Here is a 57,230-nt window from a genome sequence, read left to right on the forward strand (position 1 = left end):
TCAGGACCTCGTTGGCGCGCCGCAGTTCCTCCACCTCGTGGCGCAGCCGGTGCAGTTCCTCGCGTTCGCGGGCGGACAGCGGGCCCTCGGCGGCCGGGGCACGGGGTACGCGCGGGGCCCGGGAGACCGGGACCGCGAGCTCGGCGGGCCGGGTGGGGCGCAGCTGCCCGGGGGCGGGCTGCGCCGGCACCCGGCCGGGGCGTCTTGGGTGGTCGGACACGGTGCCGAGGGCTTCCAGTTCCTTGCTCAGCCGGTACCAGTGGCGCGACCAGGTGGTGGTGTCGCCGTCGCAGGCGGCGACGTACGCCAGGGTGACTTTCAGTGAGGGCTTGTGCAGCCCGCGCGCGGCCTCGGAGAGGGTGGCGACCGAGTAGTGGGCGCGTTTCGACATGGTGCGGTAGGAGGGGTTGCCGGCTTGACGTCGGAGGGTGCGCAAGCCGTGCGCGAATTCCTCCAGCGGTCCTGCCGTGGGGTCGAGTAACCGCTCTGGCCTGGGCATGTTCCCCCCTGGGAAGTCGATCTTCTCGGTAGGAGTGCGCGCTCGGCGGGCCCGTACAACGACGGCGGGCCGTATCCGGTCGCAGCGGGACAACCCTTCGGAGACTGACGTGGTCGGCGTACAACCTCCGACAGGGGCCACTTAGGGCATTGGTACATGTCGGTGACATATCGATCAAGTGAGCATCCGGGCATTCGAGCCACACAACGGAACTGTCGTCCGATTTCCACCGGCCGCACGGGAGCCCGGGCGTCCGCTCGCCCGTGCGCCACCCCGCCGTTCCGATTCCGTTCCGGTTCTGTTCCGGACGGCGCCGGGTTGTACGGGGCGCATCAGGTCTACGCCCTTGTACAACTTCCCCTCTCGTGTACAACTCCGCGGCTCTGCAAGATCGGTCCACGTCAGGTGAAACGGCCGAAACGGACGGGAATGGGTGGCGACGCGGTGGACACAGCACGCGGGCAGGCCGAGTCAGTACCGCCGGAGGGTGCGTACCAGTACCGGCGCGTCGAGCCGGTGGAGCCCGACTGGCGGCGTTTTCCCGGCTGGCGCGAGGTGAGCGAGGCCCAGTGGGCGGATCCGCAGTGGCAGCGCGCGCACTGCGTCAAGGACGCCAAGGGACTGCGCGCGGTCGTCGGGGACCTGCTGGACGAGGAGTTCTACGCCGACTGGGAGCGGGACCGGCTGCACCGGGCGACCATGTCCGTGCTGCTGCCGCCGCACATGATCAACACGATCGCCCCGGACGCGGCCGGCGCCCGGCCGGGGGAGCTCACCAAGGCCTTCCACGACGATCCGGTACGGCGGTACATGCTGCCGGTGTTCTCCGACCGGCACCCCGAGTGGCCCTCGCACCCGATGGCCAGCCGGGACTCCCTGCACGAGCAGGACATGTGGGTGGTGGAGGGGCTGACCCACCGCTACCCGACGAAGGTGCTGGCAGAGCTGCTGTCGACCTGCCCGCAGTACTGCGGGCACTGCACGCGGATGGACCTGGTGGGCAATTCCACGCCCCAGGTCACCAAGAGCAAGCTGACGCTCAGGCCGGTGGACCGGGCCGAGCGGATCCTGGCCCACTTGCGGGGCTCCCCCGGCATCCGCGACGTCGTGGTGTCCGGCGGGGACCTCGCCAACCTGCCCTGGCCGCGGCTGGAGAGCTTCCTGTCCGGCCTGCTGGAGATCGACTCGATCCGGGACGTCCGGCTGGCCAGCAAGGCACTCGTCGGGCTGCCGCAGTACTGGAGCTCCGCGCCGGTGCTGGACGGGATCGCCCGGATCAGCGAGCTGGCCCGGGCGCGCGGGGTGCAGATCGCGCTGCACACGCACGCCAACGCGGCCCAGCAGGTGACCCCGCTGGTCGCCGGGGCGGCCCGCGCCCTGCTCGCGGCCGGCCTGCGCGACGTGCGCAACCAGGGGGTCCTGATGCGCGGGGTCAACGACAGCGCGCACGAGCTGCTGGACCTGTGCTTCGCGCTCACCGACCACGGGGGCATCACGCCCTACTACTTCTACATGTGCGACATGATCCCCAACGCCGAGCACTGGCGGGTCCCGCTGCACCGGGCGCAGTTGATCCAGCGCCAGATCATGGGCTATCTCCCCGGGTTCGCCACCCCGCGCATCGTGTGCGACGTGCCGCTGGCCGGCAAGCGGTGGGTGGACCAGACCGACGCCTACGACCGGGACCTGGGCATCTCCCACTGGAGCAAGAGCTATCTGACCCCGCTGGAGGCGGCGGACCCGGACGCCCACAGCGGCTCGTACCACTACTACGACCCCATCGACACCCTGCCGCTCTCCGGGCAGCGGTGGTGGCGGGACACCCGTCAAGGGTAGAGAAGGGAGAAGGTCCACAGCCATGAGCAGTCTCCGTCCGCAGCGGGAAGAGCCTCCGGTCCTGGAGGAGTGGTACCGCCGGCACCTCGGCCCCGGCCTGCACGACATCAGCTCCAGCGGTGTCCATCCGTACACCTTCGCCGAGATACGCGACCTGTGCGGGATCCGCACCGAGGACCTGGACGCCGTCGTCATGGACGACAGCGTCTCCCAGGGCGGGGCGGGGATCCGCCAGGCGATCGCCGACCGCTACGCCGCCGGGGACGCCGGCCGGGTCCTGGTCACCCACGGCTCCAGCGAGGCGATCGCGCTCACGCTGGCCACCCTGCTGCGGCCGGGCGACCGGGTCGTGGTCCAGGAGGGCATCTACCACTCGCTGGGCCACTACCCCCGCGAGGCGGGGTGCGAGGTGGCGGTGCTGCCGGCGGCCGCCGTGCGGGACGGGGAGATCGACCCCGGCGTGCTGGACGCCCTGGTGACCGCGGGCACGGCGGCGGTCGTCGTGAACTTCCCGCACAACCCGAGCGGCGTCAGCCTCTCGCACCCCGGGCTGAAGGCGCTGGTGTCCAGGGCCGCCGAGGCCGGGGCGGTGCTGGTCTGGGACGCGGCGACCGCCGAGATCGCGCACCGCTGGGAGGTGCTGCCGGATCCCGGGACGCTCTACCCGCACACCGTCTCCTACGGGACGTACTCCAAGACGTTCGGACTGCCCGGCCTGCGGGTGGGCTGGGCCGTGGCGCCGCCGGAGCTGCTGCGCGCCACGTTCCCGCTGCGCGACCGCACCACGCTGTTCCTCTCGCCGCTGGTGGAGCTGATCGCCGAGCGGGCGATGCGCGCCGCCGACCGGCTGATCGGGCTGCGGGCGGCGGAGGCCGGGCGCAACCTGGACCTGCTGACGGCGTGGATGGCCGAGCACGAGGAACTGGTGCGCTGGACGCCGCCTGAGGGCGGGGTGTGCGCGCTGCCGGTGATCCGGGAACTGGAGCGGCCGGGCACGGCGCCGACGGCGGTGGAGGACCTCTGCCGCGAACTCCTCGCACGGCACCGGACGCTGCTGGTGCCGGGCACCGCCTTCGGCGTGCCGCACGGGGTGCGGCTGGGCTTCGGCGGCCGCGAGGACGACTTCCGCGCGGGGCTCACGGAGCTGTCCGCGTTCCTGCGGGCGCGCGGGGGCCGGGGATGAGCCCCGCGGACGCCGCTCCCCCCGACGTCCCGGACACCGACTTCCTCGCGCAGTGGGAGCGCTCGGTACGGCGGCACGCCGACGCCCCCGCCCTGGTGACCCCCGAGCGCGTGCTGAGCTACCGGGAGGTGGACCGGCTCACCGGCGCGTGGGCGGCCTCGTTCGCCGGGCGCGGCGCCGGGCCGGGGCAGATCGTGGGCCTGGCCTTCGGCGACCCGGCGCGGACGGTGCTGGGCATGCTCGCGGCGCTCAGGAGCGGGGCCGGGTTCACCGTGCTCGACGACCGGCTGCCCGCCGCGGCCCGTACGGCCCTCGTACGCCGTACCGCGGCGGCCGTGTGGGCCGGCGACGGGGCGCACGCGCCGGACGGCGCGTACGTACCGGACGGCACGGCGGAGCCCGGCACCGGCCCGGCGCCGCGCCGCGCCGGTGCCGGCGACCTCGCCTACGTGCTGTTCACCTCGGGGTCCACCGGGCAGCCCAAGGGCACGGTGGTGGAACGCGGTTCGCTCGGGCGGTTCGCGGCGGCGGTAGCCGAGCGGCTGGAGCTGACCGCCGGGGACCGCTGGCTGCAAGTGGCCTCGCTCGGCTTCGACGTGGTCGTCGAGGAGGTCTTCCCGGCCCTGGCGAGCGGCGCGGCCGTGGTCTGCCGCGCCGACACCCGCGCCCTGGACGCCGGGGAACTGCACACCCTCATGGCGGACACCGGGACCACCGTGGTCGAACTGTCCACCCAGTACTGGCTGGAGTACGCCCGCTGGCTGACCGCGGCCGGTCTGCTCACCCCGCCCCGGCTGCGCACGGTCGTGGTCGGTGGCGAGCGGATGGACCCGGAGCCGTACCGGCGGTGGCAGCGCAGCCAGCCGGCCGCCCTCGCCCATGTCTACGGACTGACCGAATGCACCGTCAGCTCCACCTTCTACACGGGCCGGCTGCCCGACGGGGCCACCGAGGTGCCGCTGGGCCGTGCGCTGCGGGGCGTGGAGATCAGCGTCCGGCGGGACGGCGCACCGGTGCCGGACGGCGAGACCGGGGAGATCCACATCGGCGGCCCGCTGGTCGCCCGGGGCTTCCTGGACGACGACGCCGCGACCGCGCGCCGCTTCGTGCGCGACCCGCTCGCCGCCGATCCCACGGCCCGCGTGTACGTGACCGGCGACCTCGGCCGCATCGACGGGGACGGCCAGGTGGTCTTCCTCGGCCGGGTGGACGACCAGATCAAGATCCGCGGCCACCGGCTGGAGCCGGCCCGGGTGGAACGGGCCCTGTGCGAGGGCGCGGACGTGGGGCAGGCGGTGGTCTTCCCCGACCCGGACACCGGCACGGCACTGTGGGCGTTCACCGTGCCCGCCGACCCCCGTCAGGCCCCGCCGCCCGGGGAGGCCGTACGGCTGACCGGCCCGGACCGGGACGCGCTGGTGGCACGGCTGGCCGCGGCCCTGCCCGACTGGGCGGTGCCCCGGGTGATCCACCAGGTGTCCGTCCTGCCCAAGAACCCGCACGGCAAGGTCGACAAGCGTCTGCTGGCCCGCTGGGCGGCGACGGCGGGCACGGCGATCGCGGGAACGGCGCCCGGCGTACCCGCCGCACCCGGCGGGGAGCCCGGCCAGGAGTCCGGCGACGCCCCTGCCGAGGAGCCGCTGCGCACGGTGCTCGGCCACTTCCGCGAGGTCCTGCGGGCCCCCGCCCTCGGCCCCGACGACAACTTCTTCGACCACGGCGGGCAGTCCCTGCTGGCCCTGCGCCTGCTCGCGCAGCTGCGGGCGGCTCTGCCGGCCGCCGCGTCCCTGCGCGCGAGCGCCCTCTTCTCCTCCCCCACCCCGCGGCTGCTGAGCCGGGCGCTCACCGCCGCCGCGGCCCCGCCGGGGCGCTGAGCTGAACCAGCGCCCGCACCAGTGGCGGCTGCTCCACCCATCAGGTCACTCTTCCCACGTAACGAGAGCTGGCATGTCGAACCTCACCACGACCGCGTACACCCTTTCCGCCGACGAAGCGGCCGCCACCGAGGACCTGACCCTCGAACTGGCCCGCGCCTACCCCTCCTTCGGGGACCCCGTCCTGCTGCGCGACCTGCCGCGCCTCGCGGCCCGGCTGCCGCTGGGGGTCCAGCACTTCCTGCGCGAGTTCCAGCTCGCCGACCGCGACGGCCACGCGGTGATCCGCGGCCACCGGTTCGACCAGGAGCGGATCGGCGCCACCCCCGACCACTGGCGCGGCCGCGGCCGGCCCGGACCGGAGTTCCCCGAGGAGCTGGTCCTGATGCTCTACGCGGCGCTGCTGGGCGAGCCGTTCGGCTGGGCCACCCAGCAGGACGGCCACCTGGTCCACGACATCTTCCCGATCCGCCAGCACGAGAACGACCAGCTCGGGATGGGCAGCAAGGAGCTGCTGACCTGGCACACCGAGGACGCCTTCCACCCGTACCGCAGCGACTACCTGATCCTGGGCGCGCTGCGCAATCCCGACCACGTGCCCACCACGGTCGGCGAGCTGGACCTGTCCTCGCTGTCGGCGGAGGACATCGGCATCCTCTTCGAGCCGCGCTTCCACATCGCCCCCGACGAGTCGCACCTGCCGAAGAACAACACCATCGCGAGCGAGGAGGAGGCGGCCAGGTTCGCGACCATCCAGAAGATGATCGACGAGCGTCCGCTGGGGCCGCTGCTCTACGGCTCCCGCCTCGACCCGTACATGCGCCTGGACCCGTACTTCACCTCGGTGCCCGAGGACGACCCGGACGCCCAGCGCGCCTACGACGCCCTGTTCAAGGTGGTCGACGCCGGGATGCGGGAGGTCGTCGCCGACGAGGGCGACGTGCTGTTCATCGACAACCACCGCGCCGTGCACGGCCGGCTGCCGTTCACCGCGCGCTACGACGGCACCGACCGCTGGCTCAAGCGGGTCTGCGTCACCGCCGACCTGCGGCGCTCGCGGGAGATGCGGGCGAGCGCCGCCTCCCGGCTGCTCGGCTGAGCCGGCGGTGTCCCTCACGCTCACCGACCTGTCCCGGGATCCGTGGCTGCTGCCCGAGGTGGACCGGCTGATCGGGTCGAACATGCCGGAGTTCATGGGCTGGGAGTCCCCCGGCAACTGGCGCTGGCACGGCATGTACGAGCAGTACCCCGGCCACCAGCTGTGCCTGGTGACCGGGGACGGGCAGCTGGTGGCGGCCGCCAACGGGGTGCCGGTCGCCTGGGACGGCACGCCCGGGGGGCTGCCGTCCGGCACCGACGAGGTCCTGGTCGAGGCCGTCGACCAGGGCCCGCCGCAGCGCCCGGACGCGGTGTGCATGCTGTCGGTCTCGGTGGCCCCCGGGCACCGGGCGGCCGGCCACGCCGAACGCCTGCTGACCGCCGTGCGCGAGGCCGCCGCCGGGAGCTGCCCGCGCGGGGTGGTCATCCCGGTCCGGCCGACGCGCAAGCACCGCTACCCGCTGATCCCGATCGAGCAGTACGCGGCCTGGCGGCGCCCGGACGGCAGCTGCTTCGACCCGTGGCTGCGCACCCATCTGGGGCTGGGCGCCCGGCAGCTCGGCATCGCCGCCGAGTCCCTGGTGATCCGTCAGCCGGCCGCCCGCTGGGAGGCCGTACTGGGCCATCCGCTGCCGGGGCCCGGCGACTACCCGCTGGCCGGCGCGCTGGTCCCGCTGCGGGTGTCCGAGGACGGCCACGGGACGTACGCCGAGCCGAACGTCTGGGTCCACCACGCGCCCTGAGGCCGCCGCGCCGCTCCCCCGCTCCCCCGCGCTCCCCCGCTCCTGATCCACCACCCCCTCGACTTCACGAACCCTGGAGAACCCATGCCTCCCGTACGCCTTGCGATCGTCGGATGCGGCGCCGCCGCGCGCGGCTGCCACCTGCCCGCCCTGCCCCCGCTCAAGGGGGACGTGCAGCTGACCGCGCTCGTCGACCGCGACCCGCGCCAGGCCGAGGCCGCGCTCGCCCTCTACCGCGAACTGGGCGGCGAGGGCGCCGACCAGGTGGTGATCGCCACCGACCCGGCGGACGCCGCCGACGCCTTCGACGCGGCCGTGGTCGTCGTCCCGCACACCCTGCACGCCGAGACGGTCGAGTCGCTGCTGGCCGCCGGCAAGCACGTGCTGCTGGAGAAGCCGATGACCACCTCGGTCGAGGACGCCCGGAGACTGGCCGAGTCCGCCGCCCGCGACCCGCGCACCGTGCTGGCCATGGCCCACCCGCGCCGTCTCTTCCCCGCCTACGCCTGGGTGCGCCGCCTGATCCGCGACGGCGAGCTGGGCACGGTGCTCAAGGTCGAGTGGTCCGAGGGCCACCCGTACGCGTGGGAGCCGGTGTCCTGGTCGATGTTCGACCGCCGGCTCGCGGGCGGCGGCGTGCTCACCGACACCGGCTCGCACGTCCTCGACACCCTGCTGTGGTGGCTCGGCCCCGAGGTCGAGGTGGTGTCGTACGAGGACAACGCGCTCGGCGGGGTCGAGACGGACTCCTCCGCGCACCTGCGCTTCGGCACGGTCGACGTGTACACCGACTTCAGCCGGCTGCGCGACCTCGGCATCTCCTGCACGGTCACCGGCACCGAGGCGACCGTCACCATCGGCACCGACTTCCCCGCCGGCGAGTGCACCCTGATCACCGCCGAGGGCAAGGAACTGCACCGCGGCGACGTCGAGGCCGTGGCCCCGGCGCAGGACGAGTGGGAGCTGCTCTTCACCGAGCAGCTCGCCAACTTCGCGGCCGCCTGCCGCGGGACGGCCCCCGTGCACTCCGGGCCCGAGGACGGGGTCCGCGTGGTGGAGCTGATCCAGGAGTGCTACGGCGAGGCCACCCGCCGGCCCGAGCCGCAGCCGTGGACCACCCGGCCGGCGGGCGCGCCGCGCGCGCTGGGCGGCCGTACCGTCGCCGTGACCGGGGCGAGCGGATTCATCGGCGGGCGTCTGGTGGAGCAGCTGGCGCTGACCACGGACGCGCGGATCCGGCCCGTGGTGCGCGGCTTCGGCCGGGCGGCGCGGCTGTCGGTGCTGCCGCAGGAGCGCATCGGGTTCCGGCGCGGCGACGTGCTGGACACCGCGAGCCTGCGGGAGGCCTTCGAGGGCTGCGACGTGGTCGTGCACTGCGCGTTCGGCAGCGACGGCGACGAGGACGCGCGCTGGGCGGCCACCGTCGAGGGCACCGCGAACGTGCTGGCCGCCGCCCGGGACGCGGGCGTGCGACGGGTGGTGCACATCAGCACCGTCGACGTGTACGACGCCGCGCTCGCCGGCGCGTTCACCGAGGAGGCGGCCGGCCGGGCTGCCGACCCGGCGGACCGCGAGTACGAGCAGCAGAAGCTGGCCGCCGAGCAGCTGGTCCTGGCCGCCCACGGCGCGGACCTGGAGACGGTGGTCCTGCAGCCCGGCGTGGTCTACGGGCCGTGGGCCGGGCAGTGGACCACGGCCCAGCTCCAGCGCCCGGCCGGCGACTTCGCGGAGCTCCCGGCGGGCGAGGGCGGCGGCGCGTGCAACGCGGTGTACGTCGACGACCTGGTGGACGCGGCGCTGCTGGCGGTCACGGCCGAGGGTGTGGGCGGGGAGCGTTTCCTGATCGGCCACGGCGAACCGCTGGGCTGGGGTGCGTACTTCGACGCGATCCGGGCGCTGCGGCACCTGGACGCGCCCGAGCCGGGCGCGAGCGGCGGCGCGGTCCCGGACTGGGAGCTGGAGCTGTACCGCTCCACGGCCCGGGCCCGGTTCGGCAAGGCGGCCGAGCGGCTGGGCTTCCGGGCGTCGGTGGACTTCGCCGAGGGCGTCGCGCTCACCACCCGATGGGCGGCCTGGGCCGGGCTGGCGCCCGCGGCCGGGGCCGGCGGGGAGAACCGCGGATGAGCGGGGTCACCGATGTGCTGGTGGTCGCCCCGCACCCCGACGACGACGTGATCGGGTGCGGCGGGTCCATCGCCAAGCACGTGCGCGACGGCGCCCGGGTGACCGTGGTGATCGTCATCGGCCGGGAGCGCTCCGCGCTCGACGACGCGGTCACGGACGCCGAGTTCGCCGCCGAGACCGAGGCCGCGGCCAAGACGCTCGGCGTGCACCGGTGCGTCCGTCTCGACGAGCCCTCCCGGGACTTCGCGCTCACCCGCCGGGTGCACCTGGACCTCGTCCGGGTGATGCGGGAGGTGCGTCCGCAGGTGGTGTACCTGCCGCACGACAACGACGACGACGTCGAGCACCGGATGGTGCACCAGCTGACCACCGAGGCGCTGTGGATGGCGCAGTCGGAGTTCTTCCAGGAGGCAGGGGCGCGGCCCATGCCGGCGCCGCGGCTGGTGCTCGGCTACGAGGTGTGGGCGCCGATGGCCCGCTTCCAGTACGCCGAGGACATCGGCGCGCAGATCGAGACCAAGGTCGAGGCGATGCGCGCGTACGTCTCGCAGCTGCGGCACGCCGCCTGGGACGAGGGCATCCGGGGGCTGGCCCGCTACCGGGGCGCGATCGCCTCGGGTTCGGGGCACGCCGAGGTGTTCCAGGTGATCAGCCTCACCGGCGGCGCGCACGCGGTGGCGGGGCCGGGAGGTGGTGGGTCGTGATCGACCGGGTCCTGGTCTGCGGTCTGGGCACGGGCATGGACCACTCGCTGGCCGGACTGCGGGCCATGCGGCTGGAGGTGGTGGTGGCCACGGACCGCCCCACCGCCCGGGTCCGGGCCGCCGCCGACACCCTGCTGGTGTGCGATCCGAACGACACGGTGGCGGTGCTGTCCGAGCTCGCGGCGGCCGGGATCGACCGGCTGGACGGGGTGTTCTCGCTCGGCGCGGACAACCCTCCGGTGGTCAGCGCGGTGGCGCGCCGGTTCGGGTGCCCCGGGCTGCCCCTGGAGACGGCCCTGGACTGCACCCTGAAGGACCGCCGGCTGGCGATCCTGCGCCGGGCGGGGCTGGAGCTGCCCCGGCACGCGGTGGCGGAGGACGTGGAGGAGGCGGTGCGGGCCGTCGCGGCGACCGGCCTGCCGGCCGTGATCAAACCCTGCGACCAGACCGGTTCGCTGGGCGTGATGAAGGTGGAATCGGCCGAGCGGGTACGGGAGATCGCGGCGGAGGCGCTGCGGCTCAGCCCGGCCGGCCGGATCGTCGTCGAGGAGTTCCTGGAGGGGACCGAGCACACGCTCGCCGCCTTCCTGGCCGGCGGTGAGTTCCATCTGATCGGCTTCGCCGACCGCGAGTACGGGCGCAAGGAGGAGTTCGCCCCGTACTTCTTCGAGGGCGGCGACACCCTGCCCAGCCGGCTCGCCCCGGACCAGATCGAGGAGATCGCCGACACGGTACGGCGTGGCGCCGAGGCGCTGCGGCTGGACCCGGCGGTGATCAATACGGACATCCTGCGGACCCGGGACGGCCGGGTGGTGCTCCTGGAGATCACCTGCCGGCTGACCGGCGCCCGGATCGCCACCGAGGTGATGCGGCTGGCCACCGGTGTGGACCCGCTGCCCAACGTGGTCCGGCTGGCGCTCGGCCGCCCGCTGGAGCCGGCCGAGCTGGTGCCGACCCGCGCCGGCGCGGCCGTCCAGCGGTTCCTGCCGGCCGACGGCGGGGTCGTGGAGTGGGTCGGCAACCCGCAGGACGTGGCCCGGCGGGCCGGCGTGCACGACGTGTTCTGGGGCACGGAGCTCGCGCCCGGGACGGTCCTGCCGCCGTACACCGGCGGGTCCGACGTACTCGCCGGTGTGATCGCGCACGCCCCGGACCTGGCGGAGGCCGAGGCGGTGGCGCGGCGCGTGCTGGCCGCGCTGCCGATCCGCTTCAAGGACCCGACCCCGTGACCACCGACAGCGCCGACACGGCGGAGACGAAGGAGGACCCGATGGCCACCGAGCTGGTGGACGAGGCGGAGGTCGAGAAGGGCATCGCGCGGACCGGTGTGGTCATCGCGCTCCGCGACGACCTGCGGATCGCCGACTGCATCGACTCGATCGACGAGGACGTGGAGATCGTGCTCGCCCTCAACGGGCCGAGCGACGCCATCAGGAAACTGATCGCGGAGCACCCCCGGCCGCTGACGGTCACCGAGATCGAGGACGTGGGCAACCTGGGGGCGGCCTACAACGCCGGGGCCGCCGCCACCGACAAGCAGTACCTGCTGCTGATGGACTCCGACTGCACCTTCGCCCCGGGCGTGGTGCGCATGATGGTGCGGGCGGTGCTCACCGAGCCGGTGGTCAAGGGCCAGGTGGTGTACGGGGAGTCGGAGGGGCTGCTGAGCCGGCTCACCGCGCGGGTGCGGGAGTTCGACGAGGGCGACTACGTCAGCGCGCTGTCGCCGCCGCTCATCTACAACCGGGCGATCGTCGACCACATCGGCGGCTACCACTTCGACGAGCTGATCCACTGGTGCGAGGACCGGGAGTTCGACTTCCGGCTCCAGCTGGCCGGGATCCCGGTGGTGTACCTGCCGCAGGCGCGGATCTTCCACGACGCGCAGCACGGCTTCGCGAACATGCGCAGCTACTTCCGCTACGGCGTGGGCGAGGGCATCGCCCAGGAGACCGGGGTGTTCACCACCCCCGCCGTGCCGGTGGCGTGGCGGCTGTTCGAGGCCTCCCGCACCCTGGTGCACTGCGCGCGGGACAAGGGGGTGGGCGCGGCGGCGTACTACGCGCTGCTGAAGGCCGCGTTCCACACGGGTACGGCGCACCACCTGCTCAACGACCCGTACGGGGTGCGGGAGCGCTATCCGGCGGCGGCCAAGCGCGCGTGGATGGTGCGCTCGATCCCGCAGCACAGCACCCGGCTGACGCCGGCCCAGCTGCGCCGGCTGCGGCGGGCGCACTGGGAGGCCGGGCGGAAGATCGAGAAGATCCGCGACCTGTCGGTCTTCCACCCGGACAGCGTCCGCTCAGTCGGTGACGGGCCGGGCGCCGGGCCCGGTACCGAGCCGCGGCAGCAGCAGGCGTGAGGGGTGGTCGCCACCATGGTGCACGGTGTGGTGCGCGACCACCCGCGGGTGCACGTCGAAGCGGGGCGCGTTGCTGCCGGCGATCTCCAGCCGGACGGCGTGACCGGGGCGGAAGACGTGCCCGACCGCGCCGAGCACGACCTCGACCGCCACGGGCCGGCCGGGGCCGGCCGCCCCGGTCGCCCCGGCCGCCCCCGGACCGGGGGCCGGGAGGCGGCGGATGCCGTCGCAGAGGATCTCCGCCCGGCCGCCGGGGTGGACGTCGACCAGCTTCGCGGTCACGTCGGCACCGGCCGCGTCCGGTGTGACGTACGCCGTGAGCCGGACCTCGCCGATCACCGTGAGCGGGGCGGTCAGGGCCGGGGTCGTGAAGCACAGGACGTCGGGCCGCCGTTCGACCTCGCGCTGGTCGAGGGGGCCGCAGTCGCCGCCGACGAACTGGCCGGGCAGGGCGGTGGCACCCCCCGCGGTGGGGACCGGGTCGGCCGGGTCGTGGCGGACCGCGTGGGCGCCGGCACCGGACGGGGCGCCCGCGTCGGTGAGCGCGCCGCCGGCGGCGAGGTGCAGGACGTACGGCCCGGTGCCGGCGACGGGCCAGTCGGGGAAGGTGCGCCACCGGTCGGCCCCGGTGAGGAACAGCCGGACGCGGCCCGGGCCCGGGTCCGCGGGCCGGTGGCGTACGTGGCGGTCGAAGTGGGCGAGGTGGAGGCCGGTGACGTCCACCTCCTGTTCGTCGGCGGCGACCCCGTAGCGCCGCTGCGGAAAGATTCCGTCGCGCACGCAGTGGGACCAGGGTCCGACGACGAGTTCCGTCTCCACGCCTTCGGCGCGCATTCCCCGGTAATTCTCCAGGGCACCGGCGAGGAATATGTCGTACCAGCCGGTGATGTGGAGTGCGGGCATTTTCGTCTCGGCATAGGATTCCCGCGGCGCGGAACGCCTCCAATAGGGGTCCCCGGTGGGACGGTCCCGCCATCGGCGGTAATACGGGGCCAGCCGGTCCAGGAGGGCGGCGGCCCGCTCCGGTTCGCGGTAGAGGTCGTCGATCCGGTCGACCGCGCCGGCCACCTCGCGGGCGTCGGCGGCGTCGAGGCCGGCGCCGGAGAGCAGCAGGTCGTAGAGCACCCAGTACAGGACGAAGCCGAGCTGGAACGCGCCGCCCTGGTACGTCCAGCCCTCGTCGAATCCGGAACCGGCCACGTGGGGCGCCACCGCGCGCAGCCCGGCGGGCCGCCGGGAGGCCGCGAGCAGGGCGGCCATGCCCTCGTAGGACCGGCCGAACAGGCCCGCGGTGCCGTCGCACCAGGCCTGGCCGGTGGCCCAGGCCACGGTGTCGGCGCCGTCCTCGGCCTCGTGGCAGTACGGGTCGAAGGCGCCGCCGGAGCCGAACCGGCCGCGGACGTCCTGCACCAGCAGGGCGTATCCGGCGCGCACCATCCGCAGGCCGTCCACCGAGGCTCCGCCGGGATTTCCGGATTTTCCGTAGGGAGTGCGCCGGATGAGAACGGGAACCGGTGCGGAGGTGTCCGGCCTATAGAGGTCCGCAGTCAATAAGACGCCGTCCCGCACGGGTATTTTCAGGTCGTGTTCCACAATGATACGCACCCGCCCATATTCCATCAGAACAAGGAAATTGACAATGCGCTCGGCCGAAATCGCCTTTCTGGAACCCTTCTTCGCGACCGCCCGTGACGATCCCGGGCGGCCGGCCGTCGTCGACAACGGACTGGTGGTCGGCTACGGCACGCTGGCGCAGTGGGCGCTCGAGGTGGCCGGCGCGATCGAACCGGCGGAGCCCGCCGGACCGGCCGGCCCCGGCGGCGCGCGGGGGTGGCAGCCGCCGGTCGGCGTCGTCGTGCACCACTCGGCCCGCGATGTCGCGGCCATGCTCGGGGTACTGGCGGCCGGCCGGGCGTACGTGCCGCTGGAGGCCGGGTACCCGGCGGCGCGGCTGGCCGCGACCCTGGAACGGGTCGGCTGCCGCGAGGCGGTGGCCACCGCCGAGGACGGCTACCAGCCGCCGGTGGCGAAGGTGGTCCGGCCGCGCTGGACCCCGGCCCACGGCCCGGTGCGCGGCGGCGCCGTGCCGGCCGGGCCCGCGGATCCGGCGTACGTCCTGTTCACCTCGGGCTCCACCGGGGAGCCCAAGGGGGTGGTGGTGCCGCACCGGGCGCTGGGGGCGGTCGTACCCCGGCTGCGCACGCTGTACGGGATCGACGCGGACGCGACGGTGCTGCACTTCCACGGGGCGGGCGGCGACACCAGCCTGGAGGAGATCCTGCCGACGCTGACGGCCGGGGCCACGCTGGTCGTCGACGACGCGGCGCGCGAGCGGTTCGCCGCCGTGGTGGAGGACCAGGAGGTGTCGGTCGCGGTGCTGCCGACGGGATTCTGGAACACCCTGGTCTCGGATCTGCTGCACGGGGGCGGGCGGTTGCCGCGGTGCCTGCGGACGCTGGTGATCGGCGGTGAGGCGGTCCGCGCCGACATGCTGGAACGCTGGCACCGGCTGCCGGGCGCGGCCGGGGTCCGGCTGCTGAACACGTACGGGTCGACGGAGACGGCGCTGGTCACGCACGCGATCGAGCTGGCCGGGCCGGACGTGGCGGCGCCGCCCACGATCGGCGGGGACCTGCCGATCGGCTTCCCGCTGCCGCACGTGGGTCAACGGGTGGACGAGAGCGGCGAGTTGCTCGTGTCGGGGGAGAGCCTGGCGCTGGGGTACCACGGCATGCCCGAGGCGACCGCCGCCCGGTTCGGTACGTCGGACGGTGTCCGCTGGTACCGCACCGGGGACCTGGTGGGCACCGCGCCCGGCGGGGCCCTGGTCTTCCGGGGGCGCGGCGACCACCAGGTGAAGATCCGCGGCCACCGGGTCGACCTGCTCGACGTGGAGGCGCAGATCGGGGCGTGCGAGGGGGTCGCCGCCGTCGCGGCGGCCCGTGTGGAGGGTCCCACCCACACCTCACTGGCCGCGTTCTTCGTCCCCGTGCCGGGGCAGCCGCCGCAGGAGGTGGCGGACCGGATCCGGGCCGAACTGGCGCTGGTGGCACCGCCGCACATGGTGCCCAGCCGGATCGTCGCGGTCGCCGCGCTGGAACAGACGCACACCGGCAAGGTCGACCGGAACGCGACCCGCGACCGCCACCTCGGCGGGACGGCGGCGGCCCGGTGACCCAGGACACCTCTCCGCGGCAGGACCCGGACCGGCGCGCGGCGCGGCAGGAACTCGCCGCGTACGCCTCGGAGTTGCTCGGGGTCGAGCTCGACCCCGGGTCCGCGCGGCCGGACGAGAGCGGCTGGGACTTCCTGGTGACGCACATCCGCGCCCGGGACGGTGCGTGGTGGATCCTGCGGGAGCCGCGGCGCCCGGAGGCGGTACGTCAGCTGGAGCGGGAGGAGGCGGTGCTGGCCGCCGTACGGGACCGGATATCCGTACCCGTACCGGACTGGCGGCTGCGTACGCCCCGGCTGGTCGCCTATCCCCGGCTGCCCGGGGAGCCGGCCGGTACCGAGGACCAGGACCGTCTCGTCTACCGCTGGGCGATCGATCCGCTCGCCCATCCGGACGGCTATCTGGGGCCGCTGGCACGGGCGTTGGCAGCGGTGCACGGCACCGCGGCCGCCCTCCCCGCGACGAGTCCCGGGGAACTGCGCACGGCGGTCGCGGACAAGCTGGCGCGCGCCCGCACCGAGCTGCGGCTGCCGGGGGCGCGCACCCGGCGCTGGCAGGCCTGGCTGGACGACGACGAGCTGTGGCCCGACCGGCTGGTACTGGTCCACGGTGACGTCCACCCCGGACACACCCTCGTGGAACGGCCGTTGTCCGGTCCGCCGCGCCTGTCGGGACTGCTGGACTGGGCGAACGCGAGTGTCGGGGACCCGGCCGCCGACTTCGTCGACCTGCTCTACGCGGGCGGGCCGCCGGTGCTGGACCGGCTGCTCGACGCCTACCGGGACGCGGGCGGCGAGGTCCGGCCGGGGATGCGGGCGCACGTCCTGGCCCGGGCCTCGTTCCTGTGGGTGCACGTGGCCCTGCGCGGTCTGGACACCGGCCGCCCGGCGTGGGTGGAGACCGCGATGAGCAGGATCGCCGGATGAGCACGGGGCGAGGGGGCCAGGTAGCGCCGGTGCCGGGCCCCGTGACCGGGCGGACCCCGGGCGGGATCCGGTACGCGGTCCACGGCGCCGGTGAGCCCTTGGTCCTGGTGGCGGGCGGCGGCGGGTCCGGTGCGATCTGGCAGGACCGCCAGGTGCCCGCGTTCACCGCGGCCGGCCACCAGGTGATCACCTTCGACCACCGGGCGCCCGGCAGCGCGTCCGCGTCCGCGGCTGCGTCCGCGGAGGACCTCGCGGACGACGTACGGGAGGTGGCGGCCGCGCTGGACCTGCCGCCCTGCCGGCTGGTGGGCCACTCCTTCGGCGCGCTCGCCGTGCAGGAGCTGCTGCTGGCCGTCCCGTCCGCGGCCACGGCCGCGGTGCTCGCCGCCACCCGCGGCCGGCCCGACACGGTGGGCGACGCGCTGGCCCGGGCCGAACGGGCGGCGGCGGAGCGGGACCTGCGGCTCCCGGCGGCGTACGAGGCCGTCGTCCGCATGACCCAGAACCTCTCCCCCAGGACCCTGGCGGACGAGTCGGCGGCCGAGGAATGGCTGGACCTTTTCGAGCTGTCGGCGCTCTCGGGCGGCCCCGCCGTGCGCCCGGTGCGGCCGCTGACCCGCAACCGGCTGCCCGCGTACGCGGCGATCACCGCCCCGGTGCTGGTGGTCGGCTTCGCGGACGATCTGCTGGCGCCCGCGCGGCTGGGCCGGGAGGTGGCCGCGGCGGTGCCCGGCGGCCGCTACCTGGAGCTGGCGGACTGCGGCCATCTCGGCTTCCTGGAACGGCCCGAGGCCTTCAACGAGGCCGTGCTCACCTTCTTCGAGACGACCCCCACGGGAGACCCCCATGCCCTCTGACCCCACCCTCCGGCCCGCCGGGGTACGTGTCGTGCACGTCGACGAGGACCCGCCCGCGGCCTGGTCGGCCGCGGTGTACCTGTGCGGCCCGACGCCCACCGACCCGCGCGAGGCGTCCTGGCGGCCGGCGGCCGTGGCCGCGCTGCGCGAGCGGTGGACGGGCGGGGGCACCCTCGCGGTGTTCGTCCCCGAGCCGTCGCCCGGCGGCCACTACCCGGCGTACGCCGACCAGATCGCCTGGGAGGAGGAGGCGATGCGGCTGTCCGACGTGGTCGTCTTCTGGATCCCGCGCGACATGGCCCGGCTGCCCGGACTCGTCTCCAACATCAAGTGGGGCACGTGGTGCGGCTCGGGCCGGGCGGTGCTGGGCGCGCCGCCCTCCGCCGAGCGGATGGAGTACCTGCTGCACTTCGCCGACGCGCTCGCCGTGCCGGTGGCGCGGACGGTCGAGGAGACCGTACGGGTGGCCCTGGACCGGATCGGGACGGGCGTGCCCCGGGCCGGCGGGGAGCGGGCCGTACCGCTGCCGGTGTGGCGGACCGGGCCGTTCCGGCGGTGGTACGGGGAACGGACGGCGGCCGGGGACCGGCTGCTGGACGCCCGCGTCGAGTGGTTCGGCGGGGCGGGGGCGCAGGCCGGGGCGGAGGCGGCCGAGTGGCTGCTCACCGTGACGGTGGCGCCCGCGGACGGATCCGCCCCGGCCGTCACGCGGCTGCTGGCGGCTCAGGGGCAGGGCATGCTCATGTAGAGGGCGTGCTCACCGGCCGAGGGCGTGCCCTCGTAGAGCGAGGTGTCCAGTCCGCAGAAGGCGAAGCCCATCCGGCGGTAGGCGTGGATGGCGGGGGCGTTGATGCTGGTGACCTCCAGCCAGATGTGGCCGGCGCCGCACTCGCGCGCGAACTCCACGGCGTGCCCCATCAGGGCGCGTCCGACGCCCCGGCCGCGGTGGGCGGGCGCGACCTCGATGTCCTCGATGGTCAGCCGCCGGTTCCACGGCGCGTAGGAGACGGCGCAGAACCCGGCGAGCGCGTCCCCGTCGAGGGCGACGAAGGTCCGCGCGCCGGGGTCCTCGTCCTCGTCGTCGTCGCCGTCGTCTTCGGGCTCGTCCTCGGGGAACACCTTGTGGACCGGCGGGTCCACCGCCTCCTCACGGATCCCGAACCCGTCCTCGCCCACGGTCACCCGGAACACGGAGTGCGTGGTGAAGGACCCGTCGAGCGCCTCGATGGCCTTCCCGTCCTCGGGCCGGGCCAACCGGTACACGAGGGGCATGTCGTCAGCATTGGTCATGACACGACCGTACGACCGGCCGGAGACCCGTTGATCGACTTTCGGCCGCGGCGCCGGCTCAGCGGCGGACCGGGAGAAGGGGTGCCGGAGGGGGCGTCAGAGGGGGTGGCTGAGGGTAGTGCCACCTCTGGCCACTCTCAACTTATAGCGCACAGGGGGGCTTGCGGCAAGGCCCCGGTGATCACGCAGAATCTCGGCTCGACGACATCGCCAGCCGAAAGTTGATGATTTTGAACCCTGTCACCACCAGCGCGTTCGACCTTCCCGGGCACCTCTCCCCCAAGGCCGACCCGGCGCTGATCGCCCGTGACGAGCAGCACTTCGCGGCTCTCGGGCACAGCCTCCGGCAGGCGATCGCCGAACTGTCCGGCCGGCTCGACGAGCTGCGCCGGGCGCCCGGCGGCGCGGGCCGGGAGGCGATGGACCGGGACGCGGAGATCCACCGGGTGACCGCCCGGCTGCGGACCCTGCGGCGTTTCGGGCTGGACCTGTGCCTCGGACGCGTCGTCGGCGCGGACGACCCCGAGCCGGTCTACATCGGACGCCTCGGCCTCACCGACGGCGACGGCCGCCGGCTGCTGATCGACTGGCGCTCTCCCGCGGCCGAGCCGTTCTTCGCCGCCACCCACGCCCGCCCGATGGGCCTCGCGAGCCGCCGCCGCTACCGCTGGACCCGCGGCCGGATCGGCGACTACTGGGACGAGGTGTTCACGGCCGACGGCTTCGAGGGACACGCGGCACTCGACGACCAGTCCGCCTTCATCGCCAGCCTGGGCGGCAACCGCTCGCCCCGGATGCGCGACGTGCTCGGCACCATCCAGGCCGACCAGGACGCCATCGTCCGCGCGGGCTCCCGCGGCGCGCTCGTCGTCGACGGCGGCCCGGGTACGGGCAAGACCGTCGTCGCCCTGCACCGCACCGCCCATCTGCTGTACTCCGACCCGCGCCTGGGCCACCGCCGCGGCGGCGTGCTGTTCGTCGGCCCGCACCAGCCGTACCTGAACTACGTCGCGGACGTCCTGCCCAGCCTGGGCGAGGAGGGCGTGCGGACCTGCACCGTGCGGGACCTCGTCGCCGAAGGGGCCGGCGCGCCCGTGGAGAGCGATCCGCGGGTGGCGCGCCTGAAGGCGTCCGCGGACATGGTGAAGGCGGTCGAGAAGGCCGTCCGGATCTACGAGGAGCCGCCCACCGGGGCGATGACCGTCTCGACGCCCTGGGCCGACGCAACGCTGAGCGCCGACGACTGGGCCGAGGCGTTCGAGGCGGCGGCCGGGACCCCGCACAACGAGGCGCGCGAACTGATCCGGGAGGAACTGGCCACGATCCTGCTGGACAAGTGCGACGAGGAGGACGTGCCGCCCGACATGTTCCGCAGGTCGCTGCGGCACGACGAGGAGCTGGTCGGGGCCCTCGACCGGGCGTGGCCGCTGCTGGAGGCGGCCGACCTGGTCGGCGACCTGTGGACGGTGCCCGCCTACCTGCGCCTGTGCGCTCCCTGGCTGGCCCCGGACGAGGTGCGCGCGCTCCAGCGCCCGGACGCCCCGCACGCGTGGACGGTCTCCGACCTGCCCCTGCTGGACGCGGCGCGGCAGCGGCTCGGCGACCCCGGGGCCGCCCGGCGCCGGCGGCGGCGCGAGGCCGCCGTGGCCGCGGAACGCGAGCGCATGGCCCTGGTCATCGACGAGATCCTGTCCGCCGCCGACTTCGCCTCGGCCGGTGACGACAGCGAGGGCGCGGTGCGGATGCTGCGCGGCAGGGACCTCCAGGACAGCCTGGTCGACGAGGACGCCCTGCCCGGAGCGGACGTGGACCGGCTCGCCGGTCCGTTCGCGCACATCGTCGTGGACGAGGCCCAGGAACTGACCGACGCGGAGTGGCAGATGCTGCTGCTGCGCTGTCCCTCACGGAGCTTCACCATCGTCGGGGACCGGGCCCAGGCCCGGCACGGGTTCACGGAGTCGTGGCGGGAACGGCTGGAGCGGATCGGGCTCGACCGGATCGAGATGGCCTCCCTGAGCATCAACTACCGGACACCGGCGGAGGTGATGGCGCAGGCCGAGCCGGTCATCCGGGCCGCGCTCCCGGACGCCAACGTGCCCACGTCCGTCCGCGCCGGCGGTGTGCCGGTCGGCCGCGGGTCCGCCGCGGACCTGGACGCGGTCCTCGCCGACTGGCTGGCCGCCCACGCCGAGGGGACCGCCTGCGTCATCGGCGCTCCCTCCTTCCGGGCCACCTCCCGCGTCCGGTCGCTGACCCCGTCGCTGGCGAAGGGCCTCGAATTCGACCTGGTCGTCCTCGTCGACCCGGACAGGTTCGGCGAGGGCGTCGAAGGAGCGGTCGACACCTACGTCGCCATGACGCGGGCGACCCAGCGGCTCGTCGTCCTCACGAGCCCGTGACGCACGGTGCGGGGCGCGCCGGGCCGGCCACGGCGGGCCCGGCGTGCGCCCCCGCCTACGGGGGCGGTGATGTGGGGGCGGGGTCGCCCGCGATGCGGACCGTGCTCATGATCCGCATCATGAGCTCGTCGCTGACGGCGCCGGGCACACCCGTCCTGCCGTGGAAGTCCCAGGCGACGAACTCGCCCTTGGAGTTCCGGAAGCCGAAGGCGATCGACCGGCCCTCCCCGTCGCACTTGGTGATGGTCCTGGCGCCCTCGGAACGCGCCGTGACGTAGCTGCCCTTGATGCCGGACCTGGTGGTGTACCGCTTCGGCTTGTCCCACTTGACGGCGCTCTTGTCCGGCTGGGTGTACGCGCCGTAGACCCAGGCCGTCGCGGTCTTCTGCGCGACCTCGTCGGTGTCCTCGGCGCCCTCGGCCCCCTTGGTGCCGGTGGCGGCGAGCCGGACGTCCTCGATCCTGCCGTCGCCGTTCGCGTCGGCGCTGCACCACTTGGACTTGAACAAAGCGGGCGCCGTGTGCCCGATGACCGGCTTGTCCGGATCCGCGTGGTCGGCGTAACCGCTGAACACGTCGGGCGAGAGGACCTCCCAGTCGGCGGGGACGTCGAACGCCGTCCCGTACTTGGGGTTGACCACGACCTTCCAGCCCGCGATCGTCGGCTTCACCTCGCCCGGGGAGACGGGGCCGGTGGGCGGCGGGCCCGCCTCGGGCGTGCCGTCGTCGTCCCGGAGGACGACGACCCCGGTGACCGCGGCGGCGACGAGCACGGCGGTCGCCACGCACACCACCAGCACGGTGGTCCGCCGCCGCGCCCCGGACCGCGGGGGCCCGGGCGGCGGCGGGAGCGGGGCGGACGACGGGGGCAGCAACTGCGGCGGTCCCGGTGACGGCGGGTACGGCGACGGACCCGGTGGCTGGTAGGGGCCCGGCTGTCCGTACGGGGCGGCCTGCTGCCCGTACGGCTGCGTCCCCTGCCCGTAGTCCGGCTGCCGGTACGGGTTCTGACTCCCGTTCCGCCCGTCCTGCCCGCCCCCGGGCGGCTGCTGTCCTGGCCACATGACGACCAACGATAGAAGGGCCCCGGCCCGCCCGCCACGGCCCCCGCCCGGCTACCGGCCGAAGGACAGGATCGCGTGGTCCACCATGGTGGGCTCCGGGCTGCGCACCGTGCCTTTGAGCAGGAAGAGCCGGCCTCCGGACCAGGCCAGGCGCACGCTGTGGGAGAAGAAGACGGACTGGGCGCCCCGGGCCATGGCGGGGCTGCGCAGGATCACCTCGGGGGTGCCCCCGGTGGGCGGGAGCGTGGCGATCGCGCCCGGTTCCCCTGCGCCCGCCTCGACGTAGAGCAGCAGCGCGCCGTTCTCGATGGCCAGCGGCCACATGGTGCGGCCCTTGGGGGCGGCCGCGTGCCATTTCTCCTGGCCGGTGTTCAGGTCGACCGCGACGACCTCGTCGACCTCGTCGATGCCGAGGTGCTTGCCGGGCTTGCCCCCGGCGATGTAGAGCGTGTCGGCGTCGGCCACGGCGGCGTCGCAGGCCTGCAGACCGGTGAGGCCGTTGCCCCACCCGTTGCACCGGCCGTTGACAGCGAACTTCATGTCGGTCTGCGAACGGATCGTGCCGTCGGCGTGGAACACGGTGATGTTCCAGGCCTTCTGGCCGGAGTGGTAGCCGGCGACGACCAGCGGGTCCAGGGAGAGGATCCGGCCGAGGCTCCAGCCCGTGGGGTACTGGTAGCCCCACTTGGGCTGCCCGGTCGCCGGGTCGACCTCCTGGATCATGACCTGGCTGTCGGCCGTGGTACCGCCGGGGGCGAAGCAGTTGAGGACGCCGATCAGCCTGGCTCCGCCGCCGAAGGCCCCCGGGCTGCAGTTCCCCGTCTTCGACGTGCCGAAGAGCTTGCGGCCGTCGGTGACCGAGAAGCCGCTCATGACGGCCGACCGGGCGACCGCGACGGTGTCCCCCGAGATCGCCATCGCGTACTCCAGGCCGAAGTCGGCGGAGTTCTCCTGCGGCACCTCCACCTTCCAGCCCGCCGTGCCGGTGGTGAGGTCGATCTGCTGGAGGTGCGTGCAGCGCGACGTCGGGGTGTCGCCCGTGCGTACGCCGACGACGAGCTTCCCGCTCGCCGCCGGGCCCTGCGGGACCCCGCACAGCGGGGTCTCCAGCGAGACCTTCCACTTCTCCTGACCGTCGCTCACCCCGTGGCCGACGATCTCCTTGTACATGGCCCTGACCACGACCTCGCCCACCCGCCACGGGCCGTACTGCGGCGCCCCCAAGCGGGTGAGCTCGGTCCGGTTGTCGCTCAGCCAGACCCGGGCCTCGCCCGGCTTGATCCCGGCGTTGGGGTCGTAGACGTGCGGCGGGCCGCCCGGGCCCTTGCCGTCGCCCTGGTCGACGGCGGCCGTCCCGGAGGGCGCGGGCGCCGCGTCCGCGGACGGGGCGTCACCGCGGTCGACGGCCACGACGTACACGCCCCCGGCGGCGACCAGCAGGGCCGCGACCACCGCCGCGACCAGTGCGGCGGCCCGGCGCCGCGACCGCGGAGCGCGCACCGCCGCCGGGGTGAGGGGCGGCAGCGGCGGCCCGAACTGCTGCGGCTGCCCCGGCCTGCCGTAACCGGCGGGCAGCGGCGGCGCGTACGGGCCGGGGGACGCCGCCTCGCCCGGTGGACCGGCCGGGTGCCCGGCCGGTCCACCGGGCGCCCGCCCGTCCTGTCCCCGCTCGCCGGGGCCCGTCACCTCACCGAAGTCGCCACCGCTCATGGATCAAGTGTGTCCCGCGCGGCCACCGGTCCGGAACACTTTTCCGGCCGGGCGCCCGGCCGCGGGACGATCCGGTGCGCGGTCAGCCCGCCAGGGCCCGTGAGACCACCGACGTGGCCTCCTCCTGGACGCGGGCCAGGTGGTCGGGGCCGAGGAAGGACTCGGCGTAGATCTTGTAGACGTCCTCGGTGCCCGACGGACGCGCGGCGAACCAGGCGTGCTCGGTGGTCACCTTGATGCCGCCGAACGCCGCCCCGTTGCCGGGGGCGTGGGTCACGACGTCGGTCACGGCCTCCCCCGCCAGGGTGTCGGCGCTGACCTGGTCGGGCGACAGCCGGCCCAGCACCGCCTTCTCCTCCCGGGTCGCCGGGGCGTCGATGCGGGCGTACGCCGGTTCCCCGAACCGTGCGGTGAGGCCGGCGTACTGCTCGCTGGGGCTCTGGCCGGTGACGGCCAGCATCTCCGAGGCCAGCAGGGCGAGGATGATGCCGTCCTTGTCCGTGGTCCACACCGAGCCGTCGCGGCGCAGGAACGAGGCGCCGGCCGACTCCTCGCCGCCGAACCCGAGGCTGCCGTCGGAGAGGCCGTCCACGAACCACTTGAAGCCGACGGGCACCTCCACCAGGTCACGGCCGAGGTCCGCGGCCACCTTGTCGATCATCGAGGAGGACACCAGCGTCTTGCCGATGCCGGCCCCCGCCGCCCACTGCTCGCGGTGCCGGAAGAGGTAGGCGATGGCGGCGGCGAGGTAGTGGTTGGGGTTCATCAGCCCGCCGTCCGGGGTGACGATGCCGTGCCGGTCGGCGTCCGCGTCGTTGCCGGTGGCGATCTGGAACCGGTCGCGGGTCTCGATCAGCGAGGCCATCGCGTAGGGGGAGGAGCAGTCCATCCGGATCTTGCCGTCCCAGTCCAGCGTCATGAAGCGCCAGGTGGGATCGGTGGACGGGTTGACCACGGTGAGGTCGAGGCGGTGCTCCTCGGCGATGCGGCTCCAGTAGGCGACGGAGGCGCCGCCCAGCGGATCGGCCCCGATGCGGACGCCCGCGGCCCGGACGGCGTCGAGGTCGAGCACGGAGGGCAGGTCGCGCACGTACGCGCCGAGGAAGTCGTGACGGCCGGTGCCCGGCGCCGCCAGCGCCCGGGTCAGCGGCAGCCGCCGTACGTCCTTGAGCCCGCCCGTGATGATCTCGTTGGCGCGGTCCTGGATCCAGTTGGTGGCCTCGGAGCCGGCCGGGCCGCCGTGGGGCGGGTTGTACTTGAATCCGCCGTCCGCGGGCGGGTTGTGGGACGGGGTGACGACCACTCCGTCGGCCAGGCCGGTGCTGCGGCCGCGGTTGTGGGTGAGGATCGCGTGCGAGACGGCGGGCGTGGGCGTGTAGCCGTCGGCGCTGTCGATGAGGACGGTCACGTCGTTGGCGGCGAACACCTCCAGGGCGCTCACCCGGGCGGGTTCGGACAGCGCGTGGGTGTCCGCCCCGAGGAAGAGCGGCCCGTCGATGCCCTGCCGCTCCCGGTACTCGCAGATCGCCTGGCTCGTCGCGGTGATGTGGTCCTCGTTGAAGGCCGTGGCGAGGGAGGACCCGCGGTGGCCGGAGGTTCCGAAGGCGACCCGCTGGGCCGGGTCCGCGGGGTCGGGGTGCAAGGCGTAGTAGGCCGTCACGAGACGGGCCACGTCGACCAGGTCTTCCGGCTGTGCCTGGCGCCCTGCGCGCTCGTTCGGCATCCGTCGGCTCCTTCTTTCTGCTGCGGGGGATCCAAGGGGGATCACTGCGTGGCTGGGTCCATGGTGACCCGCGTGCCGCGTTCCGCCCAGTCGGCACCCTGCCGGGCCCCGGAGCGGTGCGGTGAACCGGAACACGATACTCCGGTGGGCCGCGTGGATCGGAGGTGCCGTCAGGCAACCGATCCGGGGCGGCGGCACTCCTGTTCGGTGGGGCCCGGTCCTCGCGACGCGTCGTGAACCGGGTCGCCCGGGTGGGCCGTTTCCTCCACTGCGGCCCTCCGCCCCACCGATCGAGCAAGAGGAGCACACACGTGTCCCGTTCCCCGCGCCGCCTCCTGGCCGTGAGCGCCACCGTGGTCGCCACGCTGCTGGGCGGTTTCGTCCAGGCCTCCAGCGCCTCCGCGGACCCCGTCTCCCCCGACGCCGCCGCGGCCGCCGCGCGGGCGGCCGCCAGGGCCGCCTTCGAGGCCAACTTCGAGTCCGCCTCGAAGGTGCGGCCGCCCTCCCCCGATCTGGAGGGCGTGGACGCCGCGTTGAAGGCCGCCATGGCCAACGGCGCGCCGGGCGCGATGGCCCGCTTCTCCGGGCCCGAGGGCGTGCGGACGCGGACCGCGGGCGTCCGGGACCGGGTGTCGGGTGCGCCGATGGACACCGCGGCGCGGTTCCGGATCGGCAGCGTGAGCAAGACCTTCTCCAGCGTGGTGCTGCTCCAGCTGGTGGACGAGCGCAAGCTGGAGCTCGACGCGCCGGTGAACCGGTACCTGCCGGGGCTGCTGCCCGACGACCGGATCACGGTGCGTCACCTGCTGACCCACCGCAGCGGACTGGCCGACTACACGGACGGGATGTTCGCGCAGACGGTGCCCGGTTTCGAGGCCGTGCGCAACCGGGTGTTCAGCTACCAGGAGCTGCTGAACCTCTCCCTGGCCTTGCCCCGCACCACCGAGCCCGGCGCGGCGTACAAGTACTCGAACGCCAACTTCGTGGTGGTCGGCATGCTGATAGAGAAGGCGACCGGCCAGTCCGTCGGCACGGAGTACGAGCGCCGCATCTTCAAGCCGCTGCGCCTGCGCAACACCTCGTACGTGCACCCCGACACCCGGATCGAGGGGCAGCACGTCCGCGGCTACCTGCACCCCGACGAGGCCGGCCTGCCGCTGGTCGACTCGACGGAGCAGACCGTCTCCTGGGCGCAGGCGGCCGGGGCCGTGATCTCCACCACGGAGGACCTGAACACCTTCACGACCGCCCTGATGCGCGGCCGGCTGCTCTCGCCGAAGATGCTGGACGCCATGACCACCGTCACCCCGACGGACGCGGCCAACACCCGGTTCTACGGCCTCGGCCTGCGCCGTTACGACCTGTCCTGCGGCGCCCAGGTGTACGGGCACACCGGCACGGTGCAGGGCTTCTACACGTACGCCTTCTCGACCCGCGACGGGCGGCGCTCGCTCTCCGCGATGGCGAACACCTCCAACCGCGGCGCGGCCAACACGGCGCTCGGCGGGACCCTCGAGGCCGCCTTCTGCGGGAAGAAGCCGGCGGTCGCCGGGTCGCCGGCCGAGCGCGGGTTCGCGCCGGTCGCCCCGGCGGAGGCGGACCTGGCCGAGCGGCGCTGAGCCGCGGCGCCCGCCCCGCCGTTCCCCGCCCTCGCGGCCGGGGGCGGCGGGGCCCGGCCCTCCCCCGCGCGTCACGTCCCCGCCCGTCCCTCCCCCGCGTGTCACTCCCCGCGGCGGGCGGTGCCCGGGCCGACCGGGCGGAGCAGCAGGTACGCCGTCGCGGCCGCCGCGAGTGCCGCCATGCAGGCGATGAACACCAGCCCCGCGTCCTCCAGCCCCAGCGGTCCCGACAGCAGGCCCACCCCGATCACGGGCACCGAGATCCCCGCGTACCCCGCCACGAACAGCGCCGAGATCACGGCCGCCCGGTGCCGCTCCGGCGCCGCCCGCGCCACCGCCGCCAGGGCGCCCCGGAACGCCAGCCCCTGCCCCGCGCCGGCCACGAGCGCGCTGAGCACCACCAGGGCCAGCACCTCGGTGACCAGCCCGCCGGCCAGCAGGGCCAGTCCCGCGATCAGGACCAGGCAGCCCAGTACCAGGGACCGCGCGACCCCGAGCCGGCCCACCACGAGCTGCCCGGCCAGCGACGCGAAGAACGCCAGCGAGGCGACGAGCCCGATCAGCGCCCGGTCGCGCACGTGCAGCGACTCGGTCAGGAACGCCGGCCCCACCGAGGTGAACACGCCCAGCAGGGCGAAGCCCACGAAGGCGGCGGTGGCGGCCGGCAGGAACACCGGCCGCACCTCGGCGGGCAGGGCCGGCCGGCGGGGCCGTACCGTCCGGCCGGGCCGCCCGGCCACCGTCTCCGGCAGGGCCCGCAGGACGCCGGCCGACACCGCCAGCAGGGCGAGGTGCACGGCGAACGGCAGGATCAGGGGCAGGCCGTCCGCGCTCGCGTACCGCGCGAGCAGGCCCGCCAGCAGCGGCCCGCAGCCCAGCCCGCCCATGTTCGCCGCGGTCGCCACGAAGGTGGCCCGGTCCCGGCCGCCGGGCGGGGCCAGTTCGAGCACGTACGCGGTGGCGGCGCCCGTGAACAGGCCGGCCGAGAACCCGGACAGCAGCCGCCCCGCGTACAGCAGCGGCAGCCCCCCGACGCTCCCGACGCTCGGGGCGCACAGGAAGCACACCGCGCTCGCCGCGCCGAGGGCGAGGCCCCACGCGAGGACCGGGCGGCGGCCGAGGACGTCCGAGGCGTCGCCGGCCAGCAGCAGCACCGCGATCACCCCGAAGGCGTACACGGCGTACACCACGGTCACGATCAGTTCGGAGAAGCCGAGCTCCTCCTGGTAGAGCCCGTACAGCGGGGTGGGCAGGGTGGTGCCCGCCATGCACACCGCGAACACGGCGCCGGCGAGCAGGCAGTACCGCATCCCGTGCCGGCCCGGCTCCGTCGCCCGCTCCACGTCCGTGCCCATGACCACGACGCTATCGGCGCCGCGCCGAGCCGAGCCCGCCGCCGCGCGGGTCCGACCGGGTCGCCCCGCCGCCCGGCGGCGGGGCGGCCGGGCGGCCCGGCGACGGGCAGGGGCGTCAGCGGCCCTGGAGGTGGGGGCGGCCGCCGAGCGGGCCGGGCAGCACGCCGGACTTGACGGCGGCCAGGATCGCGTCGGCCTGGGCCCGGGTGAGCTTGCCGTCCTCGACGGCCCGGTCGAGGCGCTCGGTCATCCGCTTCTGCAGCTCGGCCGCGTCCGGTCGCTCGCCCGCGGGTCCTGACCTGCGGTCGGGGGCGCCCTTGCCGTCGGCGGCGTCCTTGCGGTGCTTCTCCGCCTGCGCGGCCCGGAACTTCTCCAGGGAGCCGGTCACCTTCTCCACCGGCACGCCGAGGTCCTTGGCGAGGGCCTCGGCCAGTTCCTTCTGCCGCTCCTGCCGCTGCTCGGCGCCCTTCCCCGCGTGCTGCCGGGCCGGGACCTCGGGACCGTCGGCGAAGGCCACGGCGGGGAAGGCCAGGGCGATACCGGCCAGGGCCGCTCCGGCGGCGATTCCTGCGCGTTTGCGGACGTTGTTCATGGGTGCCCTTCCGATGCTCACGAGTGGCGGGATGCCAGCGTGCGGGCCGAACCTGTGCGTGAGCTGGGTGATGGATGAGAAGTTCCTGAAACGGCCGGGCGGATTCCCGGTCGCGGGGCGCAGGTCCCGCGCCTTAGCATCTCCGGATGCCCAAGATCACGACCATCAGGACGCTCACCCCGCAGGCCGGCCGGATCGACACCGCCGCCCTGCGGACGTACGACGCCGACCGGCTGGCCCGGTGCGCCGCCGACCGCGGGCAGCCGTGGTGGCGGCGGACGGCGTGCGTGGACGCGCTGGCCGGGCGGGTGCCGCCGGGGCGGATCGGGAGCCTGCTCGCGTGCGTCCGCGACACCGGTGACGTGGCGGAGGTCCGCCGGGCCCTGCTGGGCCTGCTCGCGGACCGGGAGGAACTGCTGCCCTGGCTGCGGCACGAGGACCGGCGGCACGACGGCGCGTACGGCATGGCGGAGGCCGTCCTGCGGGCCCGCGGGGCCCTCGGCGACCTCACGGCGGCGGGCGGGCTGGCCACGGTCGCCTTCAGCCCCTGGCCGCACCGGCGTACGGCCGGCGAGGCCGGGCTGGACGCGCTGGTGGACCGGCACGGGACGGCGGCGGTCCGGGCCGCGCTCGACGGGGACCGGCCCGAGGACCGGGCCTGCGTCGTACGCCTGCGGTGGCGCGCGGACGAGGACGTCACGGACGCGCTCGCCGACCCCGACCCGCGGGTCGCCCATCTCGCGCAGTCGCTGACGGCCGACCCGGCCGCCCTGCGCGGCTACCTGGACCGGGCGCCGACGGCCGACGCGAAGCTGTGGGCGGCGTACGCGCTCCACGGCCTGACCGGCGACACGGCGGCGGTCCGCGCGGTGTACGAGGCCCTCGGGCGCCCCCGGGTCGAGGTCGAGGGGCTGGACGAGGAGGTGCGCCGGGCGATCGTGCACGCGTACGGGCCGGGGTGCGAGACGGGCAGCGATCCGCGCTGGCGGATCGAGGCCCTGTGCACCCGGCCGCCGGACCCGCTCGACGGGGACGGGCAGCTGCGCCGGGCCGTGGCCGCGCTGGCGGCGGCGGGGCTCTCCCCCGGACCCCCGGTGTCCTGCGGCGACCACCACCAGCAGGGTGACGGCACGTACCACGTGATCGCGTACCGCGACCCGGACGGTGCCGGTGACGGTGGCGGTGAACGCGGCGGCCCGGCAACGGTGTTCATCAGCACGCTCGGCCCGTTCGCCGGCGATCACGCGGACGCGCCCGCCGCCCGCGCGGCGCTCGAGGCGGCGGGCCTGCGCTGGATCGACGCGGCGGCCGGCTCGGTACGGGTCACGGGGCTCGGGGTCTACCACTTCGGGGCGCGCACTCCGCTGGACGTCCACACACTGTTGTTCTACTGGCAGGACTGAACGGGCGGGCGGCGGCTGGGACCGCGCCCACGGGTGGAGCAATCGGCCTGCGGGAGACCGTGTTTGCGGTGGGATGGGCAGCGCACACCCTCATTCGACGGGAGATCCACATGAAGATCCGCACCCTTGCCGCGGCCGCTTGCCTCGTGGTCGGCGCGATGATGGGCGGAGCAGGCGCCGCCGTGGCGGACAGCGAGGCCCACGGCATCGCGGCCGGTTCGCCGGGCATCCTCTCCGGCAACCTGATCCAGGTTCCGATCCACATCCCGATCAACGTCTGCGGCAACAGCATCAACATCATCGGAGCGCTGAACCCGGCGGGCGGCAACCTCTGCATCAACGACTGACCCACGGGTGACCTTCGGTCCCGTCCCCTGCCGGGGGCGGGACCGAGCGCTGTCCCCGCGCCCCCGGGCCCCCGGGCCCCCACCACGGTCCGGCCCCTCAAGTCGGCTGCGTGAACAGTCGGTTGATCTCCGGGGCGGGCGGGCTCCCGGCGGCATATGCTCCGTGCGTCACACGCCGCGCGAGCGTTAAGGGGACCGCCGTGAGTGTCCGCATCCAGCCCTCCTCCCAGGTCGACGAAACGGCCGAACTCGGGGACGGGACCACGATCTGGGATCTGGCGCAGATACGCGAGGAGGCGCGGCTCGGCCGCGGCTGCATCGTGGGGCGCGGGGCCTACGTGGGCCCCGGCGTACGGATCGGGGACCACGTCAAACTCCAGAACTACGCGCTGGTGTACGAGCCCGCCGAGCTCGGCGACGGGGTGTTCATCGGCCCCGCCGCGGTGCTCACCAACGACTTCTACCCGCGGGCCGTCGACCCCGACGGCCGGATCAAGCGCGGTGACGACTGGGAGGCCGCCGGGGTCGTGGTGGCCGAAGGGGCCTCGCTGGGCGCCCGGTCGGTGTGCGTGGCCGGCGTACGGGTGGGCCGCTGGGCACTGGTCGCGGCCGGCGCCGTGGTGTCCCGGGACGTACCGGACTTCGCGCTGGTGGCGGGGGTGCCGGCGCGCCGGATCGGCTGGGTGGGGCGGGCCGGGGTCCGCCTGGTGGAACGGGCCGGCGAGCCGGGCGTGTGGGAGTGCCCGAGCACCGGAACGCTGCACGAGGAGACGGACGGAACGCTCGTCGAGCGCACCTGACGGAACGTCGGCAATTTGAGTCACCGGCATTTCCTCAAAACCGCAATCAACGAACATCCTTGGGCATACCTTGTCCCTGTACACGGGATCTGAGCAGCCAACAGGCTTTGTTCAGTGGGGGGTTGTACAACGACGAGGGCATCGCGGACCAGGTGACGGACGGCGCGCAGTCGCGCCCGCCGGCACCGTCGTCCGCGTGTGCTCCTGCTCCGGGGCATCGCTGGGGGGATCCAGTCGGCGGCCCCGGACGGTTCGTGCCATCGGGGGAATCACACCGCCGGCACGTGCGCCGTCATGCGCAGTCCCCTGCCCCGGAACGACGACCGCCAGGTCTGTCCGAGGAGCGATAGAGGGGGTAGGTGTGCGGGAGCCGTACAGCTCTGACATGCGCGCTGCGCACAGCACAGGGGAAGCCGGGGTGGGGACCCGGTGACCGCCGCACGATTAGAAGCATTGGCCCACGAGGACCCGTCGCTGCACGCGCTCGCCGAGCGGCTGCTCGCGCTCGCCGAGGCGGGGCTGCCGGGCATGTACCTGCCGGGCGCGGACACCTTCGTGTTCACCCGGGCGGGGACCGTCACCTCGGACGGCACCCGTCGCGTGGAACGGCGCGGGATCAGCACCCGGTACGCCGCCATCACCGCGCTGGGGGCGCGGTTCCTGCCCGAGGACCGGCAGCGCCCGCTGTTCGGCGGGCACAGCGCCGAGGAGTTCACGGCACTGCTGGTGGAGCGGCTGCCCGCGGTGACCAACCTCGGTGACGCGGCGCTCATCACCTGGGCGGCCGCCGAGACCGGCCACCCCAAGCTGGTGGACGCCCTCGCGCGGGTGGCCGCGCTGGACGTGCCCGGCCGGCCGCAGTACACGGTCGAGGCGGCCTGGGTGCTCTCCGCGCTCGCCGCCGCCCGCGGCGCGGTGGACGTGGAGGACCGCCTGGCGGCCGCCCGCGACCGCCTGCTGGCGGCCCGCGTGGCCGACAGCCCGCTGTTCCCGCACGCCACGGGCCCGGGGCTGGTCCCCGGGTACCGCTCCCACGTGGCCTGCTTCGCCGACCAGACGTATCCGCTCCAGGCCCTGGCCCGGCTGCACGCGAGCGGCCCGGACCCGCTGGCCCTGGCGGCCGCCGACGACTGCGCCGCCCGGATCTGCGACCTCCAGGGGGACGGCGGCCAGTGGTGGTGGCACTACGACGCCCGCACGGGCGGCGTGGTGGAGGGCTATCCCGTCTACAGCGTGCACCAGCACGCCATGGCCCCGACCGCCCTCTTCGACCTGGCCGAGGCCGGCGGCACCGACTTCGGCCCCGCGATCCGCCGGGGGCTGCGCTGGATGACGGAGGTGCCCGAGATCAGCGGGCCCGACGGCACCCCGCGCGAGTCGGTGATCCGCGAGGACTACGGCGTCACCTGGCGCAAGGTCTACCGCGGCGACCCCGTCAAGGCCGTCCGGGCCGCCCGCGGGATCACCACCAAGGTGGCCCCGCACGCCCGGCTGGCCCCGCTCGACCGGCTCTTCCGCCCCCTGTCGGTGGACCGCGAGTGCAGGCCGTACGAGTTCGGCTGGATGCTGCACGCCTGGCTCGGGGAGGTGCGCGGATGACCGCACTCCCCTCCCGCCGGCACCTGTTCGGGGTCGCGCTCGACGCGCTGACCATGGACGAGACCGTCGAGCGCTGCCTGGAGGCGGTCCGGCGCGGGAACCGGATCGAGATCGGCATGGTCAACGCCGCCAAGCTGGTCAACATGCGGCGCGACCCGGGTCTGGCCACGGCCGTGGCCGGCTGCGACCTCGTGCTGGCCGACGGCCAGGCCGTGGTGTGGGCCGGCCGTGTCCTGGGCGTCCGGCTGCCCGAACGGGTCGCGGGGATCGACCTGTTCATGCGGCTGCTGGCCGCCGCCGAGACCGCGGGCGTCTCCGTCTACCTGCTCGGCGCGCGGCAGGACGTACTGGACCTGATGCTCGGGCGGATCGCCGAGCGGTTCCCGGCGCTGCGCGTGGCCGGCAGCCGCAACGGCTACTTCGACGACTCCGAGCAGGGGGAGATCGCCGACGCGGTCGCCGCGAGCGGCGCCCAGCTGCTCTTCCTGGGCATGACCTCGCCCAAGAAGGAGATCTTCACCGCCGGTTACGGCGCGCGCACCGGCGCCCACGTGGTGCACGGCGTCGGCGGCTCCTTCGACATCCTGGCCGGCATCACCAAGCGGGCTCCGCTGGCCTGGCAGCGCCTGGGCCTCGAATGGTTCTACCGCGCCCTGCAGGAACCCCGCCGGCTCGGCAAGCGCTATCTCACCACCAACACCGCCTTCCTCCTCATGACGGTCCGGGAGCTGCTCCGCCGCGCCGCGTCGGCCACCCCGCCCTCCACACCGTCTGCCGGTTCCGCGAACAGGAGTCACTGATGCGCGTCGTCGTCGTGGGACAGGGATACGTAGGCCTTCCGCTGGCCATCAGGGCCGCCGAGGTCGGACATCAGGTGGTCGGGTACGACGTGGACGGACGGCGGGTCAAGAGCCTGGCCGCCGGCGAGTCGTACGTGGAGGACGTCTCCTCCGAGCGGCTGGTGCGGGCGCTGGAGCGCGGCACCTACCAGCCCAGTGAACTCGCCCGGGACTGCGGCGGGTTCGACGTGGCGGTCGTCACGGTGCCGACCCCGTTGCAGGACGGCGCCCCCGACCTGCGCTACATCGAGGAGTCGGCGCACACGCTGGCCCGCTTCCTGCGGCCGGGCGCGACCGTCGTCCTGGAGTCCACCACCTATCCGGGCACCACCGAGGAGCTGTTCGGCCCGATCCTGGAGGACGGCTCGGGCCTGACCGCCGGTGCCGACTTCCACCTCGGGTACAGCCCCGAACGCATCGACCCGGGCAACACCGTCTGGGGCTTCCAGCAGACGCCCAAGGTCGTCTCCGGCGTGGACGCGGCCTCGCTCAAGGCCGTGGAGTCCTTCTACGCGGACCTCGTCGACAGGACGGTGCCGGTGCGCTCGCCCAAGGAGGCGGAGCTCGCGAAGCTGCTGGAGAACACCTTCCGGCACGTCAACATCGCCCTGGTCAACGAGATCGCCATGTTCGCCCGCCACCTCGACATCGACGTCTGGCAGGCCATCGAGGCGGCCTCCAGCAAGCCCTTCGGCTTCATGAAGTTCACGCCGGGGCCCGGGGTCGGCGGCCACTGCCTGCCCATCGACCCCTCGTACCTCAACTGGCGGGTGCAGCGGGAGCTCGGGCAGAACTTCCGCTTCGTCGAACTCGCCAACGACATCAACAACCACATGCCCGAGTACGTCACGCGCCGCGTCATCGACGCGCTCAACGCCAGACGCCGCTCGGTCAACGGCTCCAAGGTCCTGCTGCTGGGGCTCGCGTACAAGAAGAACACCGGTGACGCCCGGGAGTCGCCGGCGGTGCGCGTCGCCCAGCTGCTGCTCGACATGGGGGCCAAGGTGCGCGCGGCCGACCCCCACGTGGTGGAGGGGATCAAGGTCGACGCCCGGCTCGTGCGGGTGGAGCCGACCCGCAGGGAACTGGCCGCCGCGGACGTGGTGGTCCTGCTCACCGACCACGACTCCTTCGACTACGCGATGATCACCGAGCACGCCTCCTTCGTCCTCGACTGCCGCAACCGGGTCTCCGGACCGGCCGTGGAGGTGCTCTGAGGGCATGCCCAGGATCATCTGCGTGGCCGGAGCACGGCCCAACTACATGAAGATCAAACCGGTGATGGACGCACTGGAGCGGCACGGCGCCGAGGTGGTCCTCGTCCACACCGGGCAGCACTACGACGAGTCCATGAACGACGTCTTCTTCCGCGACCTCGGCATCCGGCCTCCCGACCGGTACCTCGGCGCCGGGTCCGGCAGCCACGCCCAGCAGACGGGCCGGGTGATGGCGGCGTTCGAGCCGCTGGTCGACGAACTGGCCCCGGACGCGGTCGTGGTGGTCGGCGACATCAACTCCACGCTGGCCTGCGCCCTGGTCACCGCGAAGGCCGGCCCGCTGCTGGCCCACGTGGAGGCGGGCCTGCGCAGCCGGGACTGGAGCATGCCGGAGGAGGTCAACCGGGTCGCCACCGACCGGGTCAGCGACTACCTGCTGGCCCCCTCGCCCGACGCCGCCGCGAACCTGCGGTCGGAGGGGTACCGGGAGGACCAGATCCACGTGGTCGGCAACGTCATGATCGACACGCTGCTGGCCAACCTGGAGCGGGCCAGGGCCTCGGACGTCCTGAACCGCTACGGCCTCGCCCGGCACGGGTACGGCCTGGTCACGCTGCACCGGCCGGCCAACGTGGACGACCCCGGGGCGCTGCGCGGCCTGCTGAAGGCGCTGGGCGAGATCGCGGAGCGCTGCCCGCTGCTGCTGCCCGTGCACCCGCGGGCGGCCGAGCGGCTGGCCGGGATCGGCGTACCCGCCGGCATCCGGGTGGTGCCGGCCGCCGGGTACCTCGATTTCATCGCCTTGCAGGACGCCGCCCGGGTGGTGCTCACCGACTCGGGGGGCGTCCAGGAGGAGACCACCGCCCTGGGCGTGCCCTGCGTGACGCTGCGGGAGAACACCGAGCGGCCCATCACCGTCGAGGAGGGCACCAACGTCCTGGCGGGCACCGACCCGGAGCGCATCACGGCGACGGTGCACCGGGTGCTCGACGACCCTCCGGCGCCCCGCTGCCCACCGCTGTGGGACGGCCGGGCGAGCGAGCGCGTCGCCCGGGTCCTGCTCGACGGCGGGAGCGCGCGGACCCGGCCCAGACCGACCGCCCTCCTGCCGTAGCGACCGTTGTGACAAGAAGGGGAAGACCATGGACCTCGCCGAGATCTGGCGAGTCATGCGCAGACGCTGGTACGTCCTGCTGCCGGGACTGCTGATCACCGCGGCGCTCGTCGTCGGCGTCCACCTGGTGGTGCCGGTGACGTACCGGTCGCAGAGCACCGTGACCCTGCTCAACTCGCAGAAGGCCACGGTGGCCTACGACGGCAACCCCTTCCTGAGCACCCAGGCCTCGCTGACCGGCATGGCCGACGGGCTCGCCCGCAACCTCAATTCCGATGCCGCGCTGGCCGACCTCAGGAAGCTGGGCGTCACCGGAACCCCCGAGGCGAAGATCGCCGACAACGCCCTGGGGCCGTTCATCTGGCTCACCGTCACCGGGAACGACCCGGCGGCCGTCCTGGAGTCGGACAGGAAGCTCACCGCCTACGCCGAGAAGCGGCTGACCGAGTTCCAGGCGGAACAGAAGGTCGCCCCGGACGCCATGATCCGCATGGCGACGTTCGTGCCGCCGCAGGAGGCGGTGGCCGAGACCAAGACCAGGCTGCAGTACCTCGTCATGGCCGGGGTACTGGGCCTGGTGCTCAGCCTGGTCGCCTCCTTCTACGTGGAGGCGCGCACCCGGTCGCGGGGGACCCGGCGGGGGCCCGGGCCTGAGACCGCCCGGGGCACCGAGGAGGAGACCACCGCCCCCGCCACCGCCACCGCCCCCACGACCGCGGAACCGGTCGTCGAGCGGACCCTCGCCATCCGGCGGCCCAGCTGGTCGCGGTCCGCCGGGGACGAGCCGGCCGGCGCGGGGTCCGGGACCCCCGGGTCCGACACCGACGCGGCGTCCACCGCCGAGCCGCACGACGAGGAGTCCGTCCATGGACACCGCCCGCGCTCCGGACAGTGACACCGGCGGGCGGGGCGGCACCTCCGCTCCCGCCCCGCCCGCGCTCCCCGCTGCCGACTCCCTGGGCCGGAAGGTCCGTTCGGCGGCCCGCTGGAGCCTGATCAACACCGTCGTCCTGCGCCTGGGCAACTTCGCGACCGGCATCGTGCTGGCCCGCTTCGCCCTGGGCCCCGCGGAATGGGGCGTGTACGGCGTCGCCCAGACGGTCCTGCTGGTCCTGCTGTCCGCGAACGAGCTGGGCGTGAGCCTGGCCATCGTGCGCTGGGAGGGGGACCCGCGGCGGTTCGCGCCGACCGTACTGACCCTCAGCACCCTCTCCAGCTGCCTGCTGTACGTGGCGCTGTTCGCCTCGGCACCGGCGGTGGCGGGCCTGCTCGGCTCGCCGGAGGCCGCCGGGGTCCTGCGGGTGATGTGCCTGTGCGTGGTGATCGGCGGGGTGGCGGCGGTGCCCGGCCAGTTCCTCACCCGTGAGTTCGCCCAGGGCAAGCGGATGGTCATCGACGGACTCAACTTCGTGACCAGTACCTCGGTCACCCTGCTGCTGGCCTTCGACGGCTGGGGCGCCATGAGCTTCGCCTGGGGAGCCGTGGTGGGCAACACCGTGACGCTGATCGGCTGCTGCCTGGCCGCACCGGGCACCCTGAAGTACGGCTGGGACCCCGGGCAGGCCCGGGAGCTGTTGAGGTTCGGACTTCCGCTGGCGGGGGCGAGCCTGCTCGCCCTCGCGGTGGCCAACGTCAACACCATGGTCGTGGGCGCGACGCTGGGCAGTGTGGCCCTGGGCTTCTACGTGCTCGCCTTCAACGTCTCCGGCTGGCCCGTGCGGATCATCTCCGAGGCCGCCCGCCGGGTCTCCTTCGCCGGCTTCTCCCGCCTCGCCGAGTCTCCACAGGCGCTCGCCCGGGGCTTCAGCCGCGCCCTGGGCGTGGTGATCACCGCCACCGTCCCGCTGTGCGTGCTGCTGGGCGGCCTCGCGGAACCGGCCATCCGGACGATCTACGGAAGCCAGTGGACCCCCGCCGCCGCGGCCCTGCCCTGGCTGATGGCCCTCGGCCTGATCCGCATCGCCTGCGAACTCGCCTACGACTGCATGGTCGCGACCGGACAGCGCCGGCTGCTCCTGCTGATCCAGGGGCTGTGGCTGGTGGCCCTGGTCCCGGCGCTGTTCCTCGCCGCCCGCCTGAACGGCATCGTCGGCGTCTCGCAGGCCCAGGTACTGGTCGCCGGCGGCCTCGTCGTACCGGTCTTCCTGTACGCCCTCGGCCGGGCCGGCATCGGTATCGGCTCCGTCGCCCGGGCCTGCGCGTGGCCCTTCCTCGGCGGGGCCGTGATGGCCGTGACCATCCTGGGCCTGGAGAGCTGGTTCGGCGACGGCCGGCTCGCGCTCCTGGCCATCGCCGCGATCGCCCTGGCCGGCTACACGGTGTGCGTCCTGCCCAGCCGCGCCTTCCTGCGCGGCACCGCCGCACCGGTCCGGCCCGCCCCGAAGGACCTGAGGTGAACCCGATGTCACGGCGCATCCGCCGTATCCCGCTCGCGGGCCTGCTGCTCGCGGCCTTACTGGCGGTCCTGGGCGTGGCCTGCTCGGGACCCGACCGCTCCGCGCCACCGGACTGCCCGGACGACGCGCGGACCTGCCCCGCGAGCCCGTCCTCGGCGCCCCCGGCCGCGGCCGGACCGGCGACGGGCGCTCCCGCCGCCTCCCCGTCGCCGTCCCCGTCGGGGACCGGGACACCGACGGGCGCCGGGAAGCCCGCCGCGACGCCGGGTTCCGGCAGCACGCCGGGCACCCCCGCGGCCAAGGCCGGCTGCTCCTCTCCCGGCGCCTGCGGCTTCCCCGACGCCGGTACCACCGGTCCGCGGATCCCCCTGACGCCCCACAACACCGGGTACATGGCCGTCCGTACCGACGGGCTCGTCATCCGGGGCTGGGACATCACCGGATCGCTCGACATCTACGCGAACAACGTCACCGTCATCGACTCCAGGATCACCTCGGACAACTGGTGGGGCATCAACCTGCGCCCCGGCTTCAGCGGCCTGCGGGTCCTGCACTCCACGATCACCGCCGTCCCCGGCAAGGGGCCGGACAACGGCGGCGTGGACTACGCCGTGTCGAACATGGGGGGCAGCTCCATCGAGGTCGGCTGGTGCGACATCTCGGTGTTCGGCGACGCCCTGTCCATGGGGCAGGGCAATCTGCACGACAACTACGTGCACGACCTCGTCCCCTTCGTCAACCTGGGCGGCGAGTGGCAGCACACCAACGCGGTCATCAGCGGCGGCGGCAACACCGGGCACCTGATCATCCGCCACAACACCCTGCTGAACCCGACCAGCCTCACGCAGGGCGCCTCGGGGAGCATCGGCCTGTTCGCGGACACCGGGGTGGTCCGCAACGTCACCGTGGACAACAACTGGATCGCCGGCGGGGCGTACGCCCTGTACGGCGGCAGCACCGGCGCCACCGGGATCCAGGTCACCGACAACATCTTCTCGACGCAGTACCACCCGCATTCCGGCGGGTACGGCGTGGTCGCCCACTGGAACCACGGCGGCGCCGGGAACGTGTGGCGGGGCAACCGGATGTCCGACGGCCGCCCGATCGAGCCCGAGCCGCCCCGGTGAGCGGCCTCGTACGCGGCCTCGTACGCGGCCTCGTCCGCGTGCCCTGGACGCTGCTCAAGGCGGTGTTCGGCTGGCTGGTGCTGTTCGAGACCCGGAACAAGATCTGGCTCGCGCCCACCGCCGTCCGGCTGCGCCGGTTCGAGGACGCGCAGACCCGGCGGCTGGCCGCCGCCCTGTCCGCGCCGCCCTCGGCGCTCGTCGCCACGGTCATCGCCACCCACCGCCGCCCCGACGCGCTGCGCGCGGCGGTGGCCTCGGCGCTGGCGCAGAGCGTGCGCGACCAGGTCGTCATCGTCGTCGACGACGGGGCGGGCCTGCCCGAACTGCCGGACGATCCACGGCTGTTCGCCGTCTCGCTGGCGCGCAACACCGGCACCGCCGGAGTCGTCCGCAACGTCGGGATCCGGCTGACCCGGTCCCGCTACGTGGCGTTCCTGGACGACGACAACCTCTGGGAGCCGGACCATCTCGCCCGCGCACTGGCGGTGCTGGAGTCGCCCGGCGGCCCCGACGGGGTCTACACGGCGCTGCGCCGGGTCCTGCCCGACGGCAGCGAGAACGACGTCCTGTCGGTGCCCTACGACCGGCGCCGGGCGGCCCGCGAGTCGTTCCTGGACACCAACGCCTTCGTCGCCCGCCGCAACCGCTCCCTGCACTTCAGCCGGCTGCGCCGGACGCCGGAGGTGATGCCCCGCGAGGACTGGGAGCTGATCCGCCGGTACGGCCGTCGGCACCGGGTGCTCCATGTGCCGCACCCCACCGTCCGGTACCTGATGAACCCGTCCAGTTTCTACACCCAATGGGAACGGCCCAGTTGAAGGTCGTCGCCCCCGCACCCCATCCGCTCCGACCACGAGGTGGTTGATCCCTTGCCCCGATCGCGTGCCCTCAGGAACAAGTTCGTCGACGCACCCGGCTCGCTGGGTGAACGGCTGCGCATCGCCCGCTGGGAACGCTTCCAGCGCTGCTTCCCCGGCATCGAGGGCATGAGCGTCGTGGACCTGGGCGGGACGGCCGAGATGTGGCTACGCGCGCCGGTGCGCGCCAAGCGCGTCCACCTGATCAACCTGGAGGAGCATCCCGCCGAACTGCCCGACTGGATCACCGCGGAGGTCGCCGACGTCACCGACCCGGCGGTCGCCGCCGAGCTGAGCGGCGCCGGTGGCTACGACCTGGTGTTCTCCAACTCGACCATCGAGCACGTGGGCGGCCACAGCCAGCGCCGGCGGTTCGTCGCCGCCGTCGAGCAGCTGGCGCCGCTGCACTGGATCCAGACGCCGTACCGCTATTTCCCGGTCGAGCCGCACTTCGTGGCGCCCGGCTTCCAGTTCCTGCCGCTGGCCGCCAGGACCCGGCTGGTGCGGCACTGGCCGCTCGTCCACAGCCGTCCCGACAGCCCCGAGTCGGCGATGAACGCCGTGATCAACATCGAGCTGCTGACCCGTGCCGAGATGCGCTACCTCTTCCCCCGGTCGGTGCTCCTCGGCGAGCGGGTGCTCGGTGTCACGAAGTCGCTGACAGCCGTACGAACGGAGCGCGCATGCTGAACAACCTGATCAACCGACACGACGCGGACCGGCTGCTGCGCAAGGTGCGCCGGCTGGAACTGGACCCGGTGCTGGCCAAGCTGCGGGTACGCGGGGGCGCGCGGGTGGTCCAGCACTGGTCGCAGGTCGACCCGTCGCTGACCGAGTGGTGGGCGATCCCGGGGGTCATCAAGCGGTGGAACCTGCTGATGACCGGCGACGCGGACACCTCCTACCCCCAGTACGTGGCCGCCCGGCACTTCGCGCCGCGCACCGATCTGCGCGGCCTGTCGCTGGGGTGCGGCACCGGCGGGAACGAACTGCTCTGGGCGAGGACCGGCGCGTTCGGCCTGCTGGAGGGGGTGGACGTGGCGCAGCAGCGGATCGACTTCGCCACCCGGGCCGCAGCCGAGCACGGCCTCGCCGACGTCCTGCGCTTCCGGGTCACCGACGTCAACCGGATGGCCGACGACGGGGAACGCTTCGACGTCCTGCTGGGCCTGCAGTCGCTGCACCATTTCGACGACCTCGACGCGACCCTGCCCCGGCTCGCCCGGCTGATCGTGCCCGGCGGGCTGTTCGTGGTCGACGAGTTCGTCGGCCCCACCCGCTTCCAGTGGACCGACGGCCAGCTGGACGCGGCGAACGCACTGCTGGCCCGGTTGCCCGAGGAGCGGCGGCGGCTGGCCGACGGCCGGATCAAGCGCCGTGTCGTACGGCCCAGCAGGCTGTCGATGGTGCTGGACGACCCCTCGGAGGCGGTCGACGCGGCGGCGCTGCTGCCGGGTCTGCGGCGCCACTTCGAGGTGGTCGAGGAGCGGCCGTACGGGGGCACGGTGCTGCACATCGCGCTCTCCGGGATCGCGCACCACTTCCGTGACCAGGAGCCGGAGACGCTGGAGCTGCTGGAGCGGTGCTTCGCCGCGGAGGACGCGGCGCTCCCGGACGTGGGGCACGACTTCGTCGCCCTGGTCTGCCGGCGGCGCGGCGAGCGCTGAGCCCGGCGGTCAGGGCCCCGGTGTCGTGCGCAGGGCGCCCGGTCGGGCCAGTGCGGCCGCGGCCGCCCGGCTCGCCGGGCGGCCGAGCGCGGCGCGCGAGGTCTCCCGGAGCAGGACGGCGGCACGGAAGGCGGCGGTGGCGGCCGCTCCGTGGCGGCGGCCGTAGAGCCTGACCCGGTTGAGGGTCAGCAGGGTCCACAGGCGGGGCGAGACCTGCGAGTCGCCGCCGAGGTGGACCGCCGAGGCGGCGGGCTCGAGGCGGGTGACGAAGCCGAGGTCGCGGGCCCTCAGGCAGTACTCGGTCTCCTCCGAGTACAGGAAGAAGGACTCGTCCCAGGCGCCGCAGGCGTCCAGGCAGGGGCGGGAGAGCGCCATCAGCGCGCCGGTCGCCCAGTCGGCCACGGTGGCCCGTCCGTACGCGGACGGATCGGTGACCAGTTCGCTCCAGCGCGGGAAGCGTCCCGCCCGGCGGTTGCCGATCACCGCCTCGCCCAGGGCGCGCGTCACCCGCGACTCCCGGCGCAGCGAGTGGTGGCGGGTGCCGTCCTCCTCGTACAGCAGCGGGACGGTGATCCCGACGCGGCGCCCGCCGGCCAGGGGGGCGTCGAGCGCGTCCACGAGGAGCGCCGCGCAGCCCCGGCTCATCCGGACGTCCGGATTGCAGACCAGGGCCGCGCAGAAGCCGTCCTCCCACCCGGCGGCGGCCGCGAGGGCGGCGTTCACCCCGGCCGCGTAGCCGGCGTTGCGGCCGGTCTGGACGACGGTCGCGTCCGGGGCCAGCGAGCGGACCAGGTCCACGGTGCCGTCGGCCGAGTCGTTGTCGGCGACGACCAGGCGCCAGTCCAGCCCGGCCATGCCCGCCGGCAGCGAGGCGAGGAACTCCGGCAGCACCCCGGCGCTGTTCCAGGTGACGACGAGGACGGCGACGGGGCCTAGGGGGCGGACGGGACGGGAGGGGCCGGGCATGGGGACTCCACGGTTCGGGGCTTCGGCGCCTCGCGCCGGATGAAGCCGAGGTAGCTGCCTCCGGCGGCGATCGTCAGGAAGAAGATCCCGGCGAACATCGGGAAGCTGAGGGCGTCGAAGGTGGCGCTGATGACCAGGGCGACGAGGGCCGAGGCGAAGAAGGCCTGCCCGAGCTCACGGTCGGATTCGGTACGGGCCAGTCTGCGGATGGCGCCGCCCTGGTGGATGCCGGCGAGGAGCAGGACCAGGAGCGCGAGCAGCCCCAGGAGGCCCGTCTCGGCCAGCGTCAGCATGTACTGGTTGTCGGTGAAGAAGAACAGCTCGGGCAGGAAGGTGCCGAAGCCCCGCCCGAACAGGAGGTGTTCGTCGAGGTAGGGGAGGATCGCGCTGTACTTGACGGTGCGCGCCTGGGTGCTGCTGTCGGAGTTGGCGAAGAAGGACGCGAACAGCGTGGTGATGGTGCCGATCAGCCCGGGAACGATCACCTTGAAGCAGGCCACCGAGCACAGCAGCACGCCGATGGCGGTCCAGCGCCGCTGCGGCTTCCAGCGCGGCACCATCACCAGCACCACGATGAGCGCCCCGATGATGGAGGTCCTCGACACGGTGAGCGGCAGGGCACCGCCCATCAGCACCACCGGCCCCCAGCGGCGCCAGCCGCTCAGGTGCCGGCGTACGGGGTCGAAGGCCTGCTGGACGGCGAAGGGCAGCAGGATGGCGAGCATGCCGCCGAACTCCAGGGGCTGCGCGGTGGTGGAGCGCGGCCGGGTGAAGGAACCGCGGTCCAGGGCGGTGATCTGCGCGACGCTCGACTGGAGCCCGGGGATGCTGATCCGGTCGGCGATGTTGGTCGCGGTGAAGAAGTCGTAGAAGCCGATGGCGGCGACCACCGTCCCCATCACCACGGCCCGCCGCATCAGGACGTCGAGGCGTGCGCGGTCCTGGATGCCGGCGGAGACCAGCACGACCAGCGACACCCACACGAGCAGCCCGATCAGGCCGCGGTCGGCCGCGAGGACCTCCTTCTGCGAACTGCCGCGCGCCGCGTTCACGAGGTAGGAGGCCAGGACCGAGACGGCCAGCAGCCACATCGCCACGCGGGGCAGCCGGGTGCCCGGCGCCGGGCGGGCCCGGCCGGTCAGCCAGGTCGCCAGGTACCAGAACAGGGCCAGGAGGGCGAACGCGTTGGCCGGGGTGCCCACGCCGCCCAGACCCGGCAGGGTCAGGTTCGAGGGGATGAAGAGGGCCAGCCCCAGATAGCCGCTGAGCACGGCGACGACGTCCAGCCGTCCGGCGCGGGGCCTGCCGCGGGCACGCCTGCGGCGTACGCGCGCCGCGGGCCCGCCCGCCCGGGCCGCGGCCTCCCGCCGCCGCCGGCGGGCCACCAGCAGGGCCTCCGTGACGAAGGAGAGCGTGAAGCCGGCGACGAGCGAGGCGATGACGACGGCGAGCACCTGCTGGTAGCGGCTCTTGAGCTGGGGCACCGGGGTCTGCGGCAGCACCACCGGAGCGGTGTGCACGAAGTACGCGGGCTGCACCTTGGCGGCCACCTGGAGGGCGGTGAGCTGTTCCCCGGCGAACGCGGTGAGCGTGCTGGTCTCCCCCAGCACCTTCGCCCGGTCGGTGCCCGTGACGGTCAGGGTGAGCACGGGGCCCGAGGTGTTGGCGGCGAAGCCGACGGTGTAGGGGTCGGTCACGCCGAGGCCGTACAGGTCCCGGGCCGCGTCGGCCCCCGACAGGGTCCGGATCAGCACGTCGGCGGTCACGACGAGGGAACCGCCGGCGTTGGAGATGGGGTTGCCGAAGGCGGGGGCCAGTTCGGCCACCGCCGTGGAGTCGAGCAGGGTGACCGAGCTCTGCGACTGGTAGGACACCGGCACCGAGCGGTACAGGTGCAGGCCGGCCAGCAGTCCGAGCACGGCCAGCGGCACCATGACGTACCAGCGGCGCCGGAGCACCGCGGCTATCTCCGCGATGCTCACGCGCGCCCCCCGCGAGGTGCCGGAACCGATGGCGGTGGGGCTTGCGTCCTGAAAAGATCGAACGCGACGGAAGGAATCCTGTGTCGCCTGGTGAGTTGTTCCGCGCACTGCGCCGCCGCTGGTACGTCCTGGTCCTGGCGGCGGTGGTCGCGGCCGCCGGAGCCCTCCAGGTGCTCCGGCCCACCCGGACCTACGTCAGCTCCGCGATCGTCGTGCTCAAGCCGCCGGTGACCGGAGGTCAGCCCAACCAGCTGACCAATCTGCAGCCGCCGCTGGCCGCGGTCTCCTACGCGGCCGTGCAGCAGCTCCAGTCGCCGGCCGGGGCGGCCGAGCTGCGGGCCGCGGGGGTGACGGGGACGTACCGGCTGATGCCCCGCAACAGCGGCACCAGCGTCACCCCGGCCTATCTGATCCCCTCGCTCCAGGTGCAGGCCGAGCACGCGGACGCCGCGACGGCCGACCTGTCCGTACGGAAGGTCGTCGAGGCCTACACCCGGCACGTGGCGGACATGCAGGCCGAGCAGCGGATCCCGGAGTCGGCCCGGATGAGCGTGACGCTCCTCGTGCCGCCGACCGCGGTCGCGCAGACCGGGACCAAGAGCCGCGGGCTGGCCGGGACGGCGCTGCTCGCGGGCGTCTGCGGGGTGGCCGCCGCGCTGTGGACCGACCGGCTCCTCACACACCGGAACCGGCGCCGACGCGAAGGCGCCGGCACCGGTCCGCAGTCCACGGACGAGTCCGGCGACGGGGCCGGCGACGGAGCCGCCGTCCGGGTGCCGGCGGCCGCGGCGGCCCGCTGAGGAAGCGGGCCGCCGGGCCGGACCGGGCGCCGACGGCGCCCCGGGGCCGGGGCGGTCGTACGGATGGCGCGGGTGGTACGGGTGGTGCTGCTGGTTCATCAAATCCCTCGGCGCTTCCAGGACTCCCACCACAGCCACTCGCGCCCCCGCTCGGCGACGGCCGAGAGCACCAGCGGCTGGAGGTACGGCATCACACGGGCCCCGACCCGCCGGCGCCGCAGGAGCGCCCGGTACTCGGCCAGCGAGGTGTAGCCGGGCAGGCACTCGGCGGCGAACGCCTCGAGGTCCTCGACCGGCACCACCCCGGTACGCCCCCGGTCGTACGCGCGGTAGGCGCGCCGCAGGGCGTACCGGGCGAGCCGGGTGCGGGCCGCCACCGACAGCCGGTCCGCCTCGGGGAGCAGGCCCGCGCACTTGTCCAGCACCGAGTCGAAGGCGACGAGGCGCTGGCGCAGGTCGTCGAGCTGTCCGCCGAAGTCCGTGGTGGACATGTTGTTGCCGTGGACGCGGTAGAAGGCCTGGTCGGCCCCGCGGACGTAGCCGACGTCGGCGTGGGCCGCGAGCCGCATCCACATCTCGATGTCGCCGGCGTGCGGGAGGTCCGGGTCGTAGCCTCCGACCTTGCGCTGGAGGCTGGTGCGGACGACCACCTCGGGCGAGGTGATGCACCCGGTGCCCTCCCTGAAGCGCCGCTCCAGCCACCACCGCCCCGGGTAGACCACCGACCCGGTGCTGCGGGTGCGGGCGGCGGGCAGCGGCCCGCCGTGCTGGAACCGCAGCGGCCGGCCGTACGCGAAGCCGGCCTCCGGGTGGGCGTCGAGCAGGGCCGCGGCGCGCGCCAGCGCGCCGGGGACCAGCCGGTCGTCGGCGGAGAGCAGGGCGACGTAGTCCCCGTCGGCCCACTCCAGCAGGCCCTCGTTGTAGGTGGCGATATGGCCCCGGTTGCTCTCGTGGACCGTGACCTCGATCCGCGGGTCGGCGGCCGCCAGCGCCCGGGCGACGTCCGCGGAGTCGTCGGGCGAGGCGTCGTCGATGATCAGTACGCGGACGTCGACGCCCGGCTGCTCGTCCAGGACGCTGCGGACGCAGTCGGCGAGGAAGTGGCCGTACTTGTAGCAGGGGATCACCACGCTGACGGTGCTCACGGGCCGGTCACCTCCGTGGACCCGTCCGTCTGGACGCCGCTGGGCGGGGTCGTGGTGAAGACGGGACCGACCCAGTAGTTCACCGAGCCGAAGGTGTTCGACGGGAACGCCGTGGACGTCCCGTACTTGTACAGCCCGTTGGCGCTCCCGGGCGTGTCGGCCGGGGCCACCAGCGGATAGGAGCGGTGGGCGCCGGTGAAGTAGGCGCCGTCCACCGAGTAGTTGCCGTTCGGCGCGTGGTAGGAGGCCACGTACGTGGTGCCCGCCGTGATGGGCACGGGCGCGGCGAACCGCAGCTGCTGCCAGCCGGAGGTGGTCTCGCTGCCGAAGGTGCCGGTGGCCAGCAGCGTGCCGGAGGCCGACCACAGACTGCCGGTGTGGGTGCCGGTGTTGCCGGGACCCTTGTAGAAGGTGACACCGGTGATGTAGCCGTTCACCGCGGACTGGAAGCGGGTGCCCAGTTCCACCGAGTTGGTGTCGTCGGTCACGTTGGCGGTGCTCGGTGTCGCGGTGCCGCTCCACAGGGTGCACGGGCAGTTCACCGTCGGCGGGCTGGCGCTGGTGGTGAAGGTCCACGTGACCGGCGCCGTCATGGCGTTGCCCCACAGGTCGGACGCCTGGACGGACGCGGTGTAGGTGGTGTTCAGGGCCAGTTCCGAGGACGGGGTGAAGGTCGCGCTGTTCGACGCGCCGAGGACCTTGGTGCCCGGGACGGTGGCGCCGCCGGAGTCCTTGACGGTGAACGTGAGCGTCTCCGCGTCGACGGCCGTGCTGAAGGTGGCCGTCACCGCCGCCGTGATCTGGGTCCCGGTCGCCGCGGACTGCGGCGAGGTCGCCGTGACGGTGGGCGGTGTGGTGCTCGCGGTGGAGGTGTCCAGGACCGCGTCCACCCAGTAGTTGCTGCCCGACGAGGCGGTGGAGGGGAATCCGCCGGTGGTGCTGTAGCGGTAGACGCCGTTGCCGCCGTCGGTGCCGCTCCTGAGCGCCGTGAGCGGGGCCAGGCCGGCGTCGGAGCCGGCGAAGGTGGTGTCGAAGGAGTAGCCGCCGTGCGGGGCGAAGTAGGAGGCGATGTAGGTGGTGTTCGGCTTGACGGGGACCGGGCTGGAGAAGTTCAGCTGCTGCCAGCCGGACGCCGTCTCGTTGGTGAAGGTGCCGGTGGCCAGGCGCTGGCCGGTGCTGCTCCACAGGCTGCCGGTGTGGGTCCCGGTGTTGGCCGGCGACTTGTAGAACCGGACGCCGGTGATGGAACCGGCCACCGAGGAGCGGATCTTCACGCCGAGCTCGACGGCGCCGCCGTCACCGGCGTTGACGGTGCCCGGCACGGCCGCGGCGGGCCACACGGTGCAGGGGCACTGCTGGGGCCCGACGGTCAGCGGGACCGTGGTGACCGGGCCGATGTTGACGCTGTCGTCGACGGCGCGCGCCTTGACCTGCACCGGGCCCGGGGTGGTCGGGGTCCAGGTGTAGCTCCAGGTTCCCAGGCCCGTGGTCGCCTTCCAGGTCGTCCCGCCGTCGGTGGACACCTCCACCCGGGCCACCACGCCGCCGGTGTCGCTCGCCGTGCCCGTGACGGTCACGGGGCGCAGCGCCGGTACGGTGGCGCCCGCCGCGGGGCTGGTCACGGTCACGGCCGGGCCGGTGGTGTCCGTGGACGCGGTCGAGGCGATCAGGTCGCTCTGCAGGGACTTGGGCTGGACGCCCATGTCGGCGAACACGTTCACCGTGGCCTGCTGCATGCGCTTGTCCGCGGTGACCACGGTGTCGTCGGGGTTGCTCGTGGGCATGTTGGTCAGGCCCCAGGACCACTGCACCGTGCCCGCGCCGAACACCAGGGCGCGCGAGGTCGGGTCGCGGAAGGCCACCAGGCTGTGGGTCGCGGTGCCGTTGCCGTACGTGTTGCCGTAGTCCTTGAGGAGCTTGCCGTCGTCGATGTCCACCGTGGTGGAGGACATCCGGATCTGCCCGGGCGGCCGGCTGGCGTTCTCCACGTCGCTGTCCCACTCGTAGCCGAGCGTCCCCGTGGGGAAGGTGGCGGTCTGCGAGGGGGTGAGGCTGGCGACGGAGGTGTTGCGCCACAGCCGCTGCTTGGCGAAGGTGCCGGGCACGGTGATCGCGTCGGCGCGGTAGCCGTTGACGCTGAACATCGAGCCGGTCAGCTGGTTCTGCGGCTGGAAGGGCCGTCCGCCCGTGGCGCTGGCCGGGTCCATGAAGGTGCCCGTCCAGATCCCGCTCGGGTCGGGGATGCCGTTCGGCTGCGGGAAGGACAGCTTGGTCTCCTTGTAGCAGACCAGGGTCCGGTTGGCGGTGTTCGTGCCGTCGATGCTCGGGGCGAGCCGGGTCTTCCAGAAGATCTCGTTGCCGCTGAAGTACGTCTGGTGCTGTCCGGCGCGGCGGGCGTTCAGGGCGTTGGTGAACTGCTCCTGGGTCCAGTACTCGTCGTGTCCGGAGGACATGAAGACCTTGTGGTGGCCCAGTTGTGCGGCGCCGCGGGTCGACATGTCGATGCCGGAGATGTAGCTGACGTCGTAGCCGTTGCGTTCCAGCCAGGAGATCATCTGGAACTCGGACCCGTAGATCCCGTTCTCGCCCCCGATGTCCATCGGCCGGTTGTAGCTGACCTCGTAGGCCCGGCCGTCCGGCGCGGGGCCGCCGCCGTCGTAGAGGTCCTGGCCGCCGTAGTTGTTGTACGCCTGCCAGGTCTGGTCGCTGGTCTGGACGACGATGTCGGAGCGGCTGGCGTCGTTGCGGACGACGAACGGGTACGGCATGACGCCGTTGCCGTCGGCCTGGTCGAAGTTGACGATGTACAGGCCGGACACGGCGTCCGAGGGCACGGTCCAGGTCGCGGTGACCGGCCAGTTGCCGCAGTCGACCAGACCCGTGGCCGGCTTGGTGGTGCAGGTGGCCGGGTTCCCGCCCGGCGCGAAGTTGGCCGGGTGGACCTGGGCCGCCTGCGCCGGGGTGGAGTGCAGGCGGGCCCCGTCGCCCCCGTAGTGGCCCAGCCGGTAGACCGACACCCGGTAGGGGGTCGGCGACTGGATCTTGAACTGCACGGTGTCGCCCGCCTGGACGCTCGTCCGGTCGGGGAAACCCTTGATGTCGCCGTAGGCGCTGGGCGCGAACCAGTCGGACATCGGCGTGCCCGGCTTGGAGTTCTCGCACACGATGGCGTTCGTGCCGGGACCGCAGGGGTCCGCCGCCCCCGCCACCGAGGAGGGGGGTAGGACCGTGGCCATCAGAGTCGCGACCACGGTGAAGAGGCCGTACCGGAGCAGCCTTGTCCGTCTGTTCATCTGTACCTCTTTTTGTGCGACAGGGCGTCAGCGCAGGGCGTCGGCGAGCGCGTCCACGACCCGCTGCTGTTGAGCGGCGGTGATCTGCGGGTAGAGCGGGAGGGAGAGCATCCGGTCGGACGCGTGCTCGGCGTGCGGGAAGTCCCCGCGTGCGTGTCCGAGGTGGCGGTAGGCCGGGGTGAGGTGGACGGGGGCCGGGTAGTGCACGCCCGCGCCGATGCCCTCCGCGTTGAGCTTGCCGACGACCGCGTCCCGGTCGGCTCCGTGGACGCGGACGACGTACAGGTGCCAGACGTGGACGTTGCCCCCGGCCGTGACCGGCAGGGTCAGGCGTCCGGCGGCCGCCGGGCCGGCCAGCAGGGCGTCGTAGCGGGCGGCGGCGGCGCGGCGGGCGGCGTTGCCGTCGGCCAGCCGGGCCAGCTTGGCCCGCAGGACGACGGCCTGGAGGCCGTCCAGACGGCTGTTGAACCCGGGGACGTCGTGCCGGTACTTGGCGATGCCGCCGTGGTTGGCCAGCGCCCGGACCAGCCCGGCCGCCTCCTCGTCGTCGGTGAGCACGGCGCCGGCGTCGCCGTACGCGCCGAGGTTCTTGCCCGGGTAGAAGCTGGTCGCGGCGATGGTGCCGCTGCCCGGGGCGCGGCCCTCGCGGGTGGCGCCCTGGCTCTGGGCGGCGTCCTCGACGACGTACGTGTGGGCGGGCAGCCGGCCGGCGAGCTCCGCGGTGTCGGCGCACTGTCCGTACAGGTGGACCGGGACGACGGCGCGGGTGGCGCCGGTGACCGCGTCGAGCGCGGCCTGCGGGTCCATCAGCAGGGTGTCGGGGAGGCAGTCCACCAGCACCGGCCGGGCGCCGGTGCGGGCGACGGCGCCGGCGGTGGCGATGAAGGTGTTGGCGGGCAGCACCACCTCGTGCCCGGCGCCCACCCCGCGGGCGCGCAGGGCCAGTTCGAGCGCGTCGGTGCCGTTGGCCACGCCCACGCAGTGTCCGACGCCGGCGAAGGCGGCGTACTCGCGCTCGAAGGCGCGGACCTCCTCACCGCCGATGAAGGCGGTGTCCGCCAGCACGCGGTCGAAGCCCTCGCGTACGTCCCCGGCGACCTCGGCGTGCGCCGCCTTCAGGTCGACGAGCGGTATCTGGTTCATCCGACTGTGCTCCCCATCCGTGTCTCCGGCCGCCGGCCGGTCATCTCCCCGTCGGCCCGCAGCTCGTCGAGCGCGGGCGCGTCGGCCGTGCGCAGCCGGCGGGCCGGGCTGCCGGCCCAGACCTCGCCGGGCGGTACGTCGCCGAGGACCGTGCTGCCCATGCCGGTCAGTGACCAGGCGCCGACCGTGGTGTACTCGCGGACCAGTGAGCCCGCGCCCACGTAGGCGCCCCGCCCCAGCCGCACCCCGCCGCCGAGGCGGACGCCCGAGGCGAGCGTGGCGAAGTCGCCGATCGCGTCGTCGTGGGTGAGCACCACCTGCGGCATCACGGCCACGTGGGAGCCCACCCGTACGGCGGCGGTCAGCACGCAGTGCGCGAGCAGCACCGAGCCGACGCCGAGCACGGAGGACGACGAGAGGGCCGCCGTGGGGTGGACCACGGTGGCGTAGCGGTGCGCGGGCAGCCCGAGCCGCCGTACCAGGCGGGCCCGGAGGGCGTAGTCGCGCGGACTGCCGACGCAGACCACCACGCGGGCCCGCGCCAGCTCGTGGACGCGTTCGCTGCCGCCGAGCACGGGCACGCCGTCGACGTCCCGGCCGTGCAGGGCCGGGTCGTCGTCGAGGTGCCCCAGCAGGCGCCAGCGCGGGGCGCGGCCGCTCGCCAGGCAGGCGGCGGCCAGGTCCCGTACCGCCTGGGCGGTCTCGCGGGCGAAACCGCCCGCTCCGACGATCAGCAGGTCCTCGGTGTCGTGGGGTGCGTTCATCCGCCGGCCCGTCCGCGCAGGGCGGCCACGACGCGGTCCTGCTGCTCCTCGGTCATGGTGTGGAAGAGCGGGAGGATCAGCGAGTCGCGGCTGATCCGCTCGGTGACGGGCAGCGGCGCCGCACCGTGCCCGGCGTAGGCCGGTTCCAGGTGCGAGGCCATGATGCCGCGCCGGGCCGAGATCCCGGCCTCGGCGAGGACGGCGAGCAGCTCGTCCCGGCCGAGGGGGAACTCCTCGGTCAGCAGGATCCAGTACGACTGGAAGTTGCCCTCGCCGTGCACGGGGTCGGTGACCGGGCGCACGCCCGGGACGGGGGCGAGCAGCTGCGCGTAGCGGGCCGCGAGCGCCCGGCGGCGGGCCACGATGGCGTCCAGCTTGCCCAGTTGCACCAGGCCGACCGCGGCCTGGATGTCGGTCATCCGGTAGTTGTAGCCGACCTCCAGATAGCTCTCGGCGATCGGGGTGGTGCTGGCGTGGCGCTGTGCGGCGGAGATGTTCATGCCGTGCTCGCGCAGCCGGCGCAGCCGCTCCGCCCACCGCGCGTCGTCGGTGGTGACCATGCCGCCCTCGCCGGTGGTGATCACCTTGCGGGGGTGGAAGGACCAGGCGGCGAGCAGGGCGCCGTGGCCGACCGACTTGCCGCCGACGGTCGCGCCGATGCCGCAGGCGGCGTCCTCGACCAGGGCGAGGCCCCAGTCGGCGCAGGCCGCGCGGAGGGCGGGTACGTCCGCGGGGACGCCGCCCTGGTGGACGGCGAGCACCGCCCTGGTGCGCGGGGTGCGGACGGCGTCGACGGTGGCCGGGGTCACGTTGCCGGTGGCTTCCTCGACGTCCGCGAACACCGGGTGCGCGCCCACGTACCGGACGGCGTTGGCTGTGGCGATGAAGGACAGCGAGGGCACGATCACCTCGTCGCCGGGGCCGAGCTCCAGCGCGATCAGTGCCAGGTGCAGGGCGGTGGTGCACGAACTCACCGCGATGCCGTGCTCGGCGCCCACGCGGTCGGCGAAGGCGCGCTCGAACTCGGCGACCCGGGGACCCTGGGCGACCCAGCCGGAGAGGACGGCGCCGGCGGCCGCCCGGGCCTCCTCCTCGCCGAGCCAGGGGATCATGACGGGGATGCGGGCGGGCGTGTCGGGGGCGCTCATCGGGCGGCCTCCCCGGACGCCGCGGCGGCGTCAGCGGTGCCGGCTCCGGCGGTGCCGGTTCCGGCGGCCGCCGCGCGTTCGGCGCGCCACCAGTCCACCAGGTCCCGCAGACCGGTGCGCAGGTCGATCCCGGCGGTGAAGCCGAGCCGCCCGGCGGCGCGCGTGGTGTCCGCGAGACGGCGGGTCACGCCGTTCACGGCGCGGGCCGGCCCGTGTTCGGGTACGAGGGTGTCCGCGCCCATGGCCTCCAGCAGGCCGTGCGCCAGCTCCAGCAGGCTGGTCTCGGTGCCGCTGGCGACGTTGAACACCTCGTCGGTCAGAGCGGACTCGGCGGCCAGCAGGTTGGCGCGGGCGATGTCGCGGACGTGGACGAAGTCCATGGTCTGAGTGCCGTCGCCGAGGATCAGCGGCGGTTGGCCGTCGGCGATCCGCTCCATCCAGCGGATCAGCACCTCGGTGTACAGGCCGTGGATGTCCATCCGGGGGCCGTACACGTTGAAGTAGCGCAGCGCGACGTAGTCCAGCCCGTACATGGAGTGGAAGCTGCGCAGCATGCCCTCGTTGAAGGCCTTCGCGGCCCCGTAGAAGGTGTCGTTGTGGTAGGGGTGGTGGCTCTCGGTGGTCGGGAAGGTGTCCGCCAGGCCGTAGACCGAGGCCGAGGACGAGGCGATCACCTTGCCCACGCCGGCGGCGGCCGCGGCCTCCAGCACGTTGAAGGTGCCGTCGACCATCACCTCGTTGGCCAGCCGCGGTTCCTCCGCGCACTGGGTGATGCGGATGGCGGCCAGGTGGAACACCAGGTCGGCGCCCTCGGTCGCCTTGCGCACGGCGGCCGCGTCGCGGATGTCGCCCTCGACGACGTCCACCACGCCGCTCGGCAGGGCGCGGGCGAGGTTGGCGGTGCGCCCCCGCACGAAGTTGTCGAGCACGACGATCTCGCGTGCCCCGTTGTCCACCAGCAGGTCCACCAGGTGCGAGCCGATGGTGCCCGCCCCTCCGGTGACCAGAATCCTCTTGCCTCGTACGCTGCTCAACGCCCTGCCCCTACTGAGTCGGTCGTGGTGCTTCCTGCTGCGCCCGGCGGGTGTGCGCGCGTCCGGGCGCGATGGTCAAGCGGCGGTACCGCCAACGGTCAGCGCCCGGTGCGCAGTCCGACGACCGCGCCGCGGAACTCCAGGCTCCGGGAGGCCGCTTCGAGGATGTCGAGGACCTGCAGACCCGCCCGGCCGTCGGTCAGCGGCGGCCGGCCGGTCCGGACGGCGGCGGCGAACTCCTCGACCATGGTGCGCAGGGCCTCCTTCTCGCCGAGCGCGGGCGCCACCATGTCGCCGGTCCGGTAGGAGACGAGCATGTCGCGGCGCTCGTCCGCGCCGATCTCCTGCGGGGCCGTCAGGTCCACGCCCCGGTCGTACACGGCGACGCGCTGGGTGGGGTTGAGGTCGTCCCACACCAAGGTGCGCTTGGAGCCGCCGACCATGGTGGTGCGGACCTTCACCGGGGAGAGCCAGTTGACGTGCACGTGGGCGATGGCGCCGGTGCTGAGCGTGAGCGTCAGGTACGACACGCAGGACTGGCCGGTGCCGATGGGGTCGGCGCCGTGCGCGGCGACGGCGACGGGCCGGACGTGCTCGGGGAGGATGAAGTCGAGGACCGAGAGGTCGTGGGGGGCCAGGTCCCACAGGACGTCGATGTCCTTCTGGACGAGCCCCAGGTTGATCCTGACGGAGTCGACGAACTGGATGTCGCCGAGTTCGCCGGAGCGGACCATGTCGCGGATGCGGGCCACCGCCGGGGTGTAGCAGTAGGTGTGGTCGCACATGAGGGTCAGGCCGCGTTCCTCGGCCTCGGTCACCAGGCGCAGCCCGTCCTCGTAGGTGGCGGCGAGCGGCTTCTCGACCAGGACGTGCTTGCCGGCGCGCAGGGCGGCCAGCGCCACGTCGAGGTGGGTGCCGGCCGGGGTGGCCACGGCGACCGCGTCGACGGCCGGGTCGGCGAGGACGGCCTCGTAGTCCGCGGTCGCCTGGACGGTGGAGTAGCCGCCGAGCACCTGGCGGGCCCGGTCGACGTTCAGGTCGCAGAGCCAGCGGAGCCGGAACTGCGGACTGGACTGGAAGTTGCGGACGAGATTGGGGCCCCAGTAGCCGGCGCCGACGACGGCGACGCCTAACGGTGGCACCGGTCCCGCGTCCGTGGCCGCGCCGTCCCGCCCCGTGTCCTTCGCGGTGTCCTTCGCGGTGTCCTTCACAGCGTTCCCCTTCCTTCCGCGCACGCCCGTGGGCGTATCGACGACCCATGGCCGGGAGGCGCGCGAAGGAAGGGGGTGCCGTCGGCGGCGGGCCGGGCGTCCTACGCGACCCGTGCCTGACCCGCCCGACGGTGATGGCCCCCCACGACCGATGCCCTGCGTGCTGTACGTACGCCCCCCGGCCGTCCGGCACCCCTCGCGCCGGTCCGGCCACGAGCGGGCGGCCCGTTCCCCCGAGCCACCGCACCCGCCCCAACTGCCCTGCTCCGGTCGGACTGCGGCGTCGCCGAAGCACGCCGAGTCCGCTCGGCGGGTTCAATCTAGACCACCGGGCCTACGCCCGGGGGGAGTTGGGGGAAACGGTCTGCGTGGTTGTCCGAGCGTGCATACTTCCCGGGTGACCAGCATCGTGATCCCGGCCCACAACGAGGGCCGGGTCATCGGCCGGCTCCTCGACGCGCTCCTGGCCGACGCCCCGGCGTCCGCGTCCGGACCCGACATCGTCGTGGTGTGCAACGGCTGCACCGACGACACCGCCGCCGTGGCGGGCGCGCGGGGTCCGCGCGTACGGGTGGTGGAGATACCGACCCCCTCCAAACACGCGGCGATGCGGGTCGGGGACGAGCACGCGCGGGGCTTCCCGCGGCTGTACGTGGACGCCGACGTCGAGTTCGGAGCGGCCGGTGTGCGGGCCCTGGCCGGCGCTCTCGCCGACGATCCGGGGCTCCTCGCCGCGGCCCCCGGCCGCGACATCCCGCTGGCCGGCTGCGCGTGGCCGGTCCGGGCGTACTACCGGGTCTGGCAACGGCTGCCGGCCGTGCGCGAGGGGCTGTTCGGGCGCGGGGTCATCGCGCTGTCCGGGCCGGGGCACGCGCGGATCGCCGCCCTGCCCCCGCTGATGGCCGACGACCTGGCCGCGTCCCTGGCCTTCGGGCCGGCGGAGCGGCGGGTGGTCGCGGAGGCCAGGGTCGTGGTGCACCCGCCGCGCACCTGGGGCGATCTGATCCGGCGGAAGGTACGGGCGGCGACCTCGTCGGCCGAACTGGAGCGCCACCAGGCGGTGTCGCCGCCCTCCGGGGCCGCGGGCGCGGGGTCGCCGGAGCCGGAGGCGCCGTCCGCGCGCACGAGTACGGGCGATCTGCGGGCGGTGCTGCGGGAGCGGCCGGGGCTGCTGCCCGGGGTCGTGGTGTTCGTCGTGGCTGCCCTCGCCACGCGGCGCCGGGCCGAGCGGGCGATCCGCGAGGGG

The 57,230-nt window shown here is 74.0% G+C and carries 47 protein-coding genes (2 of these 47 running past the window's edge); 30 read left to right on the forward strand and 17 right to left on the reverse strand.

The window, feature by feature from the left end; translation table 11 throughout:
- Positions 1–436, reverse strand: partial view of an XRE family transcriptional regulator gene (locus ACZ6KO_RS19235; protein WP_469305178.1) — the 5' portion only. 89 nt of this gene lie to the left of the window's left edge; only the first 436 of its 525 coding nucleotides appear in the window; the start codon lies at positions 434–436; its stop codon lies beyond the left edge, outside the window.
- 507 nt (positions 437–943) lie between these two features.
- On the opposite strand from ACZ6KO_RS19235, the gene ACZ6KO_RS19240 reads away from it, so the two are divergent.
- The 9 genes from ACZ6KO_RS19240 to ACZ6KO_RS19280 all read left to right on the forward strand — a co-directional run bounded on the left by ACZ6KO_RS19240 (position 944) and on the right by ACZ6KO_RS19280 (position 12,423).
- The gene (locus ACZ6KO_RS19240; protein WP_469305179.1) at positions 944–2,335 is read left to right on the forward strand and encodes a KamA family radical SAM protein; all 1,392 of its coding nucleotides are present in this window, start codon (positions 944–946) and stop codon (positions 2,333–2,335) included.
- Between the two features lie 22 nt (positions 2,336–2,357).
- Positions 2,358–3,518 carry a capreomycidine synthase gene (gene vioD / locus ACZ6KO_RS19245; protein WP_469305180.1) on the forward strand — a complete coding sequence of 387 codons (1,161 nt, stop codon included), beginning with the start codon at positions 2,358–2,360 and terminating at the stop codon, positions 3,516–3,518.
- Positions 3,515–5,392, forward strand: coding sequence for an amino acid adenylation domain-containing protein (locus tag ACZ6KO_RS19250; protein WP_469305181.1), 1,878 nt, complete (start codon positions 3,515–3,517; stop codon positions 5,390–5,392). Before vioD ends, ACZ6KO_RS19250 begins: the two co-directional genes overlap by 4 nt.
- A gap of 73 nt (positions 5,393–5,465) precedes the next feature.
- Positions 5,466–6,491 carry an arginine beta-hydroxylase, Fe(II)/alpha-ketoglutarate-dependent gene (vioC, locus tag ACZ6KO_RS19255; protein ID WP_469305182.1) on the forward strand — a complete coding sequence of 342 codons (1,026 nt, stop codon included), beginning with the start codon at positions 5,466–5,468 and terminating at the stop codon, positions 6,489–6,491.
- A 7-nt stretch (positions 6,492–6,498) separates the two neighbouring features.
- Positions 6,499–7,233, forward strand: a complete 735-nt coding sequence (locus tag ACZ6KO_RS19260; protein WP_469305183.1) for a hypothetical protein — start codon at positions 6,499–6,501, stop codon at positions 7,231–7,233.
- 84 nt (positions 7,234–7,317) lie between these two features.
- Positions 7,318–9,357, forward strand: a complete 2,040-nt coding sequence (locus tag ACZ6KO_RS19265) for an NAD-dependent epimerase/dehydratase family protein (protein WP_469305184.1) — start codon at positions 7,318–7,320, stop codon at positions 9,355–9,357.
- Positions 9,354–10,061, forward strand: a complete 708-nt coding sequence (locus tag ACZ6KO_RS19270; RefSeq protein ID WP_469305185.1) for a PIG-L deacetylase family protein — start codon at positions 9,354–9,356, stop codon at positions 10,059–10,061. The genes ACZ6KO_RS19265 and ACZ6KO_RS19270 overlap by 4 nt, the downstream gene beginning before the upstream one ends.
- Positions 10,058–11,290: an ATP-grasp domain-containing protein gene (locus tag ACZ6KO_RS19275; protein ID WP_469305186.1), complete on the forward strand. Its 1,233-nt coding sequence runs from the start codon at positions 10,058–10,060 to the stop codon at positions 11,288–11,290. The genes ACZ6KO_RS19270 and ACZ6KO_RS19275 overlap by 4 nt, the downstream gene beginning before the upstream one ends.
- Positions 11,287–12,423 (forward strand): glycosyltransferase family 2 protein, encoded by a 1,137-nt coding sequence (locus ACZ6KO_RS19280; RefSeq protein ID WP_469305187.1) that lies wholly within the window; start codon positions 11,287–11,289, stop codon positions 12,421–12,423. The genes ACZ6KO_RS19275 and ACZ6KO_RS19280 overlap by 4 nt, the downstream gene beginning before the upstream one ends.
- Here the strand turns inward: ACZ6KO_RS19280 and ACZ6KO_RS19285 are convergent.
- Positions 12,364–14,043 carry a CocE/NonD family hydrolase gene (locus ACZ6KO_RS19285; protein ID WP_469305188.1) on the reverse strand — a complete coding sequence of 560 codons (1,680 nt, stop codon included), beginning with the start codon at positions 14,041–14,043 and terminating at the stop codon, positions 12,364–12,366. The two genes, ACZ6KO_RS19280 and ACZ6KO_RS19285, sit on opposite strands and share 60 nt — an antisense overlap.
- 19 nt (positions 14,044–14,062) lie before the next feature.
- Here ACZ6KO_RS19285 and ACZ6KO_RS19290 point away from each other — a divergent pair, with 19 nt between their 5' ends.
- The 4 genes from ACZ6KO_RS19290 to ACZ6KO_RS19305 are packed head-to-tail and all read left to right on the forward strand — an operon-like array spanning position 14,063 to position 18,129.
- Positions 14,063–15,598, forward strand: a complete 1,536-nt coding sequence (locus tag ACZ6KO_RS19290; protein ID WP_469305189.1) for an AMP-binding protein — start codon at positions 14,063–14,065, stop codon at positions 15,596–15,598.
- The gene (locus ACZ6KO_RS19295) at positions 15,595–16,524 is read left to right on the forward strand and encodes a macrolide 2'-phosphotransferase (RefSeq protein ID WP_469305190.1); all 930 of its coding nucleotides are present in this window, start codon (positions 15,595–15,597) and stop codon (positions 16,522–16,524) included. The genes ACZ6KO_RS19290 and ACZ6KO_RS19295 overlap by 4 nt, the downstream gene beginning before the upstream one ends.
- Positions 16,521–17,381, forward strand: a complete 861-nt coding sequence (locus ACZ6KO_RS19300) for an alpha/beta fold hydrolase (RefSeq protein WP_469305191.1) — start codon at positions 16,521–16,523, stop codon at positions 17,379–17,381. The genes ACZ6KO_RS19295 and ACZ6KO_RS19300 overlap by 4 nt, the downstream gene beginning before the upstream one ends.
- On the forward strand, positions 17,371–18,129 hold the full coding sequence (locus tag ACZ6KO_RS19305; protein WP_469305192.1) for a nucleoside 2-deoxyribosyltransferase domain-containing protein: 759 nt from the start codon (positions 17,371–17,373) through the stop codon (positions 18,127–18,129). Before ACZ6KO_RS19300 ends, ACZ6KO_RS19305 begins: the two co-directional genes overlap by 11 nt.
- On the opposite strand, the gene ACZ6KO_RS19310 is transcribed toward ACZ6KO_RS19305, so the two are convergent.
- Positions 18,105–18,671 (reverse strand): GNAT family N-acetyltransferase, encoded by a 567-nt coding sequence (locus ACZ6KO_RS19310; protein WP_469305193.1) that lies wholly within the window; start codon positions 18,669–18,671, stop codon positions 18,105–18,107. The genes ACZ6KO_RS19305 and ACZ6KO_RS19310 overlap by 25 nt on opposite strands.
- 230 nt (positions 18,672–18,901) lie before the next feature.
- On the opposite strand from ACZ6KO_RS19310, the gene helR reads away from it, so the two are divergent.
- Positions 18,902–21,070: an RNA polymerase recycling motor ATPase HelR gene (gene helR, locus ACZ6KO_RS19315; RefSeq protein ID WP_469305705.1), complete on the forward strand. Its 2,169-nt coding sequence runs from the start codon at positions 18,902–18,904 to the stop codon at positions 21,068–21,070.
- A gap of 55 nt (positions 21,071–21,125) precedes the next feature.
- Here the strand turns inward: helR and ACZ6KO_RS19320 are convergent, their stop codons facing one another.
- The 3 genes from ACZ6KO_RS19320 to pgm form a co-directional block, all read right to left on the reverse strand.
- On the reverse strand, positions 21,126–22,133 hold the full coding sequence (locus tag ACZ6KO_RS19320; protein WP_469305194.1) for a DUF8017 domain-containing protein: 1,008 nt from the start codon (positions 22,131–22,133) through the stop codon (positions 21,126–21,128).
- Between the two features lie 51 nt (positions 22,134–22,184).
- On the reverse strand, positions 22,185–23,843 hold the full coding sequence (locus ACZ6KO_RS19325) for an outer membrane protein assembly factor BamB family protein (protein WP_469305195.1): 1,659 nt from the start codon (positions 23,841–23,843) through the stop codon (positions 22,185–22,187).
- An 82-nt stretch (positions 23,844–23,925) separates the two neighbouring features.
- On the reverse strand, positions 23,926–25,566 hold the full coding sequence (gene pgm / locus ACZ6KO_RS19330) for a phosphoglucomutase (alpha-D-glucose-1,6-bisphosphate-dependent) (protein WP_469305196.1): 1,641 nt from the start codon (positions 25,564–25,566) through the stop codon (positions 23,926–23,928).
- Between the two features lie 311 nt (positions 25,567–25,877).
- Between pgm and ACZ6KO_RS19335 the strand changes: the two genes are divergently transcribed.
- Positions 25,878–27,185: a serine hydrolase domain-containing protein gene (locus ACZ6KO_RS19335; protein WP_469305197.1), complete on the forward strand. Its 1,308-nt coding sequence runs from the start codon at positions 25,878–25,880 to the stop codon at positions 27,183–27,185.
- Between the two features lie 101 nt (positions 27,186–27,286).
- On the opposite strand, the gene ACZ6KO_RS19340 is transcribed toward ACZ6KO_RS19335, so the two are convergent.
- Together ACZ6KO_RS19340 and ACZ6KO_RS19345 are read right to left on the reverse strand one after the other, a co-directional pair.
- Positions 27,287–28,540, reverse strand: a complete 1,254-nt coding sequence (locus ACZ6KO_RS19340) for an MFS transporter (protein WP_469305198.1) — start codon at positions 28,538–28,540, stop codon at positions 27,287–27,289.
- Between the two features lie 115 nt (positions 28,541–28,655).
- Positions 28,656–29,153, reverse strand: a complete 498-nt coding sequence (locus ACZ6KO_RS19345) for a hypothetical protein (RefSeq protein ID WP_469305199.1) — start codon at positions 29,151–29,153, stop codon at positions 28,656–28,658.
- Positions 29,154–29,278: 125 nt separating this feature from the next.
- On the opposite strand from ACZ6KO_RS19345, the gene ACZ6KO_RS19350 reads away from it, so the two are divergent.
- The 13 genes from ACZ6KO_RS19350 (at position 29,279) to ACZ6KO_RS19410 (ending at position 42,498) form a co-directional block, all read left to right on the forward strand.
- On the forward strand, positions 29,279–30,535 hold the full coding sequence (locus ACZ6KO_RS19350; protein ID WP_469305200.1) for a serine/threonine-protein kinase: 1,257 nt from the start codon (positions 29,279–29,281) through the stop codon (positions 30,533–30,535).
- Between the two features lie 110 nt (positions 30,536–30,645).
- A complete protein-coding gene (locus tag ACZ6KO_RS19355) occupies positions 30,646–30,882 on the forward strand; it encodes a chaplin (protein WP_469305201.1) in 237 nt (78 codons plus the stop codon).
- Between the two features lie 200 nt (positions 30,883–31,082).
- Positions 31,083–31,682 (forward strand): acyltransferase, encoded by a 600-nt coding sequence (locus tag ACZ6KO_RS19360; RefSeq protein ID WP_469305202.1) that lies wholly within the window; start codon positions 31,083–31,085, stop codon positions 31,680–31,682.
- A 453-nt stretch (positions 31,683–32,135) separates the two neighbouring features.
- A complete protein-coding gene (locus ACZ6KO_RS19365) occupies positions 32,136–33,281 on the forward strand; it encodes a hypothetical protein (RefSeq protein ID WP_469305203.1) in 1,146 nt (381 codons plus the stop codon).
- On the forward strand, positions 33,278–34,081 hold the full coding sequence (locus ACZ6KO_RS19370) for a WecB/TagA/CpsF family glycosyltransferase (protein WP_469305204.1): 804 nt from the start codon (positions 33,278–33,280) through the stop codon (positions 34,079–34,081). The genes ACZ6KO_RS19365 and ACZ6KO_RS19370 overlap by 4 nt, the downstream gene beginning before the upstream one ends.
- Positions 34,081–35,337, forward strand: a complete 1,257-nt coding sequence (locus ACZ6KO_RS19375; RefSeq protein ID WP_469305205.1) for a nucleotide sugar dehydrogenase — start codon at positions 34,081–34,083, stop codon at positions 35,335–35,337. Before ACZ6KO_RS19370 ends, ACZ6KO_RS19375 begins: the two co-directional genes overlap by 1 nt.
- A gap of 4 nt (positions 35,338–35,341) precedes the next feature.
- The gene (gene wecB, locus ACZ6KO_RS19380) at positions 35,342–36,451 is read left to right on the forward strand and encodes a non-hydrolyzing UDP-N-acetylglucosamine 2-epimerase (RefSeq protein WP_469305206.1); all 1,110 of its coding nucleotides are present in this window, start codon (positions 35,342–35,344) and stop codon (positions 36,449–36,451) included.
- Between the two features lie 28 nt (positions 36,452–36,479).
- Positions 36,480–37,346 carry a YveK family protein gene (locus ACZ6KO_RS19385; RefSeq protein WP_469305207.1) on the forward strand — a complete coding sequence of 289 codons (867 nt, stop codon included), beginning with the start codon at positions 36,480–36,482 and terminating at the stop codon, positions 37,344–37,346.
- Positions 37,318–38,847, forward strand: coding sequence for an oligosaccharide flippase family protein (locus ACZ6KO_RS19390; protein ID WP_469305208.1), 1,530 nt, complete (start codon positions 37,318–37,320; stop codon positions 38,845–38,847). The genes ACZ6KO_RS19385 and ACZ6KO_RS19390 overlap by 29 nt, the downstream gene beginning before the upstream one ends.
- A 5-nt stretch (positions 38,848–38,852) precedes the next feature.
- Positions 38,853–39,974: a right-handed parallel beta-helix repeat-containing protein gene (locus tag ACZ6KO_RS19395; RefSeq protein WP_469305209.1), complete on the forward strand. Its 1,122-nt coding sequence runs from the start codon at positions 38,853–38,855 to the stop codon at positions 39,972–39,974.
- Complete coding sequence (locus tag ACZ6KO_RS19400; protein ID WP_469305210.1) at positions 39,971–40,792, forward strand: glycosyltransferase family 2 protein; 822 nt, start codon at positions 39,971–39,973, stop codon at positions 40,790–40,792. The genes ACZ6KO_RS19395 and ACZ6KO_RS19400 overlap by 4 nt, the downstream gene beginning before the upstream one ends.
- Positions 40,793–40,843: 51 nt before the next feature.
- Positions 40,844–41,521 (forward strand): class I SAM-dependent methyltransferase, encoded by a 678-nt coding sequence (locus ACZ6KO_RS19405; RefSeq protein ID WP_469305211.1) that lies wholly within the window; start codon positions 40,844–40,846, stop codon positions 41,519–41,521.
- Positions 41,515–42,498 carry a class I SAM-dependent methyltransferase gene (locus ACZ6KO_RS19410; protein ID WP_469305212.1) on the forward strand — a complete coding sequence of 328 codons (984 nt, stop codon included), beginning with the start codon at positions 41,515–41,517 and terminating at the stop codon, positions 42,496–42,498. Before ACZ6KO_RS19405 ends, ACZ6KO_RS19410 begins: the two co-directional genes overlap by 7 nt.
- A gap of 9 nt (positions 42,499–42,507) precedes the next feature.
- On the opposite strand, the gene ACZ6KO_RS19415 is transcribed toward ACZ6KO_RS19410, so the two are convergent.
- A complete protein-coding gene (locus tag ACZ6KO_RS19415; protein WP_469305213.1) occupies positions 42,508–43,464 on the reverse strand; it encodes a glycosyltransferase in 957 nt (318 codons plus the stop codon).
- Positions 43,431–45,446 (reverse strand): O-antigen ligase family protein, encoded by a 2,016-nt coding sequence (locus ACZ6KO_RS19420; RefSeq protein WP_469305214.1) that lies wholly within the window; start codon positions 45,444–45,446, stop codon positions 43,431–43,433. The genes ACZ6KO_RS19415 and ACZ6KO_RS19420 overlap by 34 nt, the downstream gene beginning before the upstream one ends.
- A gap of 80 nt (positions 45,447–45,526) precedes the next feature.
- Between ACZ6KO_RS19420 and ACZ6KO_RS19425 the strand changes: the two genes are divergently transcribed.
- Positions 45,527–46,246, forward strand: coding sequence for a hypothetical protein (locus tag ACZ6KO_RS19425; RefSeq protein WP_469305215.1), 720 nt, complete (start codon positions 45,527–45,529; stop codon positions 46,244–46,246).
- A gap of 98 nt (positions 46,247–46,344) precedes the next feature.
- On the opposite strand, the gene ACZ6KO_RS19430 is transcribed toward ACZ6KO_RS19425, so the two are convergent.
- From ACZ6KO_RS19430 to ACZ6KO_RS19460, 7 genes are all read right to left on the reverse strand, one after another.
- Positions 46,345–47,391 (reverse strand): glycosyltransferase, encoded by a 1,047-nt coding sequence (locus ACZ6KO_RS19430; RefSeq protein ID WP_469305216.1) that lies wholly within the window; start codon positions 47,389–47,391, stop codon positions 46,345–46,347.
- On the reverse strand, positions 47,388–50,684 hold the full coding sequence (locus ACZ6KO_RS19435; protein ID WP_469305217.1) for a DUF4082 domain-containing protein: 3,297 nt from the start codon (positions 50,682–50,684) through the stop codon (positions 47,388–47,390). The genes ACZ6KO_RS19430 and ACZ6KO_RS19435 overlap by 4 nt, the downstream gene beginning before the upstream one ends.
- Positions 50,685–50,711: 27 nt before the next feature.
- Positions 50,712–51,827, reverse strand: a complete 1,116-nt coding sequence (locus tag ACZ6KO_RS19440; protein ID WP_469305218.1) for a DegT/DnrJ/EryC1/StrS family aminotransferase — start codon at positions 51,825–51,827, stop codon at positions 50,712–50,714.
- Positions 51,824–52,591, reverse strand: coding sequence for a NeuD/PglB/VioB family sugar acetyltransferase (locus ACZ6KO_RS19445; RefSeq protein WP_469305219.1), 768 nt, complete (start codon positions 52,589–52,591; stop codon positions 51,824–51,826). The genes ACZ6KO_RS19440 and ACZ6KO_RS19445 overlap by 4 nt, the downstream gene beginning before the upstream one ends.
- A complete protein-coding gene (locus ACZ6KO_RS19450; protein WP_469305220.1) occupies positions 52,588–53,739 on the reverse strand; it encodes a DegT/DnrJ/EryC1/StrS family aminotransferase in 1,152 nt (383 codons plus the stop codon). The genes ACZ6KO_RS19445 and ACZ6KO_RS19450 overlap by 4 nt, the downstream gene beginning before the upstream one ends.
- Positions 53,736–54,773, reverse strand: a complete 1,038-nt coding sequence (locus tag ACZ6KO_RS19455; protein ID WP_469305221.1) for an SDR family NAD(P)-dependent oxidoreductase — start codon at positions 54,771–54,773, stop codon at positions 53,736–53,738. The genes ACZ6KO_RS19450 and ACZ6KO_RS19455 overlap by 4 nt, the downstream gene beginning before the upstream one ends.
- Before the next feature lie 98 nt (positions 54,774–54,871).
- On the reverse strand, positions 54,872–55,984 hold the full coding sequence (locus ACZ6KO_RS19460; RefSeq protein WP_469305222.1) for a Gfo/Idh/MocA family protein: 1,113 nt from the start codon (positions 55,982–55,984) through the stop codon (positions 54,872–54,874).
- Positions 55,985–56,381: 397 nt separating this feature from the next.
- Here ACZ6KO_RS19460 and ACZ6KO_RS19465 point away from each other — a divergent pair, with 397 nt between their 5' ends.
- A protein-coding gene (locus ACZ6KO_RS19465; protein WP_469305223.1) for a glycosyltransferase family 2 protein crosses the window boundary here: on the forward strand, positions 56,382–57,230 show its 5' portion. The gene runs 45 nt beyond the window's last position; 849 of the gene's 894 nt are visible here — the first part of the coding sequence; the start codon lies at positions 56,382–56,384; the stop codon falls past the right edge of the window.

The organism is Streptomyces sp. NPDC042102, assembly GCF_055582305.1.

What these genes read in the sequence shown, in the direction of transcription:
- ACZ6KO_RS19265 (WP_469305184.1), top strand. Translation starts at nt 7,318, where the DNA reads ATGCCTCCCGTACGCCTTGCGATCGTCGGATGCGGCGCCGCCGCGCGC.
- vioD (WP_469305180.1), top strand. Translation starts at nt 2,358, where the DNA reads ATGAGCAGTCTCCGTCCGCAGCGGGAAGAGCCTCCGGTCCTGGAGGAG.
- ACZ6KO_RS19350 (WP_469305200.1), top strand. Translation starts at nt 29,279, where the DNA reads ATGCCCAAGATCACGACCATCAGGACGCTCACCCCGCAGGCCGGCCGG.
- ACZ6KO_RS19450 (WP_469305220.1), bottom strand. Translation starts at nt 53,739, where the DNA reads ATGAGCGCCCCCGACACGCCCGCCCGCATCCCCGTCATGATCCCCTGG.
- ACZ6KO_RS19395 (WP_469305209.1), top strand. Translation starts at nt 38,853, where the DNA reads ATGTCACGGCGCATCCGCCGTATCCCGCTCGCGGGCCTGCTGCTCGCG.
- ACZ6KO_RS19310 (WP_469305193.1), bottom strand. Translation starts at nt 18,671, where the DNA reads ATGACCAATGCTGACGACATGCCCCTCGTGTACCGGTTGGCCCGGCCC.
- ACZ6KO_RS19300 (WP_469305191.1), top strand. Translation starts at nt 16,521, where the DNA reads ATGAGCACGGGGCGAGGGGGCCAGGTAGCGCCGGTGCCGGGCCCCGTG.
- ACZ6KO_RS19375 (WP_469305205.1), top strand. Translation starts at nt 34,081, where the DNA reads ATGCGCGTCGTCGTCGTGGGACAGGGATACGTAGGCCTTCCGCTGGCC.
- ACZ6KO_RS19385 (WP_469305207.1), top strand. Translation starts at nt 36,480, where the DNA reads ATGGACCTCGCCGAGATCTGGCGAGTCATGCGCAGACGCTGGTACGTC.
- vioC (WP_469305182.1), top strand. Translation starts at nt 5,466, where the DNA reads ATGTCGAACCTCACCACGACCGCGTACACCCTTTCCGCCGACGAAGCG.
- ACZ6KO_RS19325 (WP_469305195.1), bottom strand. Translation starts at nt 23,843, where the DNA reads ATGAGCGGTGGCGACTTCGGTGAGGTGACGGGCCCCGGCGAGCGGGGA.
- wecB (WP_469305206.1), top strand. Translation starts at nt 35,342, where the DNA reads ATGCCCAGGATCATCTGCGTGGCCGGAGCACGGCCCAACTACATGAAG.
- ACZ6KO_RS19415 (WP_469305213.1), bottom strand. Translation starts at nt 43,464, where the DNA reads ATGCCCGGCCCCTCCCGTCCCGTCCGCCCCCTAGGCCCCGTCGCCGTC.
- ACZ6KO_RS19370 (WP_469305204.1), top strand. Translation starts at nt 33,278, where the DNA reads ATGACCGCACTCCCCTCCCGCCGGCACCTGTTCGGGGTCGCGCTCGAC.
- ACZ6KO_RS19390 (WP_469305208.1), top strand. Translation starts at nt 37,318, where the DNA reads ATGGACACCGCCCGCGCTCCGGACAGTGACACCGGCGGGCGGGGCGGC.
- ACZ6KO_RS19445 (WP_469305219.1), bottom strand. Translation starts at nt 52,591, where the DNA reads ATGAACGCACCCCACGACACCGAGGACCTGCTGATCGTCGGAGCGGGC.
- ACZ6KO_RS19340 (WP_469305198.1), bottom strand. Translation starts at nt 28,540, where the DNA reads ATGGGCACGGACGTGGAGCGGGCGACGGAGCCGGGCCGGCACGGGATG.
- ACZ6KO_RS19270 (WP_469305185.1), top strand. Translation starts at nt 9,354, where the DNA reads ATGAGCGGGGTCACCGATGTGCTGGTGGTCGCCCCGCACCCCGACGAC.
- ACZ6KO_RS19355 (WP_469305201.1), top strand. Translation starts at nt 30,646, where the DNA reads ATGAAGATCCGCACCCTTGCCGCGGCCGCTTGCCTCGTGGTCGGCGCG.
- ACZ6KO_RS19305 (WP_469305192.1), top strand. Translation starts at nt 17,371, where the DNA reads ATGCCCTCTGACCCCACCCTCCGGCCCGCCGGGGTACGTGTCGTGCAC.
- ACZ6KO_RS19285 (WP_469305188.1), bottom strand. Translation starts at nt 14,043, where the DNA reads ATGGAATATGGGCGGGTGCGTATCATTGTGGAACACGACCTGAAAATA.
- ACZ6KO_RS19410 (WP_469305212.1), top strand. Translation starts at nt 41,515, where the DNA reads ATGCTGAACAACCTGATCAACCGACACGACGCGGACCGGCTGCTGCGC.
- ACZ6KO_RS19320 (WP_469305194.1), bottom strand. Translation starts at nt 22,133, where the DNA reads ATGTGGCCAGGACAGCAGCCGCCCGGGGGCGGGCAGGACGGGCGGAAC.
- ACZ6KO_RS19250 (WP_469305181.1), top strand. Translation starts at nt 3,515, where the DNA reads ATGAGCCCCGCGGACGCCGCTCCCCCCGACGTCCCGGACACCGACTTC.
- ACZ6KO_RS19290 (WP_469305189.1), top strand. Translation starts at nt 14,063, where the DNA reads ATGCGCTCGGCCGAAATCGCCTTTCTGGAACCCTTCTTCGCGACCGCC.
- pgm (WP_469305196.1), bottom strand. Translation starts at nt 25,566, where the DNA reads ATGCCGAACGAGCGCGCAGGGCGCCAGGCACAGCCGGAAGACCTGGTC.
- ACZ6KO_RS19440 (WP_469305218.1), bottom strand. Translation starts at nt 51,827, where the DNA reads ATGAACCAGATACCGCTCGTCGACCTGAAGGCGGCGCACGCCGAGGTC.
- ACZ6KO_RS19435 (WP_469305217.1), bottom strand. Translation starts at nt 50,684, where the DNA reads ATGAACAGACGGACAAGGCTGCTCCGGTACGGCCTCTTCACCGTGGTC.